At 60.2% G+C, this 43,818-nt stretch carries 38 protein-coding genes, 2 pseudogenes and 1 riboswitch; of the genes and pseudogenes, 24 read left to right on the top strand and 16 right to left on the bottom strand.

Features of this window, described 5'->3' with window-relative positions:
* The 9 genes from GSQ77_RS05870 to GSQ77_RS05830 all read right to left on the bottom strand — a co-directional run.
* On the bottom strand, window positions 1-842 hold an 842-nt coding region (locus GSQ77_RS05870), incomplete at its 3' end, for an ABC transporter permease subunit (protein WP_158899991.1).
* Window positions 843-855: 13 nt separating this feature from the next.
* A complete protein-coding gene (locus GSQ77_RS05865; protein WP_158899989.1) occupies window positions 856-1,866 on the bottom strand; it encodes an ABC transporter permease subunit in 1,011 nt (336 codons plus the stop codon).
* A gap of 10 nt (window positions 1,867-1,876) precedes the next feature.
* The gene (locus tag GSQ77_RS05860; RefSeq protein WP_158899987.1) at window positions 1,877-3,532 is read right to left on the bottom strand and encodes an ABC transporter substrate-binding protein; all 1,656 of its coding nucleotides are present in this window, start codon (window positions 3,530-3,532) and stop codon (window positions 1,877-1,879) included.
* A gap of 156 nt (window positions 3,533-3,688) precedes the next feature.
* A complete protein-coding gene (gene metF / locus GSQ77_RS05855) occupies window positions 3,689-4,531 on the bottom strand; it encodes a methylenetetrahydrofolate reductase [NAD(P)H] (protein WP_158899985.1) in 843 nt (280 codons plus the stop codon).
* Window positions 4,532-4,548: 17 nt separating this feature from the next.
* Window positions 4,549-4,902 carry a phage holin family protein gene (locus tag GSQ77_RS05850; RefSeq protein WP_158899983.1) on the bottom strand — a complete coding sequence of 118 codons (354 nt, stop codon included), beginning with the start codon at window positions 4,900-4,902 and terminating at the stop codon, window positions 4,549-4,551.
* Between the two features lie 222 nt (window positions 4,903-5,124).
* On the bottom strand, window positions 5,125-6,567 hold the full coding sequence (gene ahcY / locus GSQ77_RS05845) for an adenosylhomocysteinase (protein ID WP_158899981.1): 1,443 nt from the start codon (window positions 6,565-6,567) through the stop codon (window positions 5,125-5,127).
* A 30-nt stretch (window positions 6,568-6,597) separates the two neighbouring features.
* Window positions 6,598-6,697: riboswitch (S-adenosyl-L-homocysteine riboswitch) on the bottom strand.
* A 97-nt stretch (window positions 6,698-6,794) separates the two neighbouring features.
* On the bottom strand, window positions 6,795-8,306 hold the full coding sequence (locus GSQ77_RS05840) for an efflux transporter outer membrane subunit (protein WP_158899979.1): 1,512 nt from the start codon (window positions 8,304-8,306) through the stop codon (window positions 6,795-6,797).
* The gene (locus GSQ77_RS05835; protein WP_174246393.1) at window positions 8,303-9,598 is read right to left on the bottom strand and encodes an efflux RND transporter periplasmic adaptor subunit; all 1,296 of its coding nucleotides are present in this window, start codon (window positions 9,596-9,598) and stop codon (window positions 8,303-8,305) included. The genes GSQ77_RS05840 and GSQ77_RS05835 overlap by 4 nt, the downstream gene beginning before the upstream one ends.
* A gap of 18 nt (window positions 9,599-9,616) precedes the next feature.
* Window positions 9,617-12,799, bottom strand: a complete 3,183-nt coding sequence (locus GSQ77_RS05830; RefSeq protein ID WP_158899977.1) for an efflux RND transporter permease subunit — start codon at window positions 12,797-12,799, stop codon at window positions 9,617-9,619.
* Between the two features lie 386 nt (window positions 12,800-13,185).
* On the opposite strand from GSQ77_RS05830, the gene GSQ77_RS05825 reads away from it, so the two are divergent.
* The 3 genes from GSQ77_RS05825 (at window position 13,186) to GSQ77_RS05815 (ending at window position 16,186) form a co-directional block, all read left to right on the top strand.
* Window positions 13,186-13,413, top strand: coding sequence for a hypothetical protein (locus GSQ77_RS05825; RefSeq protein ID WP_158899975.1), 228 nt, complete (start codon window positions 13,186-13,188; stop codon window positions 13,411-13,413).
* Between the two features lie 77 nt (window positions 13,414-13,490).
* Complete coding sequence (locus tag GSQ77_RS05820; RefSeq protein ID WP_158899973.1) at window positions 13,491-14,531, top strand: serine/threonine protein kinase; 1,041 nt, start codon at window positions 13,491-13,493, stop codon at window positions 14,529-14,531.
* A 260-nt stretch (window positions 14,532-14,791) separates the two neighbouring features.
* A complete protein-coding gene (locus tag GSQ77_RS05815; RefSeq protein WP_158899971.1) occupies window positions 14,792-16,186 on the top strand; it encodes an amino acid permease in 1,395 nt (464 codons plus the stop codon).
* 189 nt (window positions 16,187-16,375) lie between these two features.
* On the opposite strand, the gene metK is transcribed toward GSQ77_RS05815, so the two are convergent.
* Complete coding sequence (metK, locus tag GSQ77_RS05810) at window positions 16,376-17,557, bottom strand: methionine adenosyltransferase (protein ID WP_158899969.1); 1,182 nt, start codon at window positions 17,555-17,557, stop codon at window positions 16,376-16,378.
* Between the two features lie 252 nt (window positions 17,558-17,809).
* Between metK and GSQ77_RS05805 the strand changes: the two genes are divergently transcribed.
* The 8 genes from GSQ77_RS05805 to hslU all read left to right on the top strand — a co-directional run bounded on the left by GSQ77_RS05805 (window position 17,810) and on the right by hslU (window position 25,989).
* Window positions 17,810-18,694: a lipid A biosynthesis lauroyl acyltransferase gene (locus tag GSQ77_RS05805; protein WP_158899967.1), complete on the top strand. Its 885-nt coding sequence runs from the start codon at window positions 17,810-17,812 to the stop codon at window positions 18,692-18,694.
* A 180-nt stretch (window positions 18,695-18,874) separates the two neighbouring features.
* Complete coding sequence (gene dapF, locus GSQ77_RS05800) at window positions 18,875-19,765, top strand: diaminopimelate epimerase (protein WP_158899965.1); 891 nt, start codon at window positions 18,875-18,877, stop codon at window positions 19,763-19,765.
* A 56-nt stretch (window positions 19,766-19,821) separates the two neighbouring features.
* Complete coding sequence (locus tag GSQ77_RS05795) at window positions 19,822-20,607, top strand: DUF484 family protein (protein WP_158899962.1); 786 nt, start codon at window positions 19,822-19,824, stop codon at window positions 20,605-20,607.
* Between the two features lie 22 nt (window positions 20,608-20,629).
* Window positions 20,630-21,556 (top strand): tyrosine recombinase XerC, encoded by a 927-nt coding sequence (xerC, locus tag GSQ77_RS05790; RefSeq protein WP_158899961.1) that lies wholly within the window; start codon window positions 20,630-20,632, stop codon window positions 21,554-21,556.
* Window positions 21,557-21,853: 297 nt separating this feature from the next.
* Window positions 21,854-22,933: a GTP-binding protein gene (locus GSQ77_RS05785; RefSeq protein ID WP_158899959.1), complete on the top strand. Its 1,080-nt coding sequence runs from the start codon at window positions 21,854-21,856 to the stop codon at window positions 22,931-22,933.
* A gap of 473 nt (window positions 22,934-23,406) precedes the next feature.
* Window positions 23,407-23,826 (top strand): RNA polymerase-binding protein DksA, encoded by a 420-nt coding sequence (dksA, locus tag GSQ77_RS05780; protein ID WP_158899957.1) that lies wholly within the window; start codon window positions 23,407-23,409, stop codon window positions 23,824-23,826.
* A 248-nt stretch (window positions 23,827-24,074) separates the two neighbouring features.
* Window positions 24,075-24,620, top strand: a complete 546-nt coding sequence (hslV, locus tag GSQ77_RS05775; protein ID WP_158899955.1) for an ATP-dependent protease subunit HslV — start codon at window positions 24,075-24,077, stop codon at window positions 24,618-24,620.
* Window positions 24,621-24,657: 37 nt separating this feature from the next.
* Entirely contained in the window at window positions 24,658-25,989 is a 1,332-nt protein-coding gene (hslU, locus tag GSQ77_RS05770; protein WP_158899953.1) for an ATP-dependent protease ATPase subunit HslU, read from the top strand.
* A 59-nt stretch (window positions 25,990-26,048) separates the two neighbouring features.
* Here hslU and GSQ77_RS05765 read toward each other — a convergent pair whose 3' ends face one another.
* The 4 genes and pseudogenes from GSQ77_RS05765 to GSQ77_RS05750 all read right to left on the bottom strand — a co-directional run bounded on the left by GSQ77_RS05765 (window position 26,049) and on the right by GSQ77_RS05750 (window position 28,903).
* Complete coding sequence (locus GSQ77_RS05765; protein ID WP_158899951.1) at window positions 26,049-26,591, bottom strand: response regulator transcription factor; 543 nt, start codon at window positions 26,589-26,591, stop codon at window positions 26,049-26,051.
* Window positions 26,592-26,613: 22 nt separating this feature from the next.
* Window positions 26,614-27,999 (bottom strand): annotated as a pseudogene (locus GSQ77_RS05760) (ATP-binding protein); the annotation flags it as partial.
* A 29-nt stretch (window positions 28,000-28,028) separates the two neighbouring features.
* Window positions 28,029-28,229 (bottom strand): zf-HC2 domain-containing protein, encoded by a 201-nt coding sequence (locus GSQ77_RS05755; RefSeq protein WP_158899947.1) that lies wholly within the window; start codon window positions 28,227-28,229, stop codon window positions 28,029-28,031.
* An 86-nt stretch (window positions 28,230-28,315) separates the two neighbouring features.
* Complete coding sequence (locus tag GSQ77_RS05750; RefSeq protein ID WP_158899945.1) at window positions 28,316-28,903, bottom strand: sigma-70 family RNA polymerase sigma factor; 588 nt, start codon at window positions 28,901-28,903, stop codon at window positions 28,316-28,318.
* A 261-nt stretch (window positions 28,904-29,164) separates the two neighbouring features.
* On the opposite strand from GSQ77_RS05750, the gene argB reads away from it, so the two are divergent.
* The 9 genes from argB to GSQ77_RS05705 all read left to right on the top strand — a co-directional run bounded on the left by argB (window position 29,165) and on the right by GSQ77_RS05705 (window position 38,559).
* The gene (argB, locus tag GSQ77_RS05745) at window positions 29,165-30,064 is read left to right on the top strand and encodes an acetylglutamate kinase (protein ID WP_158899943.1); all 900 of its coding nucleotides are present in this window, start codon (window positions 29,165-29,167) and stop codon (window positions 30,062-30,064) included.
* A 103-nt stretch (window positions 30,065-30,167) separates the two neighbouring features.
* Window positions 30,168-30,944 carry a pyrimidine 5'-nucleotidase gene (locus GSQ77_RS05740; RefSeq protein ID WP_158899941.1) on the top strand — a complete coding sequence of 259 codons (777 nt, stop codon included), beginning with the start codon at window positions 30,168-30,170 and terminating at the stop codon, window positions 30,942-30,944.
* Entirely contained in the window at window positions 30,914-31,699 is a 786-nt protein-coding gene (gene slmA, locus GSQ77_RS05735) for a nucleoid occlusion factor SlmA (protein WP_158899939.1), read from the top strand. The genes GSQ77_RS05740 and slmA overlap by 31 nt, the downstream gene beginning before the upstream one ends.
* Window positions 31,700-32,460: 761 nt before the next feature.
* Window positions 32,461-32,826 carry a hypothetical protein gene (locus GSQ77_RS05730; protein ID WP_158899937.1) on the top strand — a complete coding sequence of 122 codons (366 nt, stop codon included), beginning with the start codon at window positions 32,461-32,463 and terminating at the stop codon, window positions 32,824-32,826.
* Between the two features lie 274 nt (window positions 32,827-33,100).
* Window positions 33,101-33,847: a hypothetical protein gene (locus GSQ77_RS05725; protein WP_158899935.1), complete on the top strand. Its 747-nt coding sequence runs from the start codon at window positions 33,101-33,103 to the stop codon at window positions 33,845-33,847.
* Window positions 33,848-34,248: 401 nt separating this feature from the next.
* Complete coding sequence (locus GSQ77_RS05720; RefSeq protein WP_158899934.1) at window positions 34,249-35,403, top strand: homoserine O-acetyltransferase; 1,155 nt, start codon at window positions 34,249-34,251, stop codon at window positions 35,401-35,403.
* The gene (metW, locus tag GSQ77_RS05715; RefSeq protein WP_158899933.1) at window positions 35,400-36,104 is read left to right on the top strand and encodes a methionine biosynthesis protein MetW; all 705 of its coding nucleotides are present in this window, start codon (window positions 35,400-35,402) and stop codon (window positions 36,102-36,104) included. The genes GSQ77_RS05720 and metW overlap by 4 nt, the downstream gene beginning before the upstream one ends.
* Window positions 36,105-36,349: 245 nt before the next feature.
* Complete coding sequence (locus GSQ77_RS05710; RefSeq protein WP_254067494.1) at window positions 36,350-37,561, top strand: AmpG family muropeptide MFS transporter; 1,212 nt, start codon at window positions 36,350-36,352, stop codon at window positions 37,559-37,561.
* Complete coding sequence (locus GSQ77_RS05705; protein ID WP_254067462.1) at window positions 37,558-38,559, top strand: M48 family metallopeptidase; 1,002 nt, start codon at window positions 37,558-37,560, stop codon at window positions 38,557-38,559. Before GSQ77_RS05710 ends, GSQ77_RS05705 begins: the two co-directional genes overlap by 4 nt.
* A 12-nt stretch (window positions 38,560-38,571) precedes the next feature.
* On the opposite strand, the gene GSQ77_RS05700 is transcribed toward GSQ77_RS05705, so the two are convergent.
* The gene (locus GSQ77_RS05700) at window positions 38,572-39,216 is read right to left on the bottom strand and encodes a VTT domain-containing protein (RefSeq protein WP_158899931.1); all 645 of its coding nucleotides are present in this window, start codon (window positions 39,214-39,216) and stop codon (window positions 38,572-38,574) included.
* Between the two features lie 314 nt (window positions 39,217-39,530).
* On the opposite strand from GSQ77_RS05700, the gene GSQ77_RS05695 reads away from it, so the two are divergent.
* The 4 genes from GSQ77_RS05695 (at window position 39,531) to GSQ77_RS05680 (ending at window position 43,280) form a co-directional block, all read left to right on the top strand.
* Window positions 39,531-40,514, top strand: coding sequence for an ABC transporter substrate-binding protein (locus GSQ77_RS05695; RefSeq protein WP_158899930.1), 984 nt, complete (start codon window positions 39,531-39,533; stop codon window positions 40,512-40,514).
* Window positions 40,515-40,558: 44 nt separating this feature from the next.
* Window positions 40,559-41,572 (top strand): alpha/beta fold hydrolase, encoded by a 1,014-nt coding sequence (locus GSQ77_RS05690; protein WP_158899929.1) that lies wholly within the window; start codon window positions 40,559-40,561, stop codon window positions 41,570-41,572.
* An 83-nt stretch (window positions 41,573-41,655) separates the two neighbouring features.
* Window positions 41,656-42,420: an ABC transporter permease gene (locus GSQ77_RS05685; protein WP_254067461.1), complete on the top strand. Its 765-nt coding sequence runs from the start codon at window positions 41,656-41,658 to the stop codon at window positions 42,418-42,420.
* Window positions 42,417-43,280, top strand: coding sequence for an ABC transporter ATP-binding protein (locus tag GSQ77_RS05680; RefSeq protein ID WP_158899927.1), 864 nt, complete (start codon window positions 42,417-42,419; stop codon window positions 43,278-43,280). The genes GSQ77_RS05685 and GSQ77_RS05680 overlap by 4 nt, the downstream gene beginning before the upstream one ends.
* Here GSQ77_RS05680 and GSQ77_RS29390 read toward each other — a convergent pair.
* Window positions 43,241-43,818, bottom strand: a pseudogene (locus GSQ77_RS29390) (alpha/beta hydrolase); the annotation flags it as partial. The gene GSQ77_RS05680 and the pseudogene GSQ77_RS29390 sit on opposite strands and share 40 nt — an antisense overlap.

Raw genomic sequence — 43,818 nt, 5'->3', positions numbered from 1 at the left:
AAGCCGAGCGCCGCGGCATCGAGTATCGCGGTCGAAAAACCGAGCGTGCCCTGCACGATCAACGGCGCGGTGCAGTTGGGCAGCACCTGCGAGAACATCAAGCGCAAGGAACCGGCACCCGCCACACGCGAGGCGGTGACGTATTCTTTTTGCAGCTCGCCCAATGCTGCCGCGCGCGTGAGACGCACGTACCCGGGCAGTCCGACAATCCCGATCGCCATCATGGTGTTGGCAAGGCCGGGCCCCAACACCGCCACTACGGCGACGGCCAGCAGCAGCGAAGGCAAGGCCAGCAGCACATCCATCAAACGCATGATCGGGGTGTCGAACCATCGACTGAAAAATGCCGCGATCAATCCGAGCACGATGCCGGGAATCAGCGCGAGACCGACCGACACCAGGCCGATAAATAGCGACAGCCGCGCGCCGAACATCAGCCGCGAAAGGATGTCGCGGCCGGCTTCGTCGGTGCCGAGCAAGAAATGCCAGGAACCGCCGCTGAAGCAAGCCGGCGGGATTTTGACGAACTCACGGTATTGCTCGATCGGGCTATGCGGCGCGAGCCACGGTGCGAACACCGCCACCAATATCAGCACCACCAGCAATGCGGCCGCCACCGTCGCGCCACGATTTTTCGAAAACTGCTTCCAAAACGCGCGCGCCGCCGGCAACCCACCGGTCGGAGGCAGCGGCGTGGGGTTCGGCGACAGGGATGGCTGCGACTGTGACACGTCCGCAGCCAACGAAGACGCCTGCGAGGGTGGCTGCGAGCTTACGTGCGACGGCACCTGGGACGATGCGTGGCCCGGCAGTTGCGACGATGAAACCTGAAACTCTTCCATGACTGGGCTCTCGTTAGCGGGCGTGCCGGATGCGCGGATTGAGCACGCCGTACAGCAGATCGACCAGCAAGTTGACGAAAATCACCAGCGTGGCGATCAACAAGATACCGCCCTGCACCACGGGATAGTCGCGGCGCGCAATCGCGTCGATCAGCCATTTGCCGATGCCGGGCCACGAGAACAAGGTCTCAGTCAGCACCGCGCCGGCCAGCAAGGTACCCACTTGCAGGCCGATCACCGTCACTACGGGGATCAGCGCATTGCGCAGCGCGTGCATGATGATCACGCGCGCCGGGCTCAACCCTTTGGCGCGTGCAGTGCGTATGTAATCTTCGCGCAGCACTTCGAGCATCGAGGAGCGCGTCATGCGGGCAATCACGGCCAGCGGTATGGTGCCCAATACGATGGACGGCAAGATCAGATGGCTCACGGCCGACGAGAACGCGCCGGGGTCTCCACCGAGCCATGAGTCGATCAGCATAAAGCCGGTCACGAACGGCACATCGTATTCGACCGAGATGCGACCCGACACCGGCGTCCAGCCCAGCGTCACCGAAAAGAACATGATGAGTATCAAGCCCCACCAGAAGATCGGCATCGAATAGCCGGTCAACGCGGCGCCCATCACGCTGTGGTCAACCGCCGTGCCGCGCCTGAGCGCCGCGATGACACCCGCCGGAATGCCTATGACGAGCGCAAAGAACAGCGCGCATAACGATAGTTCGACCGTAGCCGGAAAGCGTGTGAAGAACTCATTCAGCACGCTGATATTAGTGACGATGGACGCGCCCAGATCGCCATGAGCCGCACGCTCGATGTAATGCAGATATTGGACCGGTAGCGGCAAATCGAGACCGAAACGATGTAGCGCTTCGGCATGCATCTGCGGATCGACCGCGCGCTCCCCCATCATCACTTCGATGGGGTCGCCCGGGATCAGATGGATGAGCGCAAACGCCAGGACGGTAATGCCGATAAAAGTCGGCACCACCATCCCGAGACGGCGCAGGAAAAATCGCAACATCTAAGCGGCCTTACTTCATGCCCACCCCGGTAAATATCGTCGGGCCGAACGGATCGATCTTGAAGTCAGTCACGCTTTTTGCGATCGGCTGATAGACAGTCGAGTGGGCGATTGGCGAGAACGGCAATTGCTGCTCGAAAATCTGTTGGGCCTCAATATAGTACTGGGTCCGCTTCGCGATGTCGGTGGTCTGGCGTCCCTTCATGACGAGGTCGTCGAACGGTTTGTAGCAGAACTTCGAGAAATTGCTGCCCTTGACCGCGTCGCAACCGAGCAGCACGCCGAGCCAGTTGTCCGGATCGCCGTTATCGCCAGTCCAGCCTATCAACATTGCATCGTGTTCGCCCGCATGAGCGCGCTTGATGTACTCACCCCATTCGTAGGTCACGATATTGGCTTTCACGCCGATCTTCGCCCAATCGGATTGGATCATTTCCGCCATCAAGCGCGCGTTCGGGTTATACGGACGCTGCACCGGCATGGCCCATAGCGTGATTTCAAAGCCGTTCGGAAAACCGGCCTTGGTCAACAGCGCTTTGGCTTTTGCGGTGTCGTAAGGCGCACCTTTGGTGTTTTTATCGTATGACCACTGGGTCGGCGGCATCGGATTGACTGCTGCCTGACCGGCGCCCTGATAGACCGATTGGATAATCGCCGGCTTGTTGATGGCCATATCGAGCGCGCGACGCACGTCGACGTTATCGAGCGGCTTGTGCGTGGTGTTATACGCGACGTAACCGAGGTTGAACCCGACCTGGTTCGGCAACTGCAGGTTGCTGTCGGCCTTGATTTGGGCGATGTCCGCCGGCTTCGGGTAAGACATCACCTGACACTCGTTTTCCTTGAGCTTTTGCAAGCGCACCGATGCGTCGGGCGTAATCGAGAAAATCAGCTTGCTGACTTTGACTGCGCCGGGCATCCAATAGTCGGGGTTGCCGTCGTAGCGTATCGTGGCGTCCTTCTGGTAGCTGCGGAAGATAAAGGGCCCAGTGCCGATCGGCTGCAAGTTGATATCCGATGCATGGCCAGCCTTAAGCAATTGGTCCGCGTATTCGGCCGACTGCACGGAAGCGAACGGCATCGCCAAATCCTGCAGCAACGGCGCGTTGATCGCGTTGAGCGTGAAGCGCACTGTGTACGGATCGAGCTTCTCGATCTTGACGATATTCTTATCCAGCCCCATATCGGTGAAATACGGGAACGCTACCGGATAGGCCTTGCGAAAGGTGTTATCCGGGTTGAGCATGCGATCGAAGCTGAATACCACGTCGTCCGCATTGAACTCGCGAGTCGGTTTGAAATACGAGGTGGTGTGGAATTTCACGCCGTGCCGCAAATGGAACGTGTACTGCAGGCCATCGGGCGAAATATCCCAGCTTTCGGCCAACCCCGGCACGATCTTGGTCGTGCCGCGCTCGAATTCGATCAGTTGATCGAAGATCGAATGACCGGATGCCGTGAATTCGACGCTGGTGGTGTACTGCGCAGGGTCGAACCCGGCCGGGCTGCCTTCGGAGCAAAAGACGAGAGTCTTGTTGGGCAAGGTGGCAGCGCTGGCGCTGGCCGACGTAAGCATCGACAACCCCGCCACGCAACCGGCGACGGAAGCCGCCAGCGTGCCTACTACTGCCGCACGCCGTAACGCGCGTTCAATACGTTGGTTCATGCGTTTTTTCTCCAGTTTCAAACGTCGACCATGCCGACGCTGGCCGACACACTCTACTGGCGAATATTCGCTTCAACAAGTGGTAAAAAACCGCGGTATCGCATTACGAGTCGTCTGCGCGGCCGATTTTAAGAATTTGCTCGCAAATAAGCGTATTTACGAGTTTTCCCGCAAATTCAACCGCTCGCCGATCGCGCGAGTGGCCGTCGGGCTATTGAGCGTATAAAAATGCAAGCCCGGCGCGCCGGCGTCGATAAGGCGCTGGCACAACGCCGTGACGACGTCGAGCCCGAACGCACGGATCGACTCGCGATCGTCACCGAAACTCTCGAGTCGGCGCGCAATCCAGCGCGGCACCTCGGCACCGCACATTTCGGAAAACCGCATCAGTTGCGTAAAGTTGGTGATCGGCATGATGCCGGGTGTGACGGGAATATCGACGCCTAGCTTGCGGATGTCGTCAAGGAAGCGAAAGTAGGCATCGGCATTGAAGAAATATTGCGTGATCGCCGAGTCCGCGCCCGCTTTCACCTTGCGTGCGAAATTGTCGAGGTCGTGCCGCGGCGACTTGCACTGTGGGTGATATTCCGGATAAGCCGCGACTTCGATGTTGAACCAATCGCCGGTTTCAGCGCGGATAAATTCGACCAGCTCCGACGCATAGCGAAACTCGCCGATTTCGCCCATGCCCGACGGCAAGTCGCCCCGCAAGGCCACGATATGGCGAATGCCATTGTGCCGATACTGATTCAGGATCTCGCGAATATTGGTGCGCGACGAACCCACGCACGACAAGTGCGGCGCGGCCTGCGCACCGTCGCTGGCCAGTGCGAGCACCGTATCGAGCGTGCCCTGCTGGGTCGAACCGCCGGCGCCGAACGTGACGGACACGAACTTCGGGTTCAGCGGCAATAGCTCTACGCGCGCGGCGCGCAGCTTGTCGAGCCCCTCGGCCGTCTTGGGCGGGAAAAACTCGAAGGAAAGTTCAGTGGCGTGCATAGAGAATAGATAACTGATCAGAACGCGGTCCGGTGACCGAAAATCACGGCCGACAGCACCCAGGACACACAGCTATAGAGTAGGGAGCCAAAAAATGCCGACCAAAACCCCGACACCTCGAAGCCTTTCAATAGCGATGCGCATAGCCAGAACATCAACGCATTGACGACCAGGATGAAGAACCCGAGCGTGATCAACGTAACCGGCAAGGTCAGCAGGATCAGGATCGGCCGCAGCGAAGCATTGATCAGGCCCAGCACTACGGCCACGATCATCGCGGTACCGAACCCACTGATTTGAATCGAGGGGATCAGACGCGTGATGATGACCAGCGCGAGCGCATTGATCAACCAGGTCAGTAACAGTTGCATAAAACCTCCTAACCAAGGAAACGGGAACCGGATCGTCAATCGCGTGCACATGCCTTGCGTCGCCGACGTTACAGCGTCATCTCGGCCGAGGAAAGCAAACCCGGCAGGCTCACAGCCTGCCGGGTTTGCTTCGCTTCAGAGCGCTCCAAAGCTCATTGCGCTAGCTAATGGGCAACTAAGGAGCAACTGAGGCGCTAACTGAAGCACTAACCAATGCGCTAATCAATAACGATAGTGATCCGGCTTGTACGGGCCGTTCTTGTCGACGCTGATGTATTTTGCCTGTTCATCCGACAACGTCGAAAGTTCTGCACCGATACGACCCAGATGGAGGCGCGCAACCTTTTCGTCAAGATGCTTGGGCAAAATGTAAACCTTGTTCTGATAAGCATCAGGACGGGTGAACAGCTCGATTTGCGCCAGCGTCTGGTTCGTGAACGAATTCGACATCACGAACGACGGGTGGCCCGTGCCGCAGCCCAGGTTGACCAGGCGACCCTGCGCCAGCAGGATGATGCGCTTGCCGTCCGGGAACACAATGTGGTCCACCTGCGGCTTGATGTTGTCCCAGGTGTATTGCTGCAGCGACGCGACGTCGATTTCCGAATCGAAGTGACCGATGTTGCACACGATGGCGTTGTTGCGCATGCGCTTCATGTGCTCATGGTTGATCACATGGAAGTTGCCGGTAGCCGAGACGAAAATGTCAGCCTTGTCGGCAGCGTATTCCATCGTCACGACGCGATAACCTTCCATCGCTGCCTGCAACGCGCAGATCGGGTCGATTTCGGTAATCCAGACGGTCGCGCCCAAGCCACGCAGCGACTGCGCCGAGCCCTTGCCCACGTCGCCGTAACCGGCCACCACAGCCACCTTGCCGGCAACCATCACGTCGGTCGCGCGCTTGATACTGTCGACCAGCGATTCGCGGCAGCCATACAGATTGTCGAACTTGCTCTTCGTGACCGAGTCGTTCACGTTGATCGCGGGGAACGGCAGTTTGCCTTCCTTTTCGATCTGATACAGACGGTGCACGCCCGTCGTGGTTTCTTCCGTGACGCCCTTGATTTCTTTCAGGCGCACCGAATACCAATGCGGGTCGATCGCCAGGTAACGCGCGATCGCCTTGTACAGCGAGACTTCTTCTTCATTGTTGGGGGTGGCGATCACCGAACGGTCGCTCTCGGCGCGCGTGCCCAGCAGCAGCAGCAACGTGGCGTCGCCGCCGTCGTCGAGAATCATGTTGGCGTTCTTGCCTTCGCCCCACTGGAAAATGCGGTGGGTGAATTCCCAGTACTCGTCGAGGTTCTCGCCTTTGAAGGCGAACACCGGCGTGCCGGTCGCGGCAATCGCGGACGCGGCGTGATCCTGGGTCGAGAAGATGTTGCACGACGCCCAACGCACATCGGCGCCCAGCGCCTTGAGCGTTTCGATCAGCACGGCCGTCTGGATGGTCATGTGCAGCGAACCGGCGATGCGAGCACCCTTGAGCGGTTGTGCTGCACCGTATTCGGTGCGCATGGCAACCAGGCCCGGCATTTCGGTTTCGGCGATGGCGATTTCTTTGCGGCCCCAGCCGGCGAGCGACATGTCGGCAACCAGGTAGTCGCTGGAAGAATTAGCTTGATTAGCTTGAGTATTCGATTGGTTAACAGCGGCGTTCATCACGCCCTCCTTTCTAAGCAGAATAGAAAATAGACGTGAGCGCCGTTTGATGCGGCAGCCGAAAATCGTCGGCGCCGAAGCAAGGATCTGAGCCTGGCGGGAAAAACCCGTCGCAACGCTCCTCAGAAGTCGGCATTGTAGCAAACCCGCGGCAGTCGTGCGGCATGACGGCTCGCTCGTTGCCTTCATTTTCACGGCCGACCACTGGGCACAGCTTGCCGCACAGGCTACGGATTGGTGGGTTTCGCTTCGAGTTCCGCGACGCTCCAGCCACCGCCGAGCGCTTTGATCAGCCCGACACTGGCCGCCAACCTGCGGCGCTGCAGCGATACCACCGCGCGCTCGTCGGACAATGCCGTGGTCTGCGCGATCACCACATTCAAATAGGTGATGGCGCCGTTTTCGTAGCGGTTGCTCAGCAGGCTCAACGAACGCTGCGCCGCCACCACGGCAGCCTGTTGGGCTTTCATCTCGGCTTCGAGTATTCGCAGCGCGGCCAAGTTATCTTCCACTTGCTGGAATGCGCCCAGCACCGTCTCGCGATAGTCCGCCACACTTTCATCGTAGCCGGCACGCGCCTGGTTGCGCGTCGCTGCGCGGCCGCCGAAATCGAGTATCGTGCCGGCCAACTGCGGACCCAGCGACCAATACCGGCTCGGTGCAGTCAGGAACGGACCGAAATTGGTCGACTCCAGCCCACCGGTCAGCGTGATGAACAGGTTCGGGAAAAATGCCGCAGTCGCCACGCCCACTTGCGCATTGGCCGCGGACACCCGGCGTTCCGCCGCAGCGATATCGGGACGTCGTTCAAGCAGCGTGGACGGCACGCCCAGTGGCACAGCCGAGAGCGCCGCGGACGGCGCGGGATCGTCTTGACCCAAGGGTGCCGCCGTCGGCGTAAACGTCGATGGGCTTTGTCCGATCAAAATCGCTATCGCATGCTCGAGCTGATCGTGCACGATGCCCAGATCGAGCAACTGCGCCTGCGTTTCTTGCAATTGTGCCTCGGCCTGCGTCAGATCCGATTCGGGCGCCACGCCACCGTTGTAGCGGTTTTGCGTCAGCGTCAGCGCGCGCTGATAGGCCTGTACGGTGGAGACCAACAGTTGCTGCTCCTGCTTGATGCCGCGCAACTGGAAATAATCGGTGGCCAGCTCAGCCTGCATCGAGAGCAAGGCACCCTGTAGATCGGCGGCGCTCGCCTGGGCCGAAGCCTCGGCGCCTTCGACCGAACGCGAAATGCGGCCCCATAAATCCGGCTCCCACGACACTTGCGCACCGACCAGATAGTCGGGCACCGTAACGCCGGCACTCGATTTAAACAGGATGTTTTGCGAAGCATGGGTCTGGGTAAAGCCTGAGTCGATCGACAGCGTCGGGAACAAGGCCGAGCGGAATTGCGCGATGGTGGCCTGCGCCGAACGATAGCGCGCAGCCGCCGCGGCGACGTTCTGGTTGGCGGTGGCCACCTGCACTTCAAGCGCATTGAGTCGCGGATCGCCGTAGACTTCCCACCAGCGTTGTGCGGCGGCCGTGCCAGGTTGTGCGGGCTTCCAGTTCGAGGTGTCGAGGCTGGTGGCGGGGCTAGGAAGCGCTTCCTTGTAGGCCGCCGCGACCGGCGCGGTTGGGCGCACATAATCGGGGCCCATGGAACACGCCGCCAATGCCAGCGCGGCACTCAACGTAATGGCGCGGCTCGCCACGCTGCTGTACGTTCGTTTCTGGCGCATTCGTCTCATGATGCAGCTCCCGATGCCGCTCTCGAAGTAGCCAGTGCATCCGAGGCCGGGGCCAATACCGCGGAGGGCTCGGCAGTCGCGGCCGACGCACCTGCAGCACCCGATGCCGCCGTTACGCCCGACGCTGCCCGCCCTGGGGCCGCCACGATCCTGACGGTCGCGCCATCGACGATGGCATCGGGCGGATTGATTATCACGCGCTCCTGTCCGCTCAAGCCTGCGGCGATCGCTACCCGCGTGCCATAGTCGACTCCCAGCTTAACTGGCACCAGCTTGACGTGTTGCTGCGCGTCGACCACTGCGACACGCACGCCGCCCGGTCTAAACAGCAACGCGTTGCCTGGCAACAGCAAGCCTGCCTGGCCACTCGTGAGGCGAAAACGAATCTGCGCATAAGAACCGGGTAGCAGTTCACCCGTCGGATTCTTCACTTCGACTTCGACCAGCAGAGTCCGCGCGACCGGATCGACCGCACCGGCCGTACGCACCACGACCCCGGTGACGGGGCGCCCCGCCTGTTCGTTAAGAATCAACTCAGCCGTCTGGCCGATCTTGACTTGCGATGCGTAGGCCTGCGGCACATTCGCATAAACACGCAACGTGGTCGCATCCTGAATATGGAACAGCTCCCGGCCCGCTGATGCGCTGCCAGCATCGATCAATTGTCCTACGTCGGTATTGCGAGCCGTCACCACACCGTCGAACGGCGCATAGAGATTACCGAACGAAGTCAGCTGCGTGAGCCGCGAAGCATTGGCGCGCGCGCTGTTAAGGGCCGATTGCTTGGCCTGCATGTCGCTGTCTTTTTCCTCGGCTTCCTGTTGGGAGACCGAGTGGCTTTTCAGCATCTGATCCCAGCGATCGGCGGTGCTTTTGGCCAGCAGATAATTGGCCTGCGCGGTCTGCTCATCAGCATGGGCTTGGCGCAACTGATCGTGGACTTCAGGCGTATCGACCTCGGCCAATAACTGGCCCTTTTTCACATGACCGCCGATATCGACATACCACTTGGTCAAATAGCCACTCACGCGCGCGAAGATCGGCGCGTCGGCGTAGGCTCGCATATCGGCCGGCAGCACCAAGTCCTGCGAAGCTGCCGCGAGCATCGGCGTGATCACCGAAACCGTCTGCACACTGGAAACCGCGGCGTCGCGCTCCAGCGCCGAGTGCGTCAAGTGCCGCGCAACGATGCCCTGCACGGCGAGCGCCAGTACCACGAGTACGGCAACCGCGATCCAGATCTTGCGTCGTCGCGACATCGCGGGCGAGGGGGTGGGATGTATCGAATCCATAACGTTCCGAAATACCTCTTAATGCTGCGGGGGCACGATCTGCCCGATCATGCGTAGCCGGCGTGCTGCCAACCGCTGATAGATCATCGAAAATACTACCGGTACAAAAAACAACGTAGCGCCTGTGCCTATCAGCAGCCCCCCGATGACTGCGCGGCCCAGCGGCGCATTCTGCTCACCGCCCTCACCCAGGCCCAGTGCCATCGGCACCATGCCGATCACCATCGCCAATGCGGTCATCAGCACCGGTCGAAAGCGTGTGTACCCGGCTTCGAGCGCGGCGCGCAACGGCTCGCCATGTTCGAGCAACTGCTCGCGCGCAGCGCTGACCACCAGAATACTGTTGGCCGTAGCAATCCCGATACACATGATGGCCCCCGTGAGCGCCGGAATCGACAACGTCGTGTGCGTGAGGAACAGCATCCAGACGATACCCGCCATCGCGCCCGGCAAACCGGTGATGATGATGAAAGGATCCAGCCACGACTGGAAATTCACCACAATCAGCAAGTACACCAGCACGATCGCAAACAACAGACCGGCGGCCAGGCCACTGAACGATTGATTCATGGTCTGTACCTGGCCCCGGATCTGGATCTGCGAGCCGCGCGGCAAGTCTTTGCGTGAGGCGTCGACGATGTGCTGCAGGTCGTCGGCAACGGCACCGAGGTCGCGGCCCTCAGTAGTCCCGTATATATCTATAGTCGACTGGACGTTGTAATGCGTATTGACGGCGTTGCCCATTTCCCGGCTCAGCGTGGCCAGTGCGCCGAGGATGGTGCTTCTGCCCGTCGGCGTGACTAGCGGGATATTGGACAACGCCTGCAGCGAATCCATGTCGTATTGCGGCGATTCGGTAATGACGTTGTAACTCACGCCGTTGGCCGGATTAAGCCAGAAGGTCGGTGTGGTTTGCTGGCTGCCGGACAAGGTGATCAGCAAATCGCTGGAGACATCCTTCTGCGTAAAGCCGGCTTGCAGCGCCTTGGTGCGGTCCACTTCGATATGAATGCCAGGCAGGTCGCCCGGTTGCTGGATCCGTGCATCGGCAAACCCTGGGACCGAGCGCACCCGTTGCAGCAATTGCGCGGCAAACGCGCGGTTGCCCAGCACGTCGCGCCCGACGACCTGGATATCGATAGGCGCCGGGATACCAAAATTCAGAATCTGGCTGACAATGTCGGCCGGCAGGAACGAAAACTGGATGCCAGGGAATTCAGCGTTCAGTATGCGCCGCAATTCGCGCACGTAGCCCGCGGTAGGCCGGTGATCGGGCTGCAGGCTGATCAGGATGTCCGAGTCGGCGGTGCTGATGGTGCCGGTGTTGCTGTAGGACAAGTTGATACCCGAAACCGGTAAGCCGATATTGTCGATGATGGTATTGAGTTCGCGGGCCGGAATGATCTGCCGAATGCGTTTATCGATACGGTCGGTCAAGCGGGCGGTTTCCTCGATACGGGTGCCGGTTTTGGCGCGGAAATGCAAGGCGATCTCGCCCGCGTCGACGGCCGGGAAAAAGTCGCGCCCAAGGAACGGCATGAGCACGAACGACAATGCACAGCACAGCAGGAAGATGCCGGCAAAACGGCCTGGGCGTGCGAGGCGCGCTTCCAGGAAATTGCGGTAGCCCTCGCGCACCACCACGAAGCCGCGCTCGAAACTCTGATGCACGCGCATGAACGGGTTGTTCGAGCGCGGCGCATCTTCACCGGGCGGGCGGTGGTGATGACGCAGCAGATAGTTGGCCAGCGTGGGTACCAGCGTGCGCGAGAAGAAATAAGACGCAAGCATCGCGAACACCACGGCTTCGGCCAGCGGCACGAACAGATAATGCGCCACGCCCGAGAGCAGGAACATCGGCACGAACACGATACAGATCGACAGCGTCGACACCAGGGTCGGCACGGCGATCTGTTGCGCTCCATCGAGAATCGCCTGCTCCAGGGTCTTGCCCTGCTCCAGGTTGTGGCTGATGTTTTCGATGGTGACCGTCGCATCGTCGACCAGGATCCCGACCGCGAGCGCGAGCCCGCCTAACGTCATGATGTTGATGGTCTGGCCCAACGCCGACAGCAAGGTGATCGAGGTCAGCATCGACAAAGGAATCGACACCGCGATGATCAGCGTCGCACGCCAACTGCCGAGGAATAACAAGATCATCAACGCCGTGAGGCCCGCAGCAATCAAGGCCTCGCGCAGCACACCCGAGATCGAGGCGCGCACGAACAACGACTGATCTGAAACGGGATCGATGCGCAGCGAGTCGGGCACCAGCGTATGCAAGGTCGGCAGCAGTTCCTTGATCCGGCTGACGATGTCCAGCGTCGACGCATTGCCGCTCTTGTTCACAGTGAGCAGCGCTGCGCGCTGGCCGTTCACGCGCACGATGTTGGTCTGGGGCTGAAAGCCGTCGCGTACCTGGGCGACGTCCTTGATATAGATCGTGCCGTTCGGACCGGTGCGTATCGGCATGTCGTTCAGACCGGCCAGGCTCGTGGGGCTGGCGTTCATGCCTACTTGGTATTCGGTCGAACCGATCTTGGTGGTGCCGGTTGGCAGAATCAGGTTTTGCGCGCTGATCGCGTTGACCACATCCATCGGCGAGAGATTTTTCGCCTGCAGCTTGCGCGAATCGATGTCGACCATGATCTGGCGCTGCTTGCCGCCATAAGGCAACGGCACCGATGCGCCCTGCACGGTGGCGAGCTGGGTCTTCAGGAAGCTGTTGCCCCAGTCGTACAGTTCCTGCTCAGTCAACTGGTCCGAAGACAGCGCAAGCCGCAGGATAGGCACGGTCGACGCGTTAAAGCGCAGGATGTTCGGCGGCGTGATGCCAGGCGGCAATGAGCGCAACTGGCTCTGCGAAAGTGCGGTAATTTCCGCGACCGCTTCGCTGATATTGGCGCCCGGCTGGAAGAAGATCTTGATTACCGCAATACCGGATAGCGATTGCGATTCGATATGCTCAATATCGTTGACCGCGGTTGACAGGCCACGCTCGTAATTGAGCGTAATGCGGCGCTCCATCTGATCGGGCGGCAGGCCGTTGTACGTCCATATCACGGTGACCACCGGAATATCGATATTCGGGAAAATATCGGTAGGTGTTCTTAGAATCGTCAGCGGGCCGATGATCAACAGCAGCAGCGACAGTACGATAAACGTGTAAGGGCGCTTAAGCGCCAGTCTGACGATCCACATGCTGGTTTTTTATATCGAAGCCGGATTAACTTTTACGTGGGTTCGGTCCCTGCGTTCACGCGTTACAAAATGCACCCGATTACAATCGGCTAACGCTTCTTCGAGGCGACTGAAAAGCTTGAAAGGCAAGCAGGCTATGAATCGCAGCGAGTGTACTTTATTTCGCAAGCGGGTTAGTTCTTTTTATTATGAAGATTTCGGGTTAACCATATTCGCCTTCCTTAATATACGCGCAGCCTTCGTTTTTTGTCCACAGCGCGGACGTTTATGTGCTTTTTTTATGCTTTTTTTGTCTTCCTTTAGCACTCGCTGGCGCATCCCGCGCGAGTCGTGCATCGACACACAGCGCTACAATTGCAATTGGAACTTTAGTGGAGAGCACCTTTATGCAAATCGGCTCCATCGTGCAGTCGCGTCACATCGCCGTACCCAGTGGCGCATTTGGCATCGTTACGAAAATTCTGGGCGACATGGCCATGGTCACTTGGTACGCCGGCCAGCCTGGCGCATCACGAGAACTGAGCACCGAACCGTTCTTTATTACCGACCTGATCGATACCGGCGATTTACTGCCTTCGCGCCCTATCAACGCGTCTCGCGCGCAATTGCATTGAGGATGCATAGCCGATAGCCCGATCGAGGAACGGCAAATTGCCTATCCTTATCGGGCAGCGAGCCGCACAATGTCGGCATGAACTCCGACCTGCAGCCCGATTTTCCCGCCACACCCTGCGCGACTGCGCCCGTCAACCCTGCCGGCGTGCCGTTCGCTGGGCTCACGCCCGAATGTGTGCTCGATGCGCTCGACTCAATCGGCCTGCGTACCGATGGTCGGCTCCTGACGCTCAATAGCTACGAAAACCGCGTCTATCAGGTCGGCATCGAAGATAGTCCGTTCGTCGTCGCCAAGTTTTACCGGCCGCAGCGTTGGAGCGATGCCGCGATTCTCGAAGAACACGCTTTCGTCGCTCAACTGGCTGAACATGAGATACCGGCCGTGCCCGCCACGGTGATCGACGGTCGTTCGCTGCACGAATTTGCCGATTTCCGGTTCTCGGTATTTCCTCGCCAAGGGGGCCGTGCACCCGAGCTGGAGGATCGCGATACCCTCGAACGCATAGGCCGTTTCCTCGGCCGCTTGCATGCGGTGGGCGGCACGCGCGTCTATCAGGAACGACCCGCGCTCGATATCGCCGGGTTCGGTACGGAGCCGCGCGAATTCCTGCTGGCGCATCGATTCATCCCGGCTGAATTGCTGGACGCCTACACCACCATCACGACACTCGCGCTGGAAGGCGTGCAGCACGCGTTCGATCGAGCGGGCGACGTGCGCTCGCTGCGCCTGCACGGCGACTGCCATCCCGGCAACGTTTTGTGGACCGACGCCGGCCCTCATTTCGTCGATTTCGACGACAGCCGCAGCGGACCGGCGGTGCAAGATCTATGGATGCTGCTGTCGGGGGAACGCGCCGAGCAGAGCCGCGCGCTGGGCGATCTGCTGGCCGGCTACGAAGACTTCTGCGAATTCGATACCCGCGAACTCTATTTGATCGAGGCACTGCGCACGCTGCGGCTGATTCATTACGCCGCATGGCTGGCGCGCCGCTGGGACGACCCGGCATTTCCCGCCGCGTTTCCGTGGTTTAACACCCAGCGCTACTGGGAAGACCGCATTATCGAGTTACGCGAGCAGGTTGCCGCGCTCAGCGAACCGCCGCTGTGGCCAGTCTGAGCAGCGCTGCGCGACGATCTACTGCTGCACTATGGCCTGATCGTCCTACCGGCTCGGGCCCCATCTGGTAATTGGTCTGTTTTCCAGTGCCATTCGTTTTTCTGCTTCATCTCATGGTCCAGTGCTACTTCCTTCCCTCGTGTAGATCGCTCATGTCGATCACTCATGTAGACCAATCGGGCAGATCAATCAAGCAGTCGCGAGGCATCGCCACGCCTGCGATCTGTCCGCGCAAGGGAAATATCAGGAGATCCATTGAGATGAGTTTGTTACGCACAAAAAGTATCGAAAGCATGTTGGCCGACAGCTCGGCGAGCAACGGCCTCAGTAAAGCGCTCGGCCCCCTGGACCTGACCTTCCTCGGCGTCGGCGCCATCATCGGCACGGGGATATTCGTACTCACCGGCACCGGTGCGCTGACGGCGGGACCGGCGCTGACCTTGTCGTTTGTGATTGCGGCCATCGCCTGCGGCCTGTCCGCTCTGGCGTACGCGGAATTTGCGTCGTCGGTGCCTGTAGCAGGATCGATCTACACCTATTCCTATGCGACGCTGGGCGAGATCTTCGCCTGGATCATCGGCTGGGATCTGCTATTGGAATATGGGCTGGCCGTCTCGGCGGTGGCGACCGGCTGGTCCGGTTATCTGCAATCGCTGCTGCAGAGCTTCGACATCGCGTTGCCCGTCGCGCTCACCGCCGCACCCGGCATGGTGCCGAACGCGCAAACCCTGTTCAACCTGCCAGCCTTCCTGATCGTGATGGCGATCACGACGCTGATCTCGCTAGGCGTAAAAAAATCCACGCGGGTCAATAACATCATGGTTTCGATCAAGCTGGCCGTGCTGGTGCTGGTGATCGTGCTGGGGGTGTCGCACGTACAGCCGGGCAACTGGCACCCGTACCTGCCGATGGGCTGGGACGGCGTGTTCAGTGCGGCCGCCGTGATCTTTTTCGCGTTCCTCGGTTTCGACGCGGTCAGCTCGGCTGCCGAAGAGGTGCGCAATCCCAAGCGCGACCTGCCGATCGGCATCATCGGTTCGCTGTTGCTGTGTACTGCGTTGTACGTGGTGGTGACGGCAATCATGACGGGCGTGGTGCCGTGGCAGCACTTCGAAGGCTCGGCGCACCCCGTCTCGCTGGTACTGCAAGCGGCCGGCCAGCCATGGGCCGCAGCGTTTGTCGATCTGGGCGCAGTCCTCGGTATGACAACCGTGATGCTGGTGATGGCCTACGGCCAGACGCGCATCTTGTTTGCGATGTCGCGTGATGGGTTGATGCCCGCCGCATTGTCACGGGTTCATCCGCGCTTCAAGACCCCGTTCCTGAACACTTGGGTGGTCGGACTGACCTTCGGGCTGATCGGCGCGCTGGTGCCGCTCAACGTGCTGGCCGAGCTGATCAACATCGGCACCCTGGCGGCCTTCATTATGGTCTCGGTGGCGGTGCTGGTGCTGCGGCGCACGCGGCCCGATATGCCCCGCGCGTTTCGTTGCCCGGGCGTGCCGGCAATCCCGTTGCTGGCGATCGGGGCCTGTCTGTTCTTGATGGTCAACCTGCAGAGCCTTACCTGGATCGCCTTCGGAATCTGGCTGATCATCGGGCTGACGATCTATTTCGGCTACTCGCGCCGTCGCGCCACGCTTGCGCGTCAATAAGGCGCTACATTTGACTCAGACGATCTGAGTCACGTGATCTGAGTCACGTGATCTGACTCACGTGATCTGAGGCAGGCGATCTGACGCAGCCGGGCAGGCGCTCACGTACCCACTCGCATGCAATAAAAAAGCGGCCAATCCCTAGGGATTGCCCGCTTTACTTTTGCCTCTTACGTGCAGTCGGTGCTATCAGGCGGCCGCTGCATTCAGGCCAGCGGCGGCTGCCAACTCGGCGGCCTTGTCCGTCGTTTCCCACGTGAACTCCGGCTCTTCGCGGCCAAAGTGACCGTAAGCAGCGGTTTTTTCATAGATCGGGCGCAGCAGATCCAACATCTTGACGATGCCCTTCGGACGCAGGTCGAAATGGCGCAAGACCAGTTCGGTGATGACCGCATCGGAAACGCGGCCCGTGCCGTAGGTATTGATCATCACCGAGGTGGGACGCGCCACGCCAATGGCATACGACACCTGGATCAGGCAACGCGAAGCCAAGCCTGCTGCGACGATGTTCTTCGCGACATAACGACCGGCGTAGGCCGCCGAACGGTCGACCTTGGACGGATCCTTGCCCGAAAACGCGCCGCCGCCGTGCGGCGCTGCACCACCGTAGGTATCGACAATGATCTTGCGACCGGTCAGGCCGCAATCGCCTTGCGGGCCGCCGATCACGAAACGCCCGGTCGGGTTGACCAGGAATTTGATATCGCCTTTGATCAGCTCTTTGGGCAGTACCGGCTTGATGACTTCCTCGATCACGGCTTCACGCAATTGCGCAAGCTCGATATCCGGCGCGTGCTGCGTCGACAGCACGACGGTATCGATACTGTCCGGGCGGCCATCCACATAACGGATCGTGACCTGCGATTTTGCGTCCGGACGCAGCCACGGCAGACGGCCATCGCGGCGCAGATCGGCTTGACGCTCGACCAGCCGATGCGACAGATGGATCGGCAACGGCATCAGTTCCGGCGTTTCATCGCAGGCGTAACCGAACATCAAGCCTTGGTCGCCCGCGCCCTGGTCGAGATTGTCGTCGTGCGCGGCATTCACGCCCTGGGCGATATCCGGCGACTGTTTGTCGTAAGCCACCAACACCGCGCAGCCGCGGTAGTCGATGCCGTAGTCGGTATTGTCGTATCCGATGCGCTTGATCGTGTCGCGAGCGACCTGAATGTAATCGACGTTCGCGGTGGTGGTAATTTCACCTGCCAACACGACCAGCCCGGTGTTGCACAGCGTTTCGGCTGCTACACGCGAATGCGGATCTTGCTTGAAGATCGCGTCGAGCACTGCGTCGGAAATTTGATCGGCAACCTTATCTGGGTGCCCTTCGGAAACGGATTCCGAGGTAAAGAAGTAGTTATTTGACACTGCAAACCTCCAAGAACGGGTCAAACGGATTAATTTCACTTCCGCGTGCCGGCTTGTCTGGTTTGTCAAAGCGGCGACGCTTTAGCGGATTTCTAGCACAGTCGCGGATACAAGCATTTGCATCCGTTTCTGCATTCGCCCCGCAAGTTGTCTGTTAACTCGGCGAAGCTTGTATTATAGCCGCTTCTTTTGTTTTCGTTTTGACATCGCCGTGCCACATTTTTCTACCTACAAGGCTTTAGCGGTGAACGCATGCTGAGCAGATTCGCGACTTGGTTCGCTTTGTCCCTATTGCGCTTGTTCGCTCGCCTGCCCTATGCGCCGGTCGCTTTCTTCGGCGATATGCTTGGTTGGCTGCTGTTCCAGATTCCCAGCCGACGCAAACGCGTGGTCCTGACCAATCTGCGCTTGTGCTTTCCCGACTGGAGCGAAGGCAAACGCTATGCCGTGGCCCAAGGCGCGTTCCGTCATGCCTTGCGCAGTTACGTCGAACGCAGCGTGCAGTGGTTCGGGTCGGCGAAAAAGCTCGGTAGCGTGTTCGAGATCGAGAGCGAAATCGATCTGCACGACCCGGACATGCCACCCACGATCATGCTGGGCTTTCACTTCGTCGGCATCGAGGCGGCGTCGATGTGGGTCAATTATCAACTCGGGCGCCCGTGCGGTTCGCTCTATACGCCGATGTCCAATCAGACGGTCGACCAGGTGGCGCGCGACGCCCGCGCCCGGTTCGGCGCCGAAATGTTGTCGCGCGCCGACAGTGCGCGCGCCGTGCTGCGCATGCTGCGTGAAAAAAAGCCGGTGATGCTGGCGGCCGACATGGACTACGGCATACGGAACTCGACGTTCGTCCCGTTTTTCGGTGTCCCCACCTGCACGCTCACGGCGGTTGCCCGCTTGGCCAAAGCAGGCCACGCTCGCGTGGTGCCGTTTATCGGCGAGGTATTGCCGCATTACCGCGGTTACCGTCTCAAGGTGTTCAAACCCTGGGAAAATTACCCGACCGGCGACGACGAGCTCGATGCGCGGCGCATGAATGCGTTTCTCGAAGAGCAGATTCGGAGCATGCCGGAGCAATATTATTGGGTCCACAAGCGCTTCAAGACACGGCCTGAGGGTGAGCCTGGGGTTTATTAGGGCGCGGAGCCTGCGTTTCAGGCGCGGGGGCCTACCTGTTTAAGGCGCGGGGGCCTACCCGCTTAAGGCGGCCCGGCTTACCAGCGCGCAGCCGTGACCGATGCACCGCCCGAGCACCGGCCGGTTCGCGCTAGAATAGCGGCAAAATCCAGCCTTCCTCCCAAGCGTCAAAGAGACCCCGTGAAACTCAAGTTCACCAAAATGCATGGCGCCGGTAACGATTTCGTCGTGCTCGACGCCACTCGCCAGCCGTTTGCGCTGACGACCGGCCAGATTCGCCACTTGGCCGACCGGCATTTCGGCGTAGGTGCCGACCAGATGCTGGTGGTCGAGCGTCCCAGCATCGCCGGGGTCGATTTCCGCTATCGCATCTTCAACGCCGACGGCGGCGAAGTCGAACATTGCGGCAACGGCGCGCGCTGTTTCGTCAAATTTGTCCGGGACCAAGGGCTCACCGAGCTATCGACCGTGCGCGTGCAAGTGCAGCAAGGCGTGCTGACGCTGACCATGCGCGAAGACGGTTCGGTCATGGTTGAAATGGGCGTGCCCGAGTTGCGCGCCGAACGCGTGCCCTTCGACACCGCCGGCCTGACCAGCCGCAGCGAAGGCCGCGCCGCACTATGGCCGCTCGACGTCAACGGCAAGACGGCCTGGGTCACCGTGGTTTCCATGGGCAACCCGCATGCGGTGCAACTGGTAGCCGACACTGAAACCTGGCCGGTCGCAGTCGACGGCCCGCTGATCGAATCACATCCGCGTTTCGTGCAGCGCGTGAACGCCGGCTTCATGCAGATCATCGACCGGCACACCATCAAGCTGCGGGTGTATGAGCGCGGCGCCGGTGAGACGCTGGCCTGCGGTACCGGCGCTTGTGCGGCCGTCGTGGCCGGCATCGAGCGCGGTCTGCTCGACACGCCAGTGCGCGTCGAAACGCATGGCGGCATCTTGCAGATTGCATGGCAAGGCGAGCAGGTGCACATGTCGGGGCCGGCCGCCACTGTATTCGAAGGCGAAATTGAGCTCCCCGAATTTCCTGAACTCCCCGAGCAATCGGAAATCACCCTAGCCTGAGTGCATCTTCGCCTCGCGGCGCGCACGCGGACCCTTCCTCCTTTTTAGCCCAGACCATGAACGAACGCGAAGTCGCCGATTACCTGCAGACCGATCCGGATTTTTTCGTGCGTCACGCCGAGCTGCTCGCGACGGTCAAGCTGACCAGTCCGCACGGCAATCGCGCCATCTCGCTGCAGGAACGCCAGATGGAAATGCTGCGCGACAAAAATAAGCTGTTGGAGCGGCGTCTGGCGGAGATGATGCGCCACGGGCACGAAAACGACAGTATCGTGACGCGCCTGACCGAGTGGACCGCGCGCATCCTGGCCGAGCGCGATGCCCACGCGCTGCCCAATACCATCAGCGCAGGCCTGGGCACCGTGTTCGACGTGCCGGCCGCCGCCCTGCGGCTTTGGGATCTCGCCGAGCCCTACGCGCAGGCCGACTACGCCCGCAACGTCGGCGCGGAACTGCGGCTTTTCACGCAAAACCTAAGTCTGCCGTACTGCGGCCCCGACACCGGTTTCGAAGCCGCGCAGTGGTTGACGCTGCCGGCGACGGCGATGGCGGCCGCCGCTGCGAGCACGGAGCCGGAGGCCGCCGCCAATGCTTCGGGCGCGATCGCCTCGATCGCCTTGATTCCTCTACGCGTGCCGGCGGCGCAAGCCACGGTAAGCGCAACCGTCGCGCCCGCAGCCGGCGAGTTGGCCGATCCGGTGCTGAGCAAGCCGCCGGCCTTCGGCCTGCTGGTGATGGGTTCGCCCGATCCGCGGCGGTTCCATGACGGTATGGCGACCGATTTCCTCGAACAACTGGGCGAGCTCGCCAGCGCTGCGCTCAGCCGTCTGCTCGCCTACTAAATAATCCGCCAATAAGCACGCGATGAGCTCTGCCGACCCGATCGCGCGTTTTCTCGACATGTTGACGCATGAGCGCAAGCTCTCCGAGCACACGCTACGCGGCTATGCGCACGAGCTCGCGGAATTGCAAACGCTGGCCGGCGAACGCGCCTTCGCAACCCTGACGTCCAGCGATATTCGCGGTAGCGTGGTGCGTGCCCATAGCCAGGATTTGTCGGCACGCTCGATCGCGCATCGGCTCTCCGTATGGCGATCGTTCTATCGTTGGCTAGGCGTGCATGGCGAAGTCGGCGCCAACCCGGTCAGCGGCATCCGCGCGCCCAAGCAAAAGAAAACGCTGCCCAAGGCACTCTCAGCCGACGATGCCCACACGCTGATGGAAGCGCCCGATGCCGGCACGCCCGAGGCGCTGCGCGATCATGCGATGCTCGAGTTGTTTTATTCCTCGGGTCTACGGCTGGCCGAACTGATCGATTTGGACGTCGGTTACGCCCAGCTCGACGGCTATAAGTCCTCGGGCTGGATCGATCTGGACGCCGCCGAAGTGACGGTGACCGGCAAGGGCCAACGCCGTCGCAGCGTGCCGGTGGGAGCCAAGGCGATCGCGGCCCTGCAGGCATGGCTGGCAGTGCGCCCGCAGATGGTGCGGCTGGATCCGCATCCGTTGTTTGTATCGGCACGCGGCAAGCGGATGTCACCGGGCGTGGTGCGCTTACGTATCAAGCAGATGGCGCTCGCCGCCGGCATTCCCGCCAACGTCCACCCCCATGTGCTGCGTCATTCGTTCGCCACGCATGTGCTGCAGTCGAGCGGCGACCTGCGCGCAGTCCAGGAAATGCTTGGGCACGCCAGCATTACCGCGACCCAGGTCTATACCGCGCTCGATTTCCAGCATCTGGCGAAGATTTACGATAGCGCGCACCCGCGCGCCAAGAAGCGCGATCCTTAATACCCCCTCACCAACGCCCGACGAACGCCGGGCCAACCCCGACCAGTGCCCCGGCCAACGCCCCACCAACGTGCGGCCCGCCCCGACCAACGCACGGCCAATGCCCTGCCAATGCCTGGCATTCAGCTCAACTACCGACGCAACCGCGGCGATTTGGTTATGATGGCGCATTGAGCTATCCCCATCCGGCCCGCTCACCCGAGCGATGCGCCCCAATCCGGCGCGGCTTTTTGCACCGCTTTTTGCACGATTTACTGCGCATCGACTGCGCCCGAACCTTAGACGAGCGACTTCACCATGATTCCCGTAACCATCCTGACCGGCTTTCTTGGCAGCGGCAAAACCACCCTGCTAAAACGCATCCTGAACGAACAGCACGGCATGCAGATCGCCGTGATTGAAAACGAGTTCGGCGAAGAAAACATCGACAACGAAATTCTCGTGCAGGACAGCAATGAGCAAATCGTCCAGATGAGCAATGGCTGTATCTGCTGCACGATCCGTGGCGACCTGGTGCAGGCGTTGGCCGACCTGGTCACGCAGCGCCAGGAAGGCAAGTTGAAATTCGACCGCGTCGTCATCGAGACGACCGGTCTGGCGAACCCGGGTCCGGTAGCGCAAACCTTTTTCATGGACGAAGAGATCGCCGACCAGTACCTGCTCGACGCGATCATCACGCTGGTCGATGCCAAGCACGCCAACGCGCAACTCGACCAGCACGAAGTGGTACAGCGCCAGGTCGGATTCGCCGATCGGCTGTTTATCACCAAGAGCGATTTGATCAGCGAAACCGAACTGGCCGACCTCAAGCATCGCTTGCTGCATATGAACCCGCGCGCGCCGATCTCCGTCGTTAATTTCGGTGAAGCGCCACTGAAAGAAATTTTCGATATCCGCGGCTTCAATCTCAATGCCAAGCTAGAGATCGATCCGGACTTCCTCGCCGAGGACGACCATCAGCACGCGCACGACGATCACGCCGACTGCGACCATGAGCACGACCAATGCGCGCACGAAAGCCACGAGCATGGCGACGAGCACGCTCACGGCCATGCGCATCATCACCACGCGCATCATGACGACAAGATCAAATCGTTCGTGTATCGCAGTGAGCGCGCGTTCGATGCGGCCAAACTCGAGGACTTCCTGGGCGGCGTGCTGCAGATCTATGGCGAACGGCTGCTGCGCTACAAAGGCGTGTTGCACATGAAAGGCGTGGACCGCCGTGTCGTATTCCAGGGCGTGCACCAGATGATGGGCAGCGATTTGGCGTCGAAATGGCTGCCGGCCGACAAAAAGACCAACAAGATGGTGTTTATCGGCATCGACCTGCCCCAGGATCTGATTACCGACGGTCTGGATCGCTGTCTCGTCTAAATAGCGCCACAGTACGGAGATGCTCGCCCAAACCCCGTTTGGGCGAGTATGATAACCAGTGGTAGAAATGTCGGCCAGCCCTGCCACCCAAGCATCAGGCGGCATCACAACCGGCCGCGCAGCTGAAATTGCAGCCGCCCGTGGCATGTCCCGGGCGATTCGACCATACGATGTTGCTGAGCAAAATCGGCGCTTAACACGTCAGTTGCGGAAGCGCATCGCGATTCAGTTACAATACGTCGCCGCTAGAGAACGATGATGCTAACGATCCGCCCGGCCATGGCGCCTCGCAGATCGGCCAAGCAGAGTCGGTCAACTGTAGGAGTTAGCCCCCGCAGCAGCGGATCAGGTTGCGAGCATGAGAAGCGACCCCCGCGACAAGCGACCAGCCGTACCGGCCGTTTGTGCCGCCGCCGATTGCGGGTAACGCATTTGGGTGGGCCTCATCCCTGACATGGAAGACAGTAAGCCAGATGACGACGAAACGACCTTTGACCGAAGCCGAGCTTCTCAAGATGGGCGAGAAGGACTACATGAACGAGGATCAGCTCGCGTTCTTCAGGGTCAAGCTTGAGCAGTTGCAGGCCGACATCCTCAAAAATGCGGGCCAGACCACGGAAAACCTGCGTGAGACGGTGATCGTGCCCGATCCGGCCGACCGTGCAACCATCGAAGAAGAGCATGCGCTCGAACTGCGCACGCGCGACCGCGAACGCAAGCTGCTGAAGAAAGTGCAGCAATCGCTCGCCCGGATCGAATCCGGCGATTACGGTTGGTGCGAAGAAACCGGCGAACCGATCGGCGTGCCGCGCCTGCTCGCTCGTCCGACCGCGACGCTGTCGCTGGAAGCTCAGGAACGTCGCGAATTGCGCCAGAAGCTGTTTGGCGATTGATTTGACGCTATAGCCACCGGCCCGGCAACCGGCCCGGCGCCCCAGAGAAGGCACACCATTGGTGTGCCTTTTTTTTATTGGCTTGGCACTTTGCCCACTGAGACAAGCGAAGGGGTTGATAATTAGCCATACGCCCTAAACTGCAGTCGATGTACTCGCGGTCCAGCGAGCGATCCAGATTCGAGGCGTCGATTCCGATTCCGCATGGTGCGACACTGGGCCGGCACATCTTCTGACAAGGAAAAAACATGGAGCAGTATCACGGCACTACGATCGTTTCAGTGCGGCGCGGCAATCAGGTTGCGCTCGGCGGCGATGGTCAGGTAACGCTGGGCAATATCGTCATGAAAGGTAGCGCGCGCAAAGTGCGTCGCATTTACGAAGGCAAGGTATTGGTCGGCTTTGCCGGCGGCACCGCGGACGCATTTGCGCTGCTCGACCGCTTCGAAGCCAAACTCGAAAAACACCAGGGCAACCTGACCCGGGCGGCTGTCGAACTCGCCAAGGACTGGCGTACCGACCGCATGCTGCGGCGGCTTGAAGCCATGCTGATCGCGGCGGACGCCACCGCGACGCTGGTGCTCACCGGCAACGGTGACGTGCTCGAGCCGGAAAACGGAATATGCGCCATTGGTTCGGGAGGCTCCTATGCGCAAGCGGCTGCTGTGGCGCTGATGGGCAACACCGAATTGAGCGCTCGCGATATTGTCGAAAAATCGCTCGAGATCGCTGGCGACATGTGCATTTATACGAATCACAGTCGCATCATCGAAACGATAGAAACCGGCGAATAAGACGCATGGCGTCGGCACGCATTCAATAGGATTCCCCATGAGCACCATGACTCCCGCCGAGATCGTCTCGGAACTCGACAAACACATCATCGGCCAGAACAAGGCCAAGCGCGCCGTCGCGGTGGCATTGCGCAACCGCTGGCGCCGCCAGCAGGTCACTGAACCGCTGCGCAGCGAAATCACACCGAAAAACATCCTGATGATAGGACCGACCGGTGTGGGCAAGACCGAGATCGCGCGACGCCTGGCCAAGTTGGCCGATGCGCCGTTCATCAAGATCGAGGCGACCAAATTTACCGAAGTGGGCTATGTCGGCCGCGATGTCGACAGCATTATCCGCGACCTCGCGGAAATCGCCGTCAAGCAGACTCGCGAAACCGAAATGCGCAAGGTACGCACGCGCGCCGAGGATCTTGCCGAGGATCGCATCCTGGCCATTCTGCTGCCGTCGGGGCGTGCCGATCCGCTGGCAAGCAGCGACGACGCGCAAAGCGCCACGCGGCAAACGCTGCGCAAGCGTTTGCGCGAAGGCCAGCTTGACGACAAGGATATCGAGCTCGACGTGGAAGCGACGGTGCCGACCATGGATATCATGGGGCCGCCGGGCATGGAAGAAATGACCGACCAGATCCGCAGCGTATTCGCGAATATGAGCGGCGGCAAGAAGCAACATCGCAAGCTCAAGATCCGGGAAGCGATGAAAGTGCTGACCGACGAAGAGGCCGGCAAGCTGCTCAACGACGACGAAGTGAAAACGTTGGCGATCAAAAACGTCGAACAGAACGGCATCGTTTTCCTGGACGAGATCGACAAGATCGCTGCGCGCAATGAAGGCGGCGGCGGGGGTGAGGTATCGCGCCAGGGCGTGCAGCGCGATTTGCTGCCGCTGGTGGAAGGCACCACGGTGAACACCAAGTTCGGCATGGTGCGCACCGATCACATCCTGTTTATTGCCAGCGGCGCGTTCCATCTGGCCCGGCCCAGCGATCTGATTCCCGAATTGCAGGGCCGGTTTCCGATTCGAGTCGAGCTGGATTCCTTGTCGGTCGAAGATTTCGAAGCCATCCTGGTCGGCACCGACGCCAGCCTCGTGAAGCAGTATCAGGCGCTGCTCGAAACCGAGGGTGTACATCTCGATTTCAACCCGGAAGGCATCCGCCGGATGGCCGAGATCGCATTTTCAGTGAACGAGAAAACCGAGAATATTGGCGCGCGCCGCCTTTATACGGTGATCGAAAAGCTGCTTGAAGAAGTGTCGTTCGCGGCGGGCAATCACGCAGCCAAACCGATCACGATCGATGCCGCTTATGTGAACACCGCGCTCGGCGAAGTGGCGAAGAACGAAGATTTGTCGCGCTACGTGTTGTGATGCGACGTGACGCGGCGTGACGTCACATGATGTGACGTCAAGTGATTCGGCCGGCCACGCTATTGCTTGACCGGCCGCTTCGACAGTTTGCGCTGCAAGGTGCGTCTGTGCATATTGAGCGCGCGCGCCGTCGCTGAGATATTGCCCTCATGGTCTGCCAACACGCGCTGGATATGCTCCCATTCGAGCCGTCCGACCGATAGCGTCGCCGGATTTTCCAGCGCTTCCTCAGCCCGAGCCTCGCTGGCGTTTTGCGAGAGTGCGGCCAGTATCGTTTCGACATTGGCCGGCTTGGCCAGATAGTTGTCGGCACCGTCCTTGACCGCCTGCACCGCTGTTGCAATGCTCGCGTAGCCTGTCAGCACGAGGATGCGCGCCTGCGGGTGCAGTTCGCGCAGCGGCGCCACCAGCGTGAGGCCGGAGTCGTTACCCAGATGCAAATCGACCGTGATGTGGCTGAACGACAACACGTCCGCCAGTTTCAACGCTGCCTGCGCGTTATGCGCCTGATGCACGACGTAACCGCGCCGCCCCAGTCCGCGCGCCAGAATGCCCGCGAACACCTCATCGTCGTCGATCACCAGAAAATTCATATCACTCATCGTTAGTCTGCCCACGGGCCGCCGGCAGGCGGAGTATCGCCAAGGTACCGCCCTCGGGCGCATCGAGCAGCTCGATCGAGCCCGACAATTGCGAGGCGGTCGCAAACGCCAGATACAAGCCCACGCCATGTCCGCCCAAAGTGCTGTCCACAGGCGTCAAGCCCAGGGTATCGCGCAACTCGGGGTCTATGCCAGAGCCTCGATCGGAGACTCGTAATTCCAGGTACGGCGCGCGATCAAACGCGGCAAACCCGGATTCAACCGCCAATGCCGATCTGAAGCCGAACCCGGATCTAGCGCCTGTTTTCCTAGCCTGCACCGCGGTTGCGCTGTCTGGCTTGACGTCAGACTTGGCGTCCGCTCCAACTTCAGCGCCGACCTTGGCGTCGCCCCCGCATTGGCAAACTTCCAGCGTCACCGCATCGGGACTGGCTCGTGCGGCATTATCCAGCAAAATAGTCAGGATCTGCCCCACTGCGACGGTGTCGTCCAGTGGCGCATCCTCCGGGGCTGGCCCCACCAGCTCAAAATTAACATGTGGGTGACGCAAGCGCCATTGCTCGATGAACTCAGGCAGCCACGCGCCTAGCGGTTGCCGGGTCGGCGAGCTGGCGCGTACCTGCAGTCGCGCCAGCGCCGATTTGCACAACGCGAGCTGCTGTTCCAACAGTTTGAAATCATCGCGATACGGCGCGAGCGCCGCGTCGCCTGCGGCAGCATGCCGCAGCTCTTCGCTGAGCAGCATGACCGAGGACAGTGGTGTGCCGATCTCATGCGCCACGCTCGCGGCCTGCGCACCGAGCGCCACCACCCGTTCGTCGCGCAGCAGACGGCGCTGCGCCTGCGCAAGCGCCGCATCACGCATGCGCAGCGCATGCGACATGCGCGACACGAACCACGCGATCAAGCCGACGCTCACCATGAAGTCGACCCACAGCCCCGCCTGGAAATAATCGAACAGCCGTTGCGGATCATCCATCTTCAGTGGTACCGACACCACGCTGAGCAGCAAGTAGCTGATCACGGCGAAAACCGCTAGCCACAGCGCCAGGCGCAACGGTAAAACAGCGGCAGCAATGGCCAGCGACGGCAGATAGAGCGAAACGAAGGGATTGGTAATACCGCCGGACAAAAACAACAGCGCGGTCAGCACCACGAGATCGACGAACAACTGCCCGAACAACTCGGGATTGGTCTCTGCACGGCTGCGCTCGGACGCGCGCACCCACGTCATCGCGTTGAAGCCGATTTCCAGGCTGATAACCGCCAGCATCCACGCCAGCGGTAAATGGATATGCAGGAAGAGCTCAACCACCCCGATGGTGACGAACTGGCCGATGATGGCCAGACAGCGCAACCAGAATAGTTGATCGAGATGGACGCGACCGCTTTGACTCAGAGGGCTCATGCCTGCATGCTTATCGGCTCATTGTCGGTTCATGCAGGCGGAACCTCGTCTTCCTGTCCGAGTTTGCGCATGGCGCCATGCAGCAGGCGCATCTGCGCCGTAATGGTCGTGCAAGCGTCGCAAGCTGTCAGATGGGCCCGCAAACGCACGCGCTCGAACCACGACAAATGCCGGTCCATCTGCTCGATGGACAGGCGATGTGCTTCGTGGCATTTGAGGCGAAATTTCATTGTCAGGGCATTTCGTCGGGTATTGCATATAAAGCGGGGGCCCGAATTCAGGCAAAAGCGTCAAGCAACAACCTCAGGCAACAACCTCAGGCAACAACGCCCGTAGCATTGCCGAACCAGTTTAACTGCAAGCATTCGCGCAAGCGCATGCGTGCCCGATACAGCATGACCCATGCATTAGTCGAGGTCACGCCCAATTCCTTACAAATCTCTTCCGTTTCGAGCCCCAGCCATTCTCGCATCATGAAGATTTGCGCCACTTTGGCCGGCAAGCGTTCTATGCATAGCTCCAGGATTTCGAAAAATTGCTTCTGTTCATACGTGGCGTTCGGGTCGCCCCAACTGCGTGGCGCTTCGCGAAAGTGCCCGGTTTCGTCGAACATGGCGTCGAACTCGGCCATATCGGCGGAGGTGGAATCACCCTCGGCATCGTCTTGCCCATGCAGGGCCACTTCGCGTTTGCCCCGGCGCAGCACGTCGACGATCTTGTGCTTGAGGATCCCGATCGCGTACGTCTTCAGCGACGATTGCCCGGCGAACCGCTCTGGATGCTCCAGCAGCGCCACAAGCGTCTCCTGCACGACATCTTCGACGGAAGCGTCCTGCCGCAACTGAATGCGCGCAAATTTGACCAATTGCAGTCGAAGCGCTTCGTATTGTTTCGGGTCCGTCATGGAGTACCTGATGAGCGGTTACATAAGCCAAGTTATCCGCACTTTACTGGGGAGCGGCAGTTCTCGCAATCGGACCCTGAAACGGGCCGCTAGTCGTGGGCGCTTTGCCCACGGCTTAGCCTGAACCGGTCAAGAATTCCCGGCGAACGCCCTACCTGCAGAAATGACGTATTAATGACGTATCACGGCGCGCGAGTCCTGTACAATTTCGGCAAATTGTTGTTCCAGTCCCCGGTACCCCTTCTTACGTGCCCGCCGCCCATGTCCGACTTTCCCGACATTTCGCAGATCGCTCCCGCCCTGAAAGCTGAAATTCTGGCCGAGGCGCTGCCTTATATCCGTCAATATCACGGCAAGACCGTGGTGATCAAGTACGGCGGCAACGCCATGACCGAAGAACGTCTCAAACGCGGGTTCGCGCGCGACGTGGTGCTGCTCAAGCTGGTCGGCATCAACCCGGTGATCGTGCACGGCGGTGGTCCGCAGATCGACCACGCACTGAAAAAGATCGGCAAGCAAGGCACCTTCGTGCAGGGCATGCGCGTGACCGACGAAGAGACCATGGAAGTGGTCGAATGGGTGCTCGGCGGCGAAGTGCAGCAGGATATCGTGATGCTGATCAACCACTACGGCGGCCAAGCAGTCGGCCTGACCGGCAAGGATGGCGGCCTGATCCATGCGCGCAAGCTGCTGCTGCCGGATCGCGACAATCCCGGCGAGTTTCTCGATATCGGCCAGGTCGGCGAAGTCGAAGCGATCAACCCGGCGGTCGTCAAAGCGCTGCAGGACGACGCATTCATCCCGGTGATCTCGCCGATCGGCTTCGACGAGAATGGCCTGTCGTTCAATATCAACGCTGACCTCGTCGCCGGCAAGCTGGCGGTGGTGCTGAACGCCGAGAAGCTGGTGATGATGACCAACATCCCGGGCGTGCTCGACAAGGAAGGCAACCTGCTCACCGATTTGTCGGCGCGCGAGATCGACGCGCTGTTTGCCGACGGCACGATCTCAGGCGGCATGCTGCCCAAGATCTCGTCGGCCCTCGACGCCGCCAAGAGCGGTGTGCGCTCGGTGCACGTCGTGGACGGGCGGATCGAACACTCGGTGCTGCTGGAAATTCTGACCGAGCAGCCTTTCGGCACGATGATCCGTTCGCATTGAGATCCGACAGCATGAACGCAACGGCCCGCAGCGTGCGCAAGCGCTGCGGGCCGTTGTTTTTTGTACCCGGTGCCGCACTTGGCGCCTCATTTTGCAACACCCGATGCCTATTTCCACTACCGAACGCCGCCTGAGCCTGCACACGCGCCATATTGCCCCCGGGCCGGTCTGGCTATTCGATCTCGACAACACCTTGCATTCGGCTTCTTTCGCGATTTTCCCGGAAATCAATCGAATGATGACCGAATACGTCGAGCGTATACTCAACGTCGATCGCGACACCGCCAATTACCTGCGTGCCGAATACAGCCGCCGTTATGGCGCCACGATGCTGGGCCTGTTGCGGCATCACGCAATCGATCCGCATGATTTCTTGCGCGAAGTTCATCGCTTCGAGGACATGGCGCCGTTGTTGCAGGCCGAGCGCGGTTTGGGCCGGTTGTTACGGCGCCTGCCAGGCAGAAAAATCGTACTGACCAACGGCCCTCAAGCGTATGCTCGCAGCGTATTGCATGGTTTGGGGATCGAGCGCTTGTTCGAGCGGGTCATCAGTATCGAACACATGCAATCCGGCGGGCGATGGCGCGCCAAGCCGGATCGGGCGATGCTGCGCCGCACGCTGCGGCGCGCGCATATCCGGCCGGCCGACGCGATCCTGGTCGAGGACACGCGCGGCCATCTGAAAAGCTATAAGCGACTGGGCATCCGTACGGTGTGGATGGTCGGTCATTTGCCGCCGGGGGTGGGAGGCAAGGCCGTGCTGACCGGTCGCGGCAGACCGCATTATGTGGACCACCGGATTCGTTCTCTAAAATCGTTGCAAACAGGCACTGGCGCGAGGCGATACCTATGGCAAGCACCCGTTCAAGTGAGACGCTAGCGGCGAAAACCGCAGACCTATCATCGGCTTCAAAGCCTGCTTTGCAGCCGGTTTCACGAGCCGGGTTGCAAGCCGGTTCGCGACCCACTCCACGGCGCGGCGCGCAACCCGTCGCGCCGGCAGGCTCCGCAACCCTACCCGACGATGCGCCCGCGGCTCGAACCCGTGCTCGCCCGGGCGAGCGCCGTGTGCTGATCTTGCAAGCGCTGGCCGCAATGCTGGAGCAACCCAAGAACGAAAAGATCACCACGGCCGCTCTAGCGGCCCGGCTCGGCGTTTCAGAAGCTGCGCTGTACCGTCATTTCGCCAGCAAGGCGGAAATGTATGAAGGGCTGATCGAATTCATCGAGCAAACCGTCTTCACGCTGATCAACCAGATCACGGCGAAGGAACCCTCGGGCGTACTGCAGGTACGTGGCATTGCGCTGATGCTGCTTAATTTCGCCGAAAAAAATCCAGGTATGACGCGCGTGCTGACCGGGGAAGCGCTGGTGGGTGAACACGAACGTCTGCTCGAACGGATGAACCAGCTCACTGATCGCATCGAGACCTCGCTCAAACAGGCGCTCAAGCTCGCCGTCACAGGCCGCCGTGGCAGCACTGATGCGCTCTTGCCCGCCGATTACGATCCCGCGTTGCGCGCCAACCTGGTGGTCAGCTATGTGCTCGGGCGCTGGCAGCGTTACGCGCGTAGCGGCTTCATCCGCAAGCCGAGCGAGCAGGCGGATGCGCAATTGCGGTTGATGCTGCAATAGGCCTTAGTCCCCGTCCTCGTGTAAGAGATTGAGGGCGGCGCGGCGAATGATGCCCTCTAGTTCGGGGGAATGGGTTGCCTGCCTGACCACGGACCGGCTCAGTACGGCTGGCGGATTCGATAGCTCCCTCCTCACTCTCAAAGAACCACCACATCCCAAGCACTCCACTAAGTCTTGCAACGGCTTCATAGGTCGATTGCTTTAGAGCGACTGCTTCGCAAAAAAGCATGGCTGATATCGGGCCATTGATGGCAGTTCCAGTGTCAGACCGGGCGAATGCAAACCCTTCCGTTTCGGGGCATGCGGACAGAGACTGCCCGTTATGAAATCCTATTTTCTCCGACGAGCTCCTCCCGAAAATATAACGATGTAGCATCTTCAGCTCGGTGAGCTTTTAACGTGACTGACGCACCGGTTTTCAAGCGCAGATCGCTGAATATTCCGATGGTTTTTGTAGCGGGAAAAACTCGATATCACGGGGCAAAATTTATATTATTGAAAGAAAAAATAATGCCCTATTTATTTAGTATTACTTAAAACAAAGGAAAAATTAGCATGGGAATTTACTACAGCGCAGTGGAAGGCGATCCGCTTGATAGCGGCGGCAATAGCCGTGTGATTGAGGGCGCGTCAAACTTCACGATTGAAGGCGAAGACGGACGGAGCCGAGGTCAAGCCTACATCGGGCATAAAGCCTATTGCGACGCGTGCAAAAGCGTGGGGCCTATCGTAGCTGCACGGGTTCGCCGGACACGATGCGCATGCATGATTTGGAACGTGGGCAGAAGCAAGCGCTAGGTGGCGACCTTGTGTTCTGCAAATGCGAGCGACGCCCTCGCATCATTCCCGTACATGGACGACGCTGGATTATCGATGACGGAGACGGCGAGGCGCAGGCTAACACAGCGAATGCCACGACAACGCGCCCGGCGCAGCCGCCATCTTTTGATTATCGCTACGTCTTACGCACTGCGGACGGCATGCCGATCTGCAATAGGCGTTACGTGATACAGCGCGGCGACGGTGCGCCAGAAATCGGCCAGACGGATGACCTAGGGCGCACGCATCTGCCGGCCGCAATTGCCGCCGAAGAAGACGTTCATGTCTATCTCGGGGGCGCGGCATGAGAGACCCACAACCGCCACGCGGCGTTCCAAAGACCATCAAAGGCGAGCACGGCGAAAGGATGTTTTATGTCGCGACCCGGACGCTGACGCCGACCACGGACAAGACGGTGAAGGAAATAGTCGTCCATACCTGTGAAGACAAGTGGTTGGAATTACAAAAAGAAGCGGAAGCGGTCGTCGCACCTCGGGGTGAGTTGATTACAGACCCGTATAGGCGCAATGCGCGGACTAACGCCGCGTACGCACGACTCTGGCTCGCGGATAATCGCTTCCAATGGGCGCCGGGCTCGCGGCCTTTGCATCGAAGCAGGTCGGCTGCGGCATGCTTCATGCGGCGAAGCTGAAGCAGGAGGCGGATGAATTGGAGGATTATTCGCGTGCATCGATGGGTGACCCGACAATCAGCGATGGCTATGCGGTGATGGCGAAGGCTTCCTCGCAAATGCTTTCTTTGTTGGCGTTGGGTAATACAGCGCTATTCCTCGATATTTATCCGCTGCATCTGTTTTACAAGCGGTATGGCATCCAACGGTTTGAGGCGTGTCGGTTCGATCGGCAGAAAATTGCCGACAAGGTCTTATGGCCCGTCGACCCAAAAATCTTGCCATTTGGTTATCCATTTCTCGAAATTTTGCAAGGCTTCCGGCAAATTGAGCGAGGCGAGGTAATGCTAGGCGTACAAAGCCTCGCTCGCCACGAACAACTGAATATTCTGCAAAAAGTCTTGTATAACCGACCGGACATGCGATTGCTCCTAAAGAGCAATCAGGCGGCATGGGTGACGGGGATACCGACTGGCGTTGCAGCCGAAATCCAGCTTACGCTGGCCGCGCAGTGCAGTCGCGTTGCTGACCGTGCCGAGGCTTTCCCGCGAATCTTGAGCGCCGACCTCGCCGACCCAAATCAGCGCATGGCGTTCGTCATACGCGGTGCCCAACGCTTCGACGTGCTATTGAATGGACCCGCTCGCAGGGACATAGACCAGTCTCTGAGAATAATTGGGACTGGCTCCAGCCTTTGATGAAGCGCCATCGCTATATTTATGCCGCCGTTGGAATCGCGGCAGTCGTTGCCGCAGCGGTATGGGCAAAGCCGCATCGCCGCGTCCATACAGCCATAGCATTCGTCAGCCACTCGGCTGCCCCCTCCCCGCCATCCGCTCCCCATCCCAGTTTGCGTTATAATTTCCACTGCATAAGTTATTCGAAGTACCCAATCCGCTAGTGATCATCCACTAGCCACCAAACGCGCCGATTTGCTGACTCGATTGCGGGCGCGTGAATTCTGCCTCCTCCTGTGGATGCAGATTCATATAAATGCGGCTAAAGAGGTCGTCAGCAGCGCTCAACGCCCATTCAGTTCGGTTCCCGCGCCCATCGTCGACTCCCTTTAGCCTTTGTTTGGCTTTTACCCGGTGGGTTTATGGAATCGTCGGTCGGTATCGTCACACCTCAAACCATGCATTTCGCCGAGCCGTTGCCTTTGCAAAACGGCAGCACGCTCGCAGGCTACGACCTGATGGTCGAGACCTATGGCGAACTCAACGCGCAGCGCTCCAACGCGGTGCTGGTCTGTCACGCGCTCAACGCCTCGCACCACGTAGCCGGCGTGTCCGCACACGACCCCACCGATCTCGGTTGGTGGGACAACATGGTCGGCCCCGGCAAACCGCTGGACACCAACCGCTTCTTCGTGATCGGCGTGAATAATCTCGGTTCGTGCTTCGGCTCAACCGGCCCGATGAGCCTGGATCCGAGCAGCGGCCTGCCCTACGGCGCGCGCTTTCCGGTCATCACGGTCGAAGACTGGGTCAACGCGCAAGCTCGCTTGGCCGACCGCTTCGGCATCGAGCGCTTCGCCGCGGTCATGGGCGGCAGCTTGGGCGGCATGCAGGCCGTAGCCTGGAGCCTCATGTACCCGAGCCGGGTCGGTCACTGCGTGGTGGTCGCCTCCACGCCCAAACTCTCGGCGCAAAACATCGCATTCAACGAGGTGGCCCGTTCCGCGATACTGTCCGATCCCGATTTTTACGGCGGCGATTACTACGCGCACAACATCAAACCGCGCCGCGGCCTGCGCGTGGCGCGCATGATCGGCCACATCACCTATCTGTCCGACGACGACATGGCGGCCAAATTCGGCCGCGCGCTACGCCGCGAGGTGCACGCGGAAGGCGGCGACGCCTACCAGTTCAGCTTTGACGTCGAATTCGAAGTGGAATCGTACTTGCGCTATCAGGGCGACAAATTCGCCGAATACTTCGACGCGAATACCTATTTGCTGATCACGCGCGCGCTCGACTACTTCGACCCAGCCAAGGAGTTCGACGGCAACCTGACCGCGGCACTGGCCCAAACCGAAGCGAACTTCCTGGTGATATCGTTCTCGACCGACTGGCGCTTTGCCCCGGCACGCTCGCGCGAACTGGTCAAGGCCCTGCTCGACCATAAACGCACGGTGACCTACGCCGAAATCGATGCCCCGCACGGACATGATGCGTTCCTGCTCGACGATGCGCGTTACCACAACCTGGTGCGCGCTTACTATGACCGTATTGCCACGGAGATCGGCGCATGAGCCAATTTGTCGACACCGCCGCCGCTGTACCCGCCGCCGTGCCTACCGCGGCCGCCCGTCATGAATCGGCGTCCCAACAAAGCATTTTCGATAGCCTGACGCCGCGCGCCGATTTCCGCACCATCGCGCGTTGGGTCGAGCCGCGCTCCAGCGTGCTCGACCTCGGCTGCGGCGACGGCTCGCTGCTCTCCATCCTGCGAGCGGAACTCGAGATCGTTGGCTATGGCATTGAAATCAACGATGCCGGCGTGCTCGCGTGCGCCGAAAAAGGCGTCAACGTCATCCAGCAGAATCTCGAAGACGGCCTGCGTCTGTTCGAAGACCAGAGCTTCGATCTGGCCGTCCTATCGCAAACCTTGCAGACCATCCACCAGACCGCTGCTATCCTGCGTGAAACCGTACGGGTCGCACGTCAGGCGATCGTCTCGTTTCCGAACTTCGGCTATTGGCCTCACCGCCTCGAAGTGTTGCGCGGACGCATGCCCGTATCCAAGGCGCTGCCTTACCAATGGCACAATACGCCGAACGTGCGGGTACTGACGATCGAGGATTTCGAAGCGCTGGCGCCCGAGGTTGGCATCGAGATTATCGAGCGCAGTGTCCTGCATGGCGGCCGTACTATCCGCTGGGGGCACAACTGGCGTGGTAGCCTTGCGGTTTATCGCGTGCAAGAAGTGGGGCGCGGCAAACCATCGCGGTAGCCGGTGGCGGTGCCCATGCGCCATACACTGCCCCGATTTTAGCCATCCCTCGATTTACGGTTCGATATGAAGCGAAGCGATCACGGCGGACGCATACCATGCCTACCCGCTGCTCCAGGTAACACCATGACGGGCCGCCGATGCCCGAATTGAATCCGGACGCCTCGGCCAGCACGCCGACTGCGAGCGCCCGCGGCGACACGCCTCATCCCCACTCCGGATGGCAAGCCTATTTCAATCGGCGCATGCTGATTTGCGTATTCCTGGGCTTTACCTCCGGTTTGCCGCTGTTCGTCCTGCTTAGTCTGGTGCAGGCGTGGTTGCGATCGGACGGCGTCGACCTCAAGGCGATCGGTCTGTTTGCCCTGATCCAGTTTCCGTACACCTGGAAATTCCTTTGGGCGCCGTTGATGGACCGCTTCGTGCCCGCTTTGCCGAGCTGGGGACGCACATGGGGACGCCGGCGTGGCTGGATGGTGCTCACGCAGATCCTGACCATGTTCACCATCGCCGCGATGGGCTTTATCTCGCCGCACCAGGCGATCTGGACCGCCGCACTATTTGCGGTCCTGCTGGCGTTTTTCAGCGCGAGCCAGGACACCGTGATCGACGCGTACCGCCGCGAGTTGCTCGACGATCGGGAGCAGGGCTTGGGCACCGCGGTTCATGTCAACGCTTATAAAGTCGCCGGCCTGGTGCCGGGCTCGCTGTCACTGATCTTGGCCGACCACGTCAGTTGGCCGACCGTGTTTATCGTGACGGCCGCTTTCATGTTGCCCGGCATCATCACCACGCTGATCATCGATGAACCCGCCACGTACGGCGCGCCGCCCCGGAACCTGAAACAGGCCGTGGTGCTACCGTTTCGCGAATTCATAGCGCGCGACGGGTGGCGCGGTGCGTTGCTGGTGCTGGCGTTTATCTTTCTCTATAAACTCGGCGATAGCATGGCGACGTCGCTGGCGACCTCGTTTTACCTGGATCTGGGTTTTACCAAAACCGAAATCGGCCTGATCGCCAAATCCGCCGGCTTCTGGGCCAGTATCGTCGGCGGCATTGCCGGCGGCGTGTGGTTGATGAAGATCGGCATCTCGCGCGGTTTGTGGGTGTTCGGCTTTGCGCAGTGGGCCTCGATATTCGGTTTCGCATGGCTGGCTTATCACGGCCGCTCCAACTTGGGGCTGGCCGGTGTGATCGCGCTTGAAGCGTTCGCGGCGGGCCTGGGCACGGCGGCCTTCACCGCCTATATCGCCAACGCCACCGACCCGCGCTATACAGCGACACAGTTTGCGCTGTTCACCAGTCTGGCCTCGGTGCCGCGCACCTTCGCCAACGCAGGCGCAGGTTACGTGGTGAAATGGGTGGGCTGGCCGGAGTTTTTCCTGATGTGCGCGTTTCTCGCAATTCCCGGTATCCTTCTGTTGCCCCGTATCGCGCCCTGGAGCCGCTCTCGATGAACCCGTCTTACGTGCTGCGTCATTGCATCGCGCTTATGCTGACCTTGGTCGGCGGCCTTGTCGTCGAGACCGCTGTTGCCGGCCCCGCGGTCGGTGGCCCGGCTGCCGCCGCGCCAAGTCGTCAAGCTGCGGCACCCGCCGTAGCGATCCCCAGCAGCGAGGTACAAGCGGGCAATGGCGCGATGTTTCGCAGTCTCGTGCCCGTCGAGATGCTCGAGCAGCAAGCCGAGGAACAATACGTCTATGTGCTGGAAGGTGCGCAACGCGAAAACCATCTGCTCAACGACAAGCAGGCGCCGCTGCCGCAAGTGCGTACGATCGCGACCAAGCTGGTGCCGTATGCGCTCAAGTGGAACGATCGCTCGCGCCAGTGGCACTGGGAGGCCAACGTGATCCGCACGCGCGTGATCAATGCCTTCTGCCTGCCGGGCGGCAAGATCCTGATAACGACCGGGATGATCGACCGGCTCAAGCTCAACGAAAACGAAATTGCCATGTTGCTGGGCCACGAGATTGCCCATGCCTTGCGCGAGCATGCGCGCGGCAGGCTGGGCCAGCAGGAAGCCGAGCAAATCGCTGCGCGCACGACGCCGCAATTGTTCGGGTTGTCGGGGCTGGGAACGAATCCGTTAGGCATAGGCACCCAGTTGCTGACGGCCGGCTACAGCCGCGATGACGAAACCGAAGCCGACGTGATCGGCACCGAGATTGCCGCGCGTGCCGGTTACGATCCACGCGCGGTGATATCGCTATGGACCAAGCTCGACAAGCTCAATAGCCATGAAAAGCAGCCGTTCCTTCAGGCCCGCCCCTTCGACGATCGACGTATCGCCGATTTGAAGAAGCACATGCGCGACATGCTGTCGCTGTATGCACGCACCCAGCACAAACCGTTGTCGCAGTTGCCGCCTTATAGCGGCGTGGGGTATCCCGAGCTCAAGGCAACGCTCAAGCGGCCAGCCAGGCGGGCGGCGCATCCGGCAGTATCGAGCGACTGAGTTCATTCAAACTCACCGTCCGCGCGCCTTGAACGCGCGCAAACCGCTGAGTACCAGCAGTGCGCCAACGCCGATGCCGATCCCGAGCGGGACGATCGCGCTCAAGTGATCGCGTATCAAGGGCACGTTCCCAAAAAAGTAACCGGCCAGCGTCAGGCTGATCACCCACAGCACTGCGCCCGCAAGCACGAACGACAGAAACCGGGCGAAGGTCATGCCCGACACCCCAGCGACAAACGGCGCGAACGTGCGGATCACCGCCAGGAATGGCGACAGCAAGAAGGTCAGGCCTCCGCGCGCTTCATAAAAGCGATGCGTTTTCTCCAATGCGCCACGATCCAGCCAACGATAATCGCGTGTATAGACCTGCTGCCCGACCACGCGACCGATCCGATAGTTGACGGCGCTGCCCGCCACCGTCGCCACCACCAGGACCGGCGCCAGGATACGCAGATCCAGCGAGCCCGACGCGCAAAACGCGCCGCAGATAAACAGCAACGGGTCGCCGGGCAGGAAGAACAAAGGGATAAACGCAATTTCCAGAAAAATGATCGCAAAAAGGATGGCATACACCGCCGTACCGTACTGCGCGATCGCGCCACCCAATTGATGATCGAAATGCAGCACGAGTTGCACCAACTGTGTCCACTGCGTCATATCTCTGCCCATCAGTTAGAAATCTAATTTTCGCTAACGGCGACGCAAGCGCCCCCGCCTCTCAATGCATTGCACTGACATTGCACGGAATCGCCAGAAAAACCGGGGCGTACCACGCATCAATCGAGTGCGGTAAGCGACGAACCACAACGATCGCGCACCATATTCGAGCGAGCAAGTGTACACACAATCGCAACGACACCTACGCATCCAGGCCTGAGAAGCCCAGTCGACGACTCCATTCAACAGGCGCAGTCCTTGCTTATGTAGTTCGGATTTCGCACATGCCTTCGACCGGTTTCCAGGAGCCTCTCATGTCAAATATCAACTTCACGCGTCGCCGTCTGTTGCAATCGGCCGCGGCCGCCACGGCGCTCGGCCTGACAGGCCGATCCTACGCCGCCGGCGACAAACTGGTAATCGGCTACTGGCCCATTGCCGCCGGCTTGCCGTTTTATGCGGCGCTCGACTTGGGGCTGTTCAAAGCCGCGGGTGTCACGGTGGAGGGCGTCAAGTTCGGCAGCCCGAATCAGGTTGCCGAAGCGTTGATCGCCGGGCGTATCGACGGTTGTGCGAACGGCACCGCGATTACCGTGCTGGGTCTAGCCGAAGCGCAATCGCCAGGCCTGCTCAAATTTGTTTGCCTGAATTTTGCCGATGAAAAATATGTGCTCGACCAGATCATCGTCCCGATCGCCTCGAACGTCAAAACGGTCAAGGAGCTGGCCGGCAAGAAAGTGGCCTGCGGCCCGGGTATCAACAACGTCACGCTAACCAAAGTGATGCTAGAACACGCCGGCGCCGTCGGTGCGCAAGTGGTCGAACTGCCGATCGGCCAGCTCGTGCCGGCACTGGCGGCAGGTCAGGTGGACGGCGCCTACATCCTCGAGCCCACCGGCGTAATCGGACGTCAATTGGGCGTATCGCGTTCGCTGGGCGCGGGCGTAGTGTCGCGCTATGTGCTCGACGATCCGAATACACCGTGGGTAGGTGGCGCGGCAGCGCTCACGACCACGGCATTCAAGGATAAAGCGTCGCTGGTGCCCGGGTTTCTCAAGGGCTACGCGGCCGGCGTGGACTACGTCCGCAAACAGGGCTTGCAGGCCAACGTCCATCTCAAAGGCTACACCGCGATCGATGGCCCGGTTGCCATGGAAGTGCCGATCAGCGGCTACATCACCTACGACGAAGTCAAACCCTCGGACGTGCAGTCGATCCAGAAACTCTTCGATGTCTTCACCGACCACAAAGTGTTCGACAGAAAAATCGTCGCCGCGCCCATGCTTTACAAAGCCTGAACCCCAGGGCCGCCGCTGTCGTGTCACCTAACCTAGATCCCCGCATGAATGAGTTTAAGATTTTCGATGCCGGCAATGTGCCGTTGCAGTCCGGCATCACGTTTCGGGGTGCCCGGTTGGCCTACCAGACGTACGGTATGCTGAACGCCGAGCGCAATAACGCGATTCTATTCATGACGCCGTTCGGCGCCCACCATACCGATATCGAATGGATGGTCGGCCCCGGCCGCGCGCTCGATCCGCAACGCTACTTCATCATCATCCCCAACCTGTTCGGCAACGGTCTGTCATCATCGCCGAGCAATGCCGCGGCGCCGTTCAACGGCACCCGCTGGCCGCACTTCACCGCCGCCGACAACGTGGCGGTCCAGCATCGGCTGTTGCATGAGGTGTTCGGTATCGAACGGCTCGCGATGGCGTGCGGCTGGTCTATGGGCGGCATCCAGGCCTATCACTGGGCGGCGCTCTATCCGAACGAAGTGCCGCGCCTCGCGGTGGTATGCGGGGCGGCCAAGATCTCGCCGCACAATTACGTGTTCCTCGAAGGCGTCAAAGCGACGCTGACGGCGGACGAACATTTTCAGAATGGGCGCTTCACTGGGTTCCCGGAGCGCGGGCTGCGCGCGATGGGGCGCGTATATGCCGGCTGGGCGATGTCGCAAAGCTTTTATCGCGAGGAGCTTTGGCGGCAGGTCGGTTGCAGCTCGCTGGAAGACTATCTGGTCAGCTTCTGGGAGGGCAATTTCTTAAAACGCAACGCGGCCAATTTGCTCGAACATATCTGGACCTGGCAGCATGCCGACATCAGCGCGAACCCGCTCTACGACGGCGATTTCGAGCGCGCGCTGGGCGCCATCTCGGCCCGTGCGCTGATCATGCCGAGCGAAACCGATCTGTATTTTCAGGTCGAGGACAATCGCCGCGAGGTCGCAGCGATGCGCAATGCACGCCTATTGCCCATTCCTTCGATCTGGGGACACCGGGCCGGCATGCCCGCGAATAACCCGGTCGACGACAAATTTATCGACGATGCCTTCGCCGAACTGCTCGCGCAGTAGCGGCCCTGCGGCAAGACCATTGCAAGATCATTCAAAGCGCATGCGGCATCAGGCCGCTGCGATGTGCTCCCAGGAACGCTAACGTGCCCAAGAAATTCGAGTTTGGCCAGTTGCTGCCGTTTATCGGCCCGATCGCGCTATTTGTGTTTTGGTATGTCGCCGTCTCAGCCGGCTGGGTCAACAAGGTGCTGATGCCGTCCCCGGTAGACACGATCCATCACCTGTTCGACGCGCTGGCGAACGGCAACATGATGGGCGATATCGACACCACCTTCATGCGCACCATGATCGCGTTCGGCATTGCCGCTGCCATCGGCGTGCCGCTCGGTATCGCGCTGGGCAGCTCGGAGCCCGCCTATCGCAGCGTCGAATTCTTGATCGACTTCTTTCGCTCGACGCCATCGAGCGCACTGATCCCATTGTTTCTGCTGATCTTCGGCATTACCGACGCGAATAAAATCGCGATCGCCAGTTTCGCGGCCGTCCTGGTGATCCTGTTCAACAGCGCCTACGGTGTAATGCACGCGCGCAAGACGCGCATCCTCGCCGCGCGCGTCATGGGCGCCAATAGCTGGCAGATCTTCAGGGACGTGCTGCTGCTCGAAAGTCTGTCGCAAACCTTCGTCGGTCTGCGCAATGGCATCAGCATCACATTGGTGATCGTGATCGTGGCCGAAATGTTTATCGGTTCAGAAAGCGGCCTGGGCCATCGCATTATCGATGCGCAACAAATTCTCAATGTCAAAGATATGTACGCATCGATTCTCGTTACCGGTGCGCTTGGCTACGCGCTTAATCTCGTCTTCATGCTGATCGAGAAGCGCTTCATTCACTGGAGCGGCAAATGAGTTGGTTCAAACCTGCGCCCGTGCTGCGCTCAGCGAGCTTGCAGCAGGACTCGTCACGAGCCGGCGGCGGCTTTCTGCCAGCGGCACCGCATACGCACATCACCATGCGCGGCCTGTATAAGACCTTTGCCGGCGCGCCGTTGTATGAAGATCTCAACCTCGATTTGCCCAAAGGCAAGATCGTGTCGATCTTCGGACCGAACGGCTGCGGTAAATCGACCTTGATGAACATGATCGCCGGCTTGATTCCCCTGGATCGCGGCGAAATCCTGTTCGACGGCAAGACGCTCAAGGAAACCGTGATCGGCTACGTGTTCCAGAACTATCGTGAGGCGCTGTTTCCCTGGCTCAGGGCGGTGGACAACATCGCGTATCCGTTGCGCCGCATGGGTCTTGGCGCGAGCGAGGTGAAGGCGCGCGTGGACGAGCTGATCGCGTCGTTTGAAATCCGCTTTGACCTGCAGCGCTACCCGTACGAATTGTCGGGCGGCCAGCAGCAAACGGTCTGCATCATGCGAGCGCTGGCCGCACGCCCGGAAGTGCTGTTTCTCGATGAGCCTTTTTCAGCGCTCGACTATGAAATGACGCTCTTCATCCGCGAAAAACTGCAGGATATCTACATGAAGAGCGGCGTCACGATGGTGATCGTCTCGCACGATCTCGAAGACGCGGTCTTTCTGGCGGACAAGGTGTTGTTGCTCACTCGCCGTCCGACCCGCGTCGCCGAATTCATGAGCTTCGATCTGGCGCGCCCGCGCACGCCAGCCTCGATGTCGGATCCGCTGTTCGTGAGTACCAAGGCGCGCGCGCTGGAAGTGTTTCAGCGGGAAGTCAAAGCGAGCCCGCCCAGCAGCGCCTGATGGAACGCGTGGGGATCCTGGATTTGGGGCGAGTGGCCCAGGTCGGGGAATTCCACCAGCGTCGCGTGCGGGATTACCTTGGCGGCCAGTTTGCCGAGCACCGGATAGTTGCCCAGCGTCGCACGCACTTCAGGGGGCGCGAGGTCCTTGCCGATCGCGGTATTGTCCTTGTCGCCTATCATCAGCAAAGTAGGCATCTTCAACTGGCCGAGTTCATACACGACCGGCTGCGTGTAAATCATGTCGTAGAGCAATGCGGAATTCCACGCCACCCGCTGCTTGCCTGGGCCCCGGTTCATACCGGCCAGCATCTGCACCCACTGCTCGTACTCGGGGCGCCATTGGCCCGCATAGTAGGTAGCGGTCTCGTAGCGGCGAATATTGTCGGCATTGGTCTTGAGCTCGCGCTGGTACCACTGGTCAACGCTTATCGACGGGACGCCCTTGGCCTTCCAGTCCTCCAGGCCGATCGGGTCGACCAGCACCAATTGCTCGGTCTGCTCGGGGTACATCAAGGCATAGCGTATCGCCAACATGC

Origin of the sequence: Burkholderia sp. L27(2015) (assembly GCF_009765705.1) — a bacterium.
Classification (GTDB): Bacteria; Pseudomonadota; Gammaproteobacteria; order Burkholderiales; family Burkholderiaceae; genus LMUX01.
Note: the sequence above shows the minus strand (reverse complement) of the source record. Positions and strands in the feature narration are given on the sequence as shown.

Bases quoted from the DNA above. Each gene is read 5' to 3' on its own strand.
- GSQ77_RS05865 (WP_158899989.1), bottom strand. From the start codon at position 1,866: ATGTTGCGATTTTTCCTGCGCCGTCTCGGGATGGTGGTGCCGACTTTT.
- GSQ77_RS05860 (WP_158899987.1), bottom strand. From the start codon at position 3,532: ATGAACCAACGTATTGAACGCGCGTTACGGCGTGCGGCAGTAGTAGGC.
- metF (WP_158899985.1), bottom strand. From the start codon at position 4,531: ATGCACGCCACTGAACTTTCCTTCGAGTTTTTCCCGCCCAAGACGGCC.
- GSQ77_RS05850 (WP_158899983.1), bottom strand. From the start codon at position 4,902: ATGCAACTGTTACTGACCTGGTTGATCAATGCGCTCGCGCTGGTCATC.
- ahcY (WP_158899981.1), bottom strand. From the start codon at position 6,567: ATGAACGCCGCTGTTAACCAATCGAATACTCAAGCTAATCAAGCTAAT.
- GSQ77_RS05840 (WP_158899979.1), bottom strand. From the start codon at position 8,306: ATGAGACGAATGCGCCAGAAACGAACGTACAGCAGCGTGGCGAGCCGC.
- GSQ77_RS05835 (WP_174246393.1), bottom strand. From the start codon at position 9,598: ATGGATTCGATACATCCCACCCCCTCGCCCGCGATGTCGCGACGACGC.
- GSQ77_RS05830 (WP_158899977.1), bottom strand. From the start codon at position 12,799: ATGTGGATCGTCAGACTGGCGCTTAAGCGCCCTTACACGTTTATCGTA.
- GSQ77_RS05825 (WP_158899975.1), top strand. From the start codon at position 13,186: ATGCAAATCGGCTCCATCGTGCAGTCGCGTCACATCGCCGTACCCAGT.
- GSQ77_RS05820 (WP_158899973.1), top strand. From the start codon at position 13,491: ATGAACTCCGACCTGCAGCCCGATTTTCCCGCCACACCCTGCGCGACT.
- GSQ77_RS05815 (WP_158899971.1), top strand. From the start codon at position 14,792: ATGAGTTTGTTACGCACAAAAAGTATCGAAAGCATGTTGGCCGACAGC.
- GSQ77_RS05805 (WP_158899967.1), top strand. From the start codon at position 17,810: ATGCTGAGCAGATTCGCGACTTGGTTCGCTTTGTCCCTATTGCGCTTG.
- GSQ77_RS05795 (WP_158899962.1), top strand. From the start codon at position 19,822: ATGAACGAACGCGAAGTCGCCGATTACCTGCAGACCGATCCGGATTTT.
- xerC (WP_158899961.1), top strand. From the start codon at position 20,630: ATGAGCTCTGCCGACCCGATCGCGCGTTTTCTCGACATGTTGACGCAT.
- GSQ77_RS05785 (WP_158899959.1), top strand. From the start codon at position 21,854: ATGATTCCCGTAACCATCCTGACCGGCTTTCTTGGCAGCGGCAAAACC.
- dksA (WP_158899957.1), top strand. From the start codon at position 23,407: ATGACGACGAAACGACCTTTGACCGAAGCCGAGCTTCTCAAGATGGGC.
- hslV (WP_158899955.1), top strand. From the start codon at position 24,075: ATGGAGCAGTATCACGGCACTACGATCGTTTCAGTGCGGCGCGGCAAT.
- hslU (WP_158899953.1), top strand. From the start codon at position 24,658: ATGAGCACCATGACTCCCGCCGAGATCGTCTCGGAACTCGACAAACAC.
- GSQ77_RS05765 (WP_158899951.1), bottom strand. From the start codon at position 26,591: ATGAGTGATATGAATTTTCTGGTGATCGACGACGATGAGGTGTTCGCG.
- GSQ77_RS05755 (WP_158899947.1), bottom strand. From the start codon at position 28,229: ATGAAATTTCGCCTCAAATGCCACGAAGCACATCGCCTGTCCATCGAG.
- GSQ77_RS05750 (WP_158899945.1), bottom strand. From the start codon at position 28,903: ATGACGGACCCGAAACAATACGAAGCGCTTCGACTGCAATTGGTCAAA.
- argB (WP_158899943.1), top strand. From the start codon at position 29,165: ATGTCCGACTTTCCCGACATTTCGCAGATCGCTCCCGCCCTGAAAGCT.
- GSQ77_RS05740 (WP_158899941.1), top strand. From the start codon at position 30,168: ATGCCTATTTCCACTACCGAACGCCGCCTGAGCCTGCACACGCGCCAT.
- slmA (WP_158899939.1), top strand. From the start codon at position 30,914: ATGGCAAGCACCCGTTCAAGTGAGACGCTAGCGGCGAAAACCGCAGAC.
- GSQ77_RS05730 (WP_158899937.1), top strand. From the start codon at position 32,461: ATGCATGATTTGGAACGTGGGCAGAAGCAAGCGCTAGGTGGCGACCTT.
- GSQ77_RS05725 (WP_158899935.1), top strand. From the start codon at position 33,101: ATGGGCGCCGGGCTCGCGGCCTTTGCATCGAAGCAGGTCGGCTGCGGC.
- GSQ77_RS05720 (WP_158899934.1), top strand. From the start codon at position 34,249: ATGGAATCGTCGGTCGGTATCGTCACACCTCAAACCATGCATTTCGCC.
- metW (WP_158899933.1), top strand. From the start codon at position 35,400: ATGAGCCAATTTGTCGACACCGCCGCCGCTGTACCCGCCGCCGTGCCT.
- GSQ77_RS05710 (WP_254067494.1), top strand. From the start codon at position 36,350: ATGCTGATTTGCGTATTCCTGGGCTTTACCTCCGGTTTGCCGCTGTTC.
- GSQ77_RS05705 (WP_254067462.1), top strand. From the start codon at position 37,558: ATGAACCCGTCTTACGTGCTGCGTCATTGCATCGCGCTTATGCTGACC.
- GSQ77_RS05700 (WP_158899931.1), bottom strand. From the start codon at position 39,216: ATGACGCAGTGGACACAGTTGGTGCAACTCGTGCTGCATTTCGATCAT.
- GSQ77_RS05695 (WP_158899930.1), top strand. From the start codon at position 39,531: ATGTCAAATATCAACTTCACGCGTCGCCGTCTGTTGCAATCGGCCGCG.
- GSQ77_RS05690 (WP_158899929.1), top strand. From the start codon at position 40,559: ATGAATGAGTTTAAGATTTTCGATGCCGGCAATGTGCCGTTGCAGTCC.
- GSQ77_RS05680 (WP_158899927.1), top strand. From the start codon at position 42,417: ATGAGTTGGTTCAAACCTGCGCCCGTGCTGCGCTCAGCGAGCTTGCAG.